This window comes from Sporosarcina sp. ACRSM (assembly GCF_022346545.1).
Lineage (GTDB): Bacteria > Bacillota > Bacilli > Bacillales_A > Planococcaceae > Sporosarcina.
The window spans coordinates 1-56,791 of record NZ_JAKRNU010000003.1 but is presented as its reverse complement, the minus strand read 5'-3'; the positions used below and the strand labels follow the sequence as shown (position 1 = coordinate 56,791).

62 protein-coding genes and 2 riboswitches (1 of these 64 cut by a window edge) are annotated in these 56,791 nt (G+C 44.0%); of the genes, 26 read left to right on the top strand and 36 right to left on the bottom strand.

Annotated elements, in window-relative coordinates; genetic code table 11:
- The 3 genes in view from dapA to MHZ95_RS06050 are tightly spaced (at most 33 nt apart) and all read right to left on the bottom strand, a layout consistent with a single transcriptional unit that may run on beyond the window.
- Positions 1 to 792, bottom strand: the 5' portion of a protein-coding gene (gene dapA / locus MHZ95_RS06060; RefSeq protein ID WP_239389630.1) for a 4-hydroxy-tetrahydrodipicolinate synthase. It extends 108 nt beyond the left edge of the window; only the first 792 of its 900 coding nucleotides appear in the window; it begins with the start codon at positions 790 to 792; the stop codon falls past the left edge of the window.
- A 33-nt stretch (positions 793 to 825) separates the two neighbouring features.
- A complete protein-coding gene (locus MHZ95_RS06055) occupies positions 826 to 2,019 on the bottom strand; it encodes an NAD(P)/FAD-dependent oxidoreductase (protein WP_239389629.1) in 1,194 nt (397 codons plus the stop codon).
- Between the two features lie 29 nt (positions 2,020 to 2,048).
- The gene (locus tag MHZ95_RS06050) at positions 2,049 to 3,566 is read right to left on the bottom strand and encodes an aldehyde dehydrogenase family protein (RefSeq protein WP_239389628.1); all 1,518 of its coding nucleotides are present in this window, start codon (positions 3,564 to 3,566) and stop codon (positions 2,049 to 2,051) included.
- Positions 3,567 to 3,829: 263 nt separating this feature from the next.
- Between MHZ95_RS06050 and MHZ95_RS06045 the strand changes: the two genes are divergently transcribed.
- Together MHZ95_RS06045 and MHZ95_RS06040 are read left to right on the top strand one after the other, a co-directional pair.
- Positions 3,830 to 4,696: a LysR family transcriptional regulator gene (locus MHZ95_RS06045; RefSeq protein WP_239389627.1), complete on the top strand. Its 867-nt coding sequence runs from the start codon at positions 3,830 to 3,832 to the stop codon at positions 4,694 to 4,696.
- Between the two features lie 261 nt (positions 4,697 to 4,957).
- Positions 4,958 to 6,364 carry an amino acid permease gene (locus MHZ95_RS06040; protein ID WP_239389626.1) on the top strand — a complete coding sequence of 469 codons (1,407 nt, stop codon included), beginning with the start codon at positions 4,958 to 4,960 and terminating at the stop codon, positions 6,362 to 6,364.
- A gap of 89 nt (positions 6,365 to 6,453) precedes the next feature.
- On the opposite strand, the gene MHZ95_RS06035 is transcribed toward MHZ95_RS06040, so the two are convergent.
- A complete protein-coding gene (locus tag MHZ95_RS06035; protein ID WP_239389625.1) occupies positions 6,454 to 7,440 on the bottom strand; it encodes a homoserine dehydrogenase in 987 nt (328 codons plus the stop codon).
- Between the two features lie 62 nt (positions 7,441 to 7,502).
- Complete coding sequence (locus MHZ95_RS06030; RefSeq protein ID WP_239389624.1) at positions 7,503 to 8,792, bottom strand: O-acetylhomoserine aminocarboxypropyltransferase/cysteine synthase family protein; 1,290 nt, start codon at positions 8,790 to 8,792, stop codon at positions 7,503 to 7,505.
- Positions 8,793 to 8,908: 116 nt separating this feature from the next.
- Positions 8,909 to 9,023, bottom strand: a riboswitch (SAM riboswitch).
- A gap of 140 nt (positions 9,024 to 9,163) precedes the next feature.
- Between MHZ95_RS06030 and MHZ95_RS06025 the strand changes: the two genes are divergently transcribed.
- Positions 9,164 to 9,799 carry a glycerol-3-phosphate acyltransferase gene (locus MHZ95_RS06025; RefSeq protein WP_239389623.1) on the top strand — a complete coding sequence of 212 codons (636 nt, stop codon included), beginning with the start codon at positions 9,164 to 9,166 and terminating at the stop codon, positions 9,797 to 9,799.
- Positions 9,800 to 9,838: 39 nt separating this feature from the next.
- Here the strand turns inward: MHZ95_RS06025 and MHZ95_RS06020 are convergent, their stop codons facing one another.
- A complete protein-coding gene (locus MHZ95_RS06020; protein ID WP_239389622.1) occupies positions 9,839 to 10,675 on the bottom strand; it encodes a YitT family protein in 837 nt (278 codons plus the stop codon).
- A gap of 337 nt (positions 10,676 to 11,012) precedes the next feature.
- Between MHZ95_RS06020 and MHZ95_RS06015 the strand changes: the two genes are divergently transcribed.
- Positions 11,013 to 11,234, top strand: a complete 222-nt coding sequence (locus tag MHZ95_RS06015) for a DUF2187 family protein (RefSeq protein ID WP_239389621.1) — start codon at positions 11,013 to 11,015, stop codon at positions 11,232 to 11,234.
- A gap of 72 nt (positions 11,235 to 11,306) precedes the next feature.
- Here the strand turns inward: MHZ95_RS06015 and MHZ95_RS06010 are convergent, their stop codons facing one another.
- Complete coding sequence (locus tag MHZ95_RS06010; RefSeq protein ID WP_239389620.1) at positions 11,307 to 12,212, bottom strand: LysR family transcriptional regulator; 906 nt, start codon at positions 12,210 to 12,212, stop codon at positions 11,307 to 11,309.
- 116 nt (positions 12,213 to 12,328) lie between these two features.
- Here MHZ95_RS06010 and MHZ95_RS06005 point away from each other — a divergent pair, with 116 nt between their 5' ends.
- From MHZ95_RS06005 to MHZ95_RS05995, 3 genes are all read left to right on the top strand, one after another.
- Positions 12,329 to 13,399: a YeiH family protein gene (locus tag MHZ95_RS06005; protein ID WP_239389619.1), complete on the top strand. Its 1,071-nt coding sequence runs from the start codon at positions 12,329 to 12,331 to the stop codon at positions 13,397 to 13,399.
- A gap of 120 nt (positions 13,400 to 13,519) precedes the next feature.
- Positions 13,520 to 14,746 (top strand): peptidase T, encoded by a 1,227-nt coding sequence (gene pepT, locus MHZ95_RS06000; RefSeq protein WP_239389618.1) that lies wholly within the window; start codon positions 13,520 to 13,522, stop codon positions 14,744 to 14,746.
- A gap of 16 nt (positions 14,747 to 14,762) precedes the next feature.
- Positions 14,763 to 15,743: a DMT family transporter gene (locus MHZ95_RS05995; protein WP_239389617.1), complete on the top strand. Its 981-nt coding sequence runs from the start codon at positions 14,763 to 14,765 to the stop codon at positions 15,741 to 15,743.
- Positions 15,744 to 15,999: 256 nt separating this feature from the next.
- On the opposite strand, the gene MHZ95_RS05990 is transcribed toward MHZ95_RS05995, so the two are convergent.
- The 4 genes from MHZ95_RS05990 to MHZ95_RS05975 form a co-directional block, all read right to left on the bottom strand.
- Entirely contained in the window at positions 16,000 to 17,094 is a 1,095-nt protein-coding gene (locus MHZ95_RS05990; protein ID WP_239389616.1) for an ABC transporter substrate-binding protein, read from the bottom strand.
- A gap of 13 nt (positions 17,095 to 17,107) precedes the next feature.
- Positions 17,108 to 17,896: an ABC transporter ATP-binding protein gene (locus tag MHZ95_RS05985; protein WP_239389615.1), complete on the bottom strand. Its 789-nt coding sequence runs from the start codon at positions 17,894 to 17,896 to the stop codon at positions 17,108 to 17,110.
- 4 nt (positions 17,897 to 17,900) lie between these two features.
- Positions 17,901 to 18,722: an ABC transporter permease gene (locus tag MHZ95_RS05980; RefSeq protein WP_239389614.1), complete on the bottom strand. Its 822-nt coding sequence runs from the start codon at positions 18,720 to 18,722 to the stop codon at positions 17,901 to 17,903.
- A gap of 251 nt (positions 18,723 to 18,973) precedes the next feature.
- Complete coding sequence (locus tag MHZ95_RS05975) at positions 18,974 to 20,245, bottom strand: acetyl-CoA hydrolase/transferase family protein (protein ID WP_239389613.1); 1,272 nt, start codon at positions 20,243 to 20,245, stop codon at positions 18,974 to 18,976.
- A gap of 109 nt (positions 20,246 to 20,354) precedes the next feature.
- Between MHZ95_RS05975 and MHZ95_RS05970 the strand changes: the two genes are divergently transcribed.
- On the top strand, positions 20,355 to 21,065 hold the full coding sequence (locus MHZ95_RS05970) for a hypothetical protein (RefSeq protein WP_239389612.1): 711 nt from the start codon (positions 20,355 to 20,357) through the stop codon (positions 21,063 to 21,065).
- Positions 21,066 to 21,074: 9 nt separating this feature from the next.
- Here the strand turns inward: MHZ95_RS05970 and MHZ95_RS05965 are convergent, their stop codons facing one another.
- Positions 21,075 to 21,353 (bottom strand): hypothetical protein, encoded by a 279-nt coding sequence (locus MHZ95_RS05965; RefSeq protein ID WP_239389611.1) that lies wholly within the window; start codon positions 21,351 to 21,353, stop codon positions 21,075 to 21,077.
- An 82-nt stretch (positions 21,354 to 21,435) separates the two neighbouring features.
- Between MHZ95_RS05965 and MHZ95_RS05960 the strand changes: the two genes are divergently transcribed.
- The gene (locus tag MHZ95_RS05960; protein ID WP_239389610.1) at positions 21,436 to 21,765 is read left to right on the top strand and encodes a CHY zinc finger protein; all 330 of its coding nucleotides are present in this window, start codon (positions 21,436 to 21,438) and stop codon (positions 21,763 to 21,765) included.
- 45 nt (positions 21,766 to 21,810) lie between these two features.
- Here the strand turns inward: MHZ95_RS05960 and MHZ95_RS05955 are convergent, their stop codons facing one another.
- Both MHZ95_RS05955 and MHZ95_RS05950 read right to left on the bottom strand, forming a co-directional pair.
- Complete coding sequence (locus tag MHZ95_RS05955; RefSeq protein ID WP_239389609.1) at positions 21,811 to 22,899, bottom strand: AI-2E family transporter; 1,089 nt, start codon at positions 22,897 to 22,899, stop codon at positions 21,811 to 21,813.
- 139 nt (positions 22,900 to 23,038) lie between these two features.
- Complete coding sequence (locus MHZ95_RS05950) at positions 23,039 to 23,887, bottom strand: VOC family protein (protein ID WP_239389608.1); 849 nt, start codon at positions 23,885 to 23,887, stop codon at positions 23,039 to 23,041.
- A 106-nt stretch (positions 23,888 to 23,993) separates the two neighbouring features.
- On the opposite strand from MHZ95_RS05950, the gene MHZ95_RS05945 reads away from it, so the two are divergent.
- Positions 23,994 to 24,320 (top strand): winged helix-turn-helix transcriptional regulator, encoded by a 327-nt coding sequence (locus MHZ95_RS05945; protein ID WP_239389607.1) that lies wholly within the window; start codon positions 23,994 to 23,996, stop codon positions 24,318 to 24,320.
- Positions 24,321 to 24,733: 413 nt separating this feature from the next.
- On the opposite strand, the gene MHZ95_RS05940 is transcribed toward MHZ95_RS05945, so the two are convergent.
- The 6 genes from MHZ95_RS05940 to MHZ95_RS05915 form a co-directional block, all read right to left on the bottom strand.
- A complete protein-coding gene (locus MHZ95_RS05940) occupies positions 24,734 to 25,066 on the bottom strand; it encodes an antibiotic biosynthesis monooxygenase (RefSeq protein WP_239389606.1) in 333 nt (110 codons plus the stop codon).
- Positions 25,063 to 25,485, bottom strand: a complete 423-nt coding sequence (locus MHZ95_RS05935) for an ankyrin repeat domain-containing protein (RefSeq protein WP_239389605.1) — start codon at positions 25,483 to 25,485, stop codon at positions 25,063 to 25,065. The genes MHZ95_RS05940 and MHZ95_RS05935 overlap by 4 nt, the downstream gene beginning before the upstream one ends.
- The gene (locus MHZ95_RS05930; RefSeq protein WP_239389604.1) at positions 25,482 to 26,267 is read right to left on the bottom strand and encodes an ABC transporter ATP-binding protein; all 786 of its coding nucleotides are present in this window, start codon (positions 26,265 to 26,267) and stop codon (positions 25,482 to 25,484) included. Before MHZ95_RS05930 ends, MHZ95_RS05935 begins: the two co-directional genes overlap by 4 nt.
- The gene (locus tag MHZ95_RS05925; RefSeq protein WP_239389603.1) at positions 26,254 to 27,288 is read right to left on the bottom strand and encodes a FecCD family ABC transporter permease; all 1,035 of its coding nucleotides are present in this window, start codon (positions 27,286 to 27,288) and stop codon (positions 26,254 to 26,256) included. Before MHZ95_RS05925 ends, MHZ95_RS05930 begins: the two co-directional genes overlap by 14 nt.
- Position 27,289: 1 nt before the next feature.
- Entirely contained in the window at positions 27,290 to 28,243 is a 954-nt protein-coding gene (locus MHZ95_RS05920) for an ABC transporter substrate-binding protein (protein ID WP_239389602.1), read from the bottom strand.
- A 322-nt stretch (positions 28,244 to 28,565) separates the two neighbouring features.
- Positions 28,566 to 28,901 (bottom strand): L,D-transpeptidase, encoded by a 336-nt coding sequence (locus MHZ95_RS05915; RefSeq protein ID WP_239389601.1) that lies wholly within the window; start codon positions 28,899 to 28,901, stop codon positions 28,566 to 28,568.
- Between the two features lie 183 nt (positions 28,902 to 29,084).
- Here MHZ95_RS05915 and MHZ95_RS05910 point away from each other — a divergent pair, with 183 nt between their 5' ends.
- Both MHZ95_RS05910 and MHZ95_RS05905 read left to right on the top strand, forming a co-directional pair.
- Entirely contained in the window at positions 29,085 to 29,231 is a 147-nt protein-coding gene (locus tag MHZ95_RS05910; RefSeq protein WP_239389976.1) for a hypothetical protein, read from the top strand.
- Positions 29,232 to 29,370: 139 nt separating this feature from the next.
- Positions 29,371 to 29,580 carry a hypothetical protein gene (locus tag MHZ95_RS05905; RefSeq protein ID WP_239389600.1) on the top strand — a complete coding sequence of 70 codons (210 nt, stop codon included), beginning with the start codon at positions 29,371 to 29,373 and terminating at the stop codon, positions 29,578 to 29,580.
- A 437-nt stretch (positions 29,581 to 30,017) separates the two neighbouring features.
- Here MHZ95_RS05905 and tatC read toward each other — a convergent pair whose 3' ends face one another.
- The 7 genes from tatC to MHZ95_RS05870 form a co-directional block, all read right to left on the bottom strand.
- A complete protein-coding gene (gene tatC / locus MHZ95_RS05900) occupies positions 30,018 to 30,875 on the bottom strand; it encodes a twin-arginine translocase subunit TatC (protein ID WP_239389599.1) in 858 nt (285 codons plus the stop codon).
- A gap of 12 nt (positions 30,876 to 30,887) precedes the next feature.
- Positions 30,888 to 31,088: a twin-arginine translocase TatA/TatE family subunit gene (gene tatA, locus MHZ95_RS05895; RefSeq protein ID WP_239389598.1), complete on the bottom strand. Its 201-nt coding sequence runs from the start codon at positions 31,086 to 31,088 to the stop codon at positions 30,888 to 30,890.
- Positions 31,089 to 31,109: 21 nt separating this feature from the next.
- Complete coding sequence (locus tag MHZ95_RS05890; RefSeq protein WP_239389597.1) at positions 31,110 to 32,822, bottom strand: GMC family oxidoreductase; 1,713 nt, start codon at positions 32,820 to 32,822, stop codon at positions 31,110 to 31,112.
- 14 nt (positions 32,823 to 32,836) lie between these two features.
- Complete coding sequence (locus tag MHZ95_RS05885; RefSeq protein ID WP_239389596.1) at positions 32,837 to 33,595, bottom strand: gluconate 2-dehydrogenase subunit 3 family protein; 759 nt, start codon at positions 33,593 to 33,595, stop codon at positions 32,837 to 32,839.
- A 154-nt stretch (positions 33,596 to 33,749) separates the two neighbouring features.
- Positions 33,750 to 34,013 carry a hypothetical protein gene (locus tag MHZ95_RS05880; RefSeq protein WP_239389595.1) on the bottom strand — a complete coding sequence of 88 codons (264 nt, stop codon included), beginning with the start codon at positions 34,011 to 34,013 and terminating at the stop codon, positions 33,750 to 33,752.
- Positions 34,014 to 34,152: 139 nt separating this feature from the next.
- Entirely contained in the window at positions 34,153 to 34,560 is a 408-nt protein-coding gene (locus MHZ95_RS05875; RefSeq protein ID WP_239389594.1) for a hypothetical protein, read from the bottom strand.
- A gap of 203 nt (positions 34,561 to 34,763) precedes the next feature.
- Positions 34,764 to 35,198, bottom strand: a complete 435-nt coding sequence (locus tag MHZ95_RS05870; protein WP_239389593.1) for a general stress protein — start codon at positions 35,196 to 35,198, stop codon at positions 34,764 to 34,766.
- Between the two features lie 159 nt (positions 35,199 to 35,357).
- On the opposite strand from MHZ95_RS05870, the gene MHZ95_RS05865 reads away from it, so the two are divergent.
- Positions 35,358 to 35,591, top strand: coding sequence for a hypothetical protein (locus MHZ95_RS05865; protein ID WP_239389592.1), 234 nt, complete (start codon positions 35,358 to 35,360; stop codon positions 35,589 to 35,591).
- Between the two features lie 227 nt (positions 35,592 to 35,818).
- On the opposite strand, the gene MHZ95_RS05860 is transcribed toward MHZ95_RS05865, so the two are convergent.
- The 6 genes from MHZ95_RS05860 to MHZ95_RS05835 all read right to left on the bottom strand — a co-directional run bounded on the left by MHZ95_RS05860 (position 35,819) and on the right by MHZ95_RS05835 (position 41,782).
- Positions 35,819 to 36,520, bottom strand: a complete 702-nt coding sequence (locus MHZ95_RS05860) for an ABC transporter ATP-binding protein (RefSeq protein WP_239389591.1) — start codon at positions 36,518 to 36,520, stop codon at positions 35,819 to 35,821.
- Positions 36,513 to 37,289 carry an ABC transporter ATP-binding protein gene (locus MHZ95_RS05855; protein WP_239389590.1) on the bottom strand — a complete coding sequence of 259 codons (777 nt, stop codon included), beginning with the start codon at positions 37,287 to 37,289 and terminating at the stop codon, positions 36,513 to 36,515. The genes MHZ95_RS05860 and MHZ95_RS05855 overlap by 8 nt, the downstream gene beginning before the upstream one ends.
- The gene (locus MHZ95_RS05850) at positions 37,261 to 38,241 is read right to left on the bottom strand and encodes a branched-chain amino acid ABC transporter permease (RefSeq protein WP_239389589.1); all 981 of its coding nucleotides are present in this window, start codon (positions 38,239 to 38,241) and stop codon (positions 37,261 to 37,263) included. Before MHZ95_RS05850 ends, MHZ95_RS05855 begins: the two co-directional genes overlap by 29 nt.
- A gap of 4 nt (positions 38,242 to 38,245) precedes the next feature.
- Complete coding sequence (locus MHZ95_RS05845; RefSeq protein ID WP_239389588.1) at positions 38,246 to 39,130, bottom strand: branched-chain amino acid ABC transporter permease; 885 nt, start codon at positions 39,128 to 39,130, stop codon at positions 38,246 to 38,248.
- A 115-nt stretch (positions 39,131 to 39,245) separates the two neighbouring features.
- The gene (locus MHZ95_RS05840) at positions 39,246 to 40,406 is read right to left on the bottom strand and encodes an ABC transporter substrate-binding protein (RefSeq protein WP_239389587.1); all 1,161 of its coding nucleotides are present in this window, start codon (positions 40,404 to 40,406) and stop codon (positions 39,246 to 39,248) included.
- Positions 40,407 to 40,849: 443 nt separating this feature from the next.
- A complete protein-coding gene (locus tag MHZ95_RS05835) occupies positions 40,850 to 41,782 on the bottom strand; it encodes a carbohydrate kinase family protein (RefSeq protein ID WP_239389586.1) in 933 nt (310 codons plus the stop codon).
- Between the two features lie 177 nt (positions 41,783 to 41,959).
- Here MHZ95_RS05835 and MHZ95_RS05830 point away from each other — a divergent pair, with 177 nt between their 5' ends.
- Together MHZ95_RS05830 and MHZ95_RS05825 are read left to right on the top strand one after the other, a co-directional pair.
- Positions 41,960 to 42,850, top strand: a complete 891-nt coding sequence (locus MHZ95_RS05830) for an EamA family transporter (RefSeq protein WP_239389585.1) — start codon at positions 41,960 to 41,962, stop codon at positions 42,848 to 42,850.
- Between the two features lie 554 nt (positions 42,851 to 43,404).
- Positions 43,405 to 43,968, top strand: coding sequence for a GNAT family N-acetyltransferase (locus MHZ95_RS05825; RefSeq protein WP_239389584.1), 564 nt, complete (start codon positions 43,405 to 43,407; stop codon positions 43,966 to 43,968).
- Between the two features lie 77 nt (positions 43,969 to 44,045).
- Here the strand turns inward: MHZ95_RS05825 and MHZ95_RS05820 are convergent, their stop codons facing one another.
- Positions 44,046 to 44,594, bottom strand: coding sequence for an NADPH-dependent FMN reductase (locus tag MHZ95_RS05820; protein WP_239389583.1), 549 nt, complete (start codon positions 44,592 to 44,594; stop codon positions 44,046 to 44,048).
- Positions 44,595 to 44,790: 196 nt separating this feature from the next.
- Between MHZ95_RS05820 and MHZ95_RS05815 the strand changes: the two genes are divergently transcribed.
- From MHZ95_RS05815 to MHZ95_RS05795, 5 genes are all read left to right on the top strand, one after another.
- Positions 44,791 to 45,327 carry an RNA polymerase sigma factor gene (locus MHZ95_RS05815; protein WP_239389582.1) on the top strand — a complete coding sequence of 179 codons (537 nt, stop codon included), beginning with the start codon at positions 44,791 to 44,793 and terminating at the stop codon, positions 45,325 to 45,327.
- Positions 45,324 to 46,076, top strand: coding sequence for a hypothetical protein (locus MHZ95_RS05810; protein ID WP_239389581.1), 753 nt, complete (start codon positions 45,324 to 45,326; stop codon positions 46,074 to 46,076). Before MHZ95_RS05815 ends, MHZ95_RS05810 begins: the two co-directional genes overlap by 4 nt.
- Positions 46,077 to 46,227: 151 nt before the next feature.
- Positions 46,228 to 46,587, top strand: coding sequence for a hypothetical protein (locus tag MHZ95_RS05805; RefSeq protein WP_239389580.1), 360 nt, complete (start codon positions 46,228 to 46,230; stop codon positions 46,585 to 46,587).
- A 250-nt stretch (positions 46,588 to 46,837) separates the two neighbouring features.
- On the top strand, positions 46,838 to 48,034 hold the full coding sequence (locus tag MHZ95_RS05800; protein WP_239389579.1) for an alanyl-tRNA editing protein: 1,197 nt from the start codon (positions 46,838 to 46,840) through the stop codon (positions 48,032 to 48,034).
- A gap of 78 nt (positions 48,035 to 48,112) precedes the next feature.
- On the top strand, positions 48,113 to 48,361 hold the full coding sequence (locus MHZ95_RS05795) for a hypothetical protein (RefSeq protein ID WP_239389578.1): 249 nt from the start codon (positions 48,113 to 48,115) through the stop codon (positions 48,359 to 48,361).
- 335 nt (positions 48,362 to 48,696) lie between these two features.
- Here MHZ95_RS05795 and MHZ95_RS05790 read toward each other — a convergent pair whose 3' ends face one another.
- Positions 48,697 to 49,854, bottom strand: a complete 1,158-nt coding sequence (locus MHZ95_RS05790; RefSeq protein ID WP_239389577.1) for an RNA-guided endonuclease InsQ/TnpB family protein — start codon at positions 49,852 to 49,854, stop codon at positions 48,697 to 48,699.
- Between the two features lie 140 nt (positions 49,855 to 49,994).
- Positions 49,995 to 50,166, top strand: a riboswitch (M-box (ykoK) riboswitch).
- Positions 50,167 to 50,396: 230 nt separating this feature from the next.
- On the opposite strand from MHZ95_RS05790, the gene mgtE reads away from it, so the two are divergent.
- The 6 genes from mgtE (at position 50,397) to MHZ95_RS05760 (ending at position 55,935) form a co-directional block, all read left to right on the top strand.
- The gene (gene mgtE, locus MHZ95_RS05785; protein WP_370642920.1) at positions 50,397 to 51,389 is read left to right on the top strand and encodes a magnesium transporter; all 993 of its coding nucleotides are present in this window, start codon (positions 50,397 to 50,399) and stop codon (positions 51,387 to 51,389) included.
- 68 nt (positions 51,390 to 51,457) lie between these two features.
- A complete protein-coding gene (locus MHZ95_RS05780) occupies positions 51,458 to 52,126 on the top strand; it encodes a response regulator transcription factor (protein ID WP_239389576.1) in 669 nt (222 codons plus the stop codon).
- A complete protein-coding gene (locus MHZ95_RS05775; RefSeq protein ID WP_239389575.1) occupies positions 52,123 to 53,469 on the top strand; it encodes a HAMP domain-containing sensor histidine kinase in 1,347 nt (448 codons plus the stop codon). The genes MHZ95_RS05780 and MHZ95_RS05775 overlap by 4 nt, the downstream gene beginning before the upstream one ends.
- Before the next feature lie 109 nt (positions 53,470 to 53,578).
- Positions 53,579 to 54,493, top strand: coding sequence for an ABC transporter ATP-binding protein (locus tag MHZ95_RS05770; RefSeq protein WP_239389574.1), 915 nt, complete (start codon positions 53,579 to 53,581; stop codon positions 54,491 to 54,493).
- A complete protein-coding gene (locus MHZ95_RS05765; protein ID WP_255726608.1) occupies positions 54,493 to 55,203 on the top strand; it encodes an ABC transporter permease in 711 nt (236 codons plus the stop codon). The genes MHZ95_RS05770 and MHZ95_RS05765 overlap by 1 nt, the downstream gene beginning before the upstream one ends.
- Positions 55,204 to 55,935 (top strand): ABC transporter permease, encoded by a 732-nt coding sequence (locus tag MHZ95_RS05760; RefSeq protein ID WP_239389572.1) that lies wholly within the window; start codon positions 55,204 to 55,206, stop codon positions 55,933 to 55,935.
- Between the two features lie 232 nt (positions 55,936 to 56,167).
- Here the strand turns inward: MHZ95_RS05760 and MHZ95_RS05755 are convergent.
- Positions 56,168 to 56,791: IS3 family transposase (locus MHZ95_RS05755; protein ID WP_239389571.1), on the bottom strand; the 624-nt coding region annotated here is incomplete at its 5' end.

Sequence of the window (56,791 nt, the reverse complement as noted above, 5' to 3'; positions counted from 1 at the left end):
CCCGATGATGTCAAGACCCGCTTTTACCGGACCTGGGCTTGGCTCCGCTTCAACATAGTCATAGAGTGGAAGTAGTTGCTGGTTAAGCGCGATTGCCCCTTCAATATCCTTTTCTTTTGTGAATAAATCATAAAGCTTCACAATTTCTTTCGGAATCAGATTAGGGATAATTCCTGTTGCGCCATCCCCTCCGACAGCTAATGTTGGCAGTATCAAGTGCTCATACCCAGTTAGCACAGCGAAATCCTCCTGATCTTTTGTCAGACCGATTACTTTGCACGTATGCTCTTGATCTGTTGTATTTTTCACACCTACAATGCCTTCAATTTTACTTAACTGAGCGATTAGCTCCGGAGACAGCTCCACGCCTGTTGCAGATGGATAATGATAAATGACAATCCCGATGCCGGATTGCTCTGCAATTGTTTTAAAGTAGTCGATAATGCCCGCTTCACTCGTCTGCATATAATAAGGCGTAATCACAAGCGCACAATCTGCACCGATTTCTGCTGCATATTTCGTTAGTTCGAGCGTTTCTTCCGTTCGATGGGCACTCGTTCCGGCCATAATCGGAACACGTCCATTCGAAGCATCGACCGCTGCTTTTAAGACAGATTTCCGCTCTTCCAGTGACATCAGTGAATATTCTCCTGTGCTTCCACCTGCGAGAAGACAGTGGACGCCGCCGTCAATCAAGTGCTCGATCAATGCGTTAAACGCTGCAAAATCTACCTTTCCTTGTTGGTCAAAAGGTGTTGGCATTGCTGGGATCATTCCGAATGGTTTATACATAGTTCATTCCTCCAATTTACGATTTTTTTATGATTAATAGCTTGAAACCTTATCCAATTGCTTGTAACGCGAGAAGTTTAATCGATCTATATTAAAGTCTGTTTCTTGTCCAGCGATTAGCTGTGTAATCATTCTGCCGGTAATCGGTGCCATACTGATGCCATCACCTTCGTGACCACTAGCAATATAAAAGCCTGGCACCTCTTCGACTTCAGAGACGATTGGCAGATGGTCAGCCACCCATGGGCGAATACCCGCGTAGGCACGTATACAACTAATATCTTTGAGGATCGGCAGGAAGCGGATGGCCCTTTCCGCGATTCCCCGTATGACATCATTTTCCGAGCTGATATCGTACCCTTTAAATGCACGATGACCTCCTAGCAGAAAGTTATTCGCTTCTGTTGGCTCAATGGTAAAGGCTATATTATTCTCTTCTACAAGCTTACTGACATTGCGCTTGTACTGAATATCTTCAAATTTTGAAAGCATATAGCCGAATTCATGCACTTTTTGGCCGACGACTGGCTTTGTTTTCTCTGAGATGAGCACCATCCCTTTTCGCGGCTGAATCGGTATATCAATCCCCACCATTTCTCCGATTTTCGCCGCCCAGACACCCGCACAGTTTACAACCCGGTTTGTGTGAATCGTTGTCCTATCTGTGATGACCGACTGCACACGGCCATCCAATCGTTTTGTAATGTCCCTTACTTCATGGTTCGTGAATAATTTCAAGCCGTATTTTTTGGCTTCTTCCACGAATGCATAACAGACTAAATAAGGGTTCATTGTAGAATCGACTTCCGTCCAGATCCCACCTTCTAGATCCTTTGCCAAATAAGGCTCGATCTCTAGCAGCTCCTTGCGATCCACCATTTTCATGTCATATCCTGCAGCACTTTGTTCCGCGACGTACCCGTTTGCGATTTCAAGCTCTTGTTCGGTTTCACAAACGTACAAGCTCCCTCGGGTGGAAAATTCAAAGTCGAACGAGAATTCCTTCGCCAATTCTTTATAGAGTTGGATACTTTTAAATCCTATCTCCGTATCGATTCCGGGTTTCTTATCACAAATGAGCGCTACAGCATCACAGCGGCTGGATGTTCCGTTTGCGATGTCGCCTTTTTCAACAAGTGCCACGCTATAGCCTTCTTTGGATAAATGATAGGCGACACTAGAGCCTATAATGCCGGCACCAATGACGACAATATCAAAACTGTTCATGATGTAACCCCCTTATGTCGCATTACCAATTACCCCTTATACCACCCAGACGGTTGCACATGAAGAGCGATATTGACCTGTTTTGTCAGCAAATATTCTTCAAAACCGTATGTTCCTAGATCAGCACCAATTCCGCTTTGTTTATAGCCACTCCACGGCGCCTCGTTAAATGTCGGGTGATAGGCATTGATCCACGTAATACCTGCTTGCAGACCACGGATGACACGCTGCGCTTTCGCTCCATCATTGGTGAACACAGCAGCAGCTAGTCCAAAGTCCGTACCATTCGCCAACTCAAGGGCCTCTTCTTCTGTTTCAAATACTTGAATGACAAGAACAGGACCAAAGATCTCTTCTTGCACAATGCGCATATCTGGTTTGGTGTTAGTAAAAATCGTCGGCTCGACAAAGTTGCCTTTTGCAAGTTCGCCATCCGTTATTCGATTTCCACCACACAGAAGTTCCGCTCCCTCTTCCACTCCGATTTTCACGTAGTCCAATACGCTCTTCATATGAGCTTGTGAGATAAGTGGTCCCATTTCCGTCCCATCTTGCCAACCCGGTCCGATTTTGATTTTCTTCGCCCGTGCTACAAGCTTAGGGACAAATTTATCGTAAATACTTTTTTCAAGAAGAAGACGTGAGCCTGCGGAACAAACCTGTCCTTGCCCTGCGAATATCGCAAGTAATGCATAGTCGACCGCCGTCTCAAAGTCCGCATCCGCAAATACGATATTGGGCGATTTCCCGCCAAGCTCGAGGCCAACCTTTTTAATCGTATCCGCGGCATCCTTCATAATTTGCTTGCCTGTCGAAGTACCTCCAGTGAAAGAGATCTTATCAACATCCGGATGATTGACTAGCCTATCGCCAATAACCGAACCCGAACCGAGCACCAGATTCACAACACCTTCCGGAAAACCGACTTCATCCAAAATCTCAAACAAGCGAATGAGCGTGAGCGGTGTCTGTGAGGCAGGCTTGATAACGACCGTACAGCCGGCTGCCAACGCCGCTGACATTTTCTGTGCTGCCATGACAAGCGGGTAATTCCAAGGAACAATTTGCGCTACAACGCCAATCGGTTCGCGGACAACCATCGCTCGTATCTCATCCGGCACCTCATAGGTTTGCCCATGCGGCTTTGTGGCAAGACCCGCATAGTATTGAAATTGATGGATCGCATCTTCGACATCGGCTAGCGAGTCCTCATACACTTTTCCATTGTTTAATGTCTCGAGCATGGCAAACTCTTCTTTACGTTCTGCTAATTTACTTGCAACTTTCAAAAGTAGGTCTGCTCTTATGCGGGCATAGACTGTTTTCCAACCATTTTTATAAAATGCATCTTTGGCTGCTTTGACGGCTGCGTTCGCTTCTTCCTCTACACCTTCTGTCACCACCGCAATGACTTCATTATTTGCAGGGTTTAGGATTTCACGCGTCTTATTTGAAACACTCGTAACCCATTTTCCGTTAATATACATCCTTTGAACTGTTGTTTTTTCTCTGAGAACCGGTTCAAATTTCTCGATCGTAAGTGTCATGTTGATTTTTCCCCCTCCTAGCTAGAATGTTCTACCCGACTTCAAAAAGACAACGCTTTCACATCTATCATTACTAAGTAGACTACCCATCTATCATCCCCTATCCGATCGCGAATCGAGTTCCCTTAAAACCATTGTCGATTCAAATCTAATAGTTTCCCTTGACTTATTTTCAGTATAGTTGGACTATTAGAATTAGTAAAACGACTGTTTGTAATGTTTTGCATGACTTTTTTTCATGTTGATTAAGGAGGCCGTGTATAATGACCATTCAGAGGTATGAAATCTTCAATAAGGTTGTTCAACTACAGAGCATTACAAGGACAGGAATCGAATTAAATCTCACACAATCCGCGGTAAGTCGTGCCATTAAGAGTCTTGAAGACGAATTGGATTTGCAGTTATTACTTCGTAATCGATCGGGAATTAAGCTGACGAGAGAAGGGGAGAAAATATACGAACATACACTTACGATTATTCACGCGCATCATAACTTACAACAGGAAGCTCTCGCACTAAACGGATTAGAATCAGGGGTTATAAAAGTAGGAACCTTCGCAAGTGTAACGACGCATTGGCTTCCAACCATTCTAAAAGAGTTCAAGAGGAAGCACCCCGACATCATTGTTGAAATTTTTGAAGACGACTACGAAAGTCTAGAAAATGCCGTGCAATTAGGGGAATTAGATTGTTGCTTCACGACAGCGCCCATTAAAAAAGGGCTTGAATTTTTACCTTTACACAAGGACAAACTGTTTTGCATCGTTTCGAACAACAACCCTTTACATTTACAAACAGCAATGTGTATTCAGCAACTCGAGGAATTTCCGTTAATCAAGCCTAAAAAAGGATGGGATAGTGAGGTCATCACTTTTTTTAACAAACACAATATCGATCCCAATGTTAAATATGAAGTTTCAGATGATCAGTCCATCATCGCCTTAGTACAAGCAAATATAGGAATTAATATCCGACCTGAACTCGTCCTGAAGAATACTCCGGATGGCATCACAGCCCTTGAATTTGAAGAAGAGGCGTACAGGATTATCGGTTTAGGTATTACAAAGCAGGCATCGCATGCGACAAGAAGTTTTATCTCAATTGTTAAGGAAATGTATCAAACAATTTAATAGAAAGACCAAATTTAACACCCCGTCTAATTTAATCCCCTATCTATTTACAACTTGTCTACGAAAATTAGTTTCCAGTTGTGTATGATTTATATAAATAACTTAAGTGAATATTCACTCAAGTTTCGTGAAACCGTTTACAAATTTCGACGAAAGGAGCAAGATTGGAAATCTAACGAAAATTACACGTCTAGCAATTGAGCAACGGAATTGTACATTGTTAGCAGAGAATTATCACTTTCACAAGGGGGAATGTAGATAATGAATCAACAGGGTCAGTTAAAATCAGATTTGAAAATCAGACATATCAGCATGATCTCAATTGCTGGGGTTATCGGTGCAGGTCTGTTTATCGGAAGTGGTGCAGTGATTAATGCTTCAGGACCAGGGGCCATTCTTTCTTATGCTTTTGCAGGAACGATTGTCGTGTTGGTCATGAGAATGCTTGGTGAAATGGCGGCGGCTTATCCAACAAGTGGCTCTTTCTCCACATACGCCAGCGATGCAATTGGACCGTGGGCAGGTTTTACAATCGGTTGGTTGTATTGGTTTTTCTGGGTTGTCGTGATTGCAATCGAAGCAATTGCCGGTGCGGCCATCATGCAATACTGGATACCCGATTTCCCTCTTTGGTTAATGGCACTCATCTTAACTGTTTTGTTGACACTTACAAATCTTTTTTCAGTTAAATCCTTTGGAGAGTTTGAATATTGGTTTTCGCTTATCAAAGTCATTAGTATCGGTTTATTCCTTGTTGTTGGTCTGTGTGTCATTTTTGGCTGGTATCCCGGTGTGGGGGCGCCAGGAACCGCGAATCTTTTAGGAAATGGCGGTTTCATACCGACCGGATTCGGTTCCGTTCTACTCGGAATTACAGTTGTCATTTTTTCTTTTATGGGTACCGAAATCGTAGCGATTGCAGCTGGCGAATCAGATCATCCTGGAAAAGCAGTACGTATTGCAACCAATAGTGTCATTTGGCGTATTCTTATCTTCTACATTGGCTCCATTGCTATTGTCGTTACATTATTACCGTGGAACTCTGCTAACATTCTTGTCAGCCCGTTCGTTGCGGTACTCGATTATATCGGTATCCCAGCAGCGGCACAGCTTATGAACTTTGTCGTTTTGACTGCCGTTCTTTCTTGTTTAAACTCCGCATTATATGCGAATTCGCGCATGCTATACGGCATGGCAAAGAAAGGAGATGCACCTAAGGCATTTCTTAAATTGAGTAAAAAAGGGGTTCCTGTACGAGCAATACTTTTCAGTACAGTCTTTTCCTATATTGCGGTCATCTTCAGCTATACTTCACCCGATAAAATCTTTCTCTTTTTGGTGAATTCTTCAGGAGCCGTAGCATTACTGGTATATCTTGTGATTGCCTTTTCACAGTTACGGATGCGCAGAATACTTGAACAAGAAAAACCGGAAGCACTTCAACTTAAGATGTGGCTGTTCCCTTACTTGACGTATGCAACTATTCTCTGTATTGCAGGAATTTTTATCGCCATGCTCATCATCGAGTCATTAAGGATACAGGCTATCCTCACATTGTTAATAGCGAGTTTAACCATTACCTCTTATTTCATTTTCGTTCGTAAAAAAGAAGGTATGAGCGAATTGCAAAAAGGTATCTTATCATCATCCTCTAGAACCATTCGCTAATATGCTTAAATCAAAAGCTTCATCATTTCCTATGAAAGGAAAAATTAAAAAGGGACTCCTCATTAAATGATTAATGAGGAGTCCCTTTTTCAGCTTGTCAAGGCCACTGTTTCACGTTTGCCGATGATCTGTAGTAAGTCTCCCACCATCGCGCTGGCTGTCGGATACATGCCTGCTCCCGGACCGATCAACGTCAACGCACCTAGATGTTCCGTATCTACGATGACTGCATTATCGACGCCGTCCACTCCATAAAGCGGATGATCCGGCCCGATCAGTACCGGACCGACACTTCCGCGCAGTGTTCCGTCTGCTTCTATTGTAATATCTGCGACATGTCGATAACGAAGATTACCTTTTGACGCGTCCGCAATATCCGTAATCGTCAATCGATCGATGCCAACGATCGGAACGTCTTGCCAATCCGGCTGTTTGCCAAACGCAAGCGTGCTTAAAATCATCAATTTCCGGAAGGCGTCCATTCCACCTACATCATCTGTCGGGTCCGCTTCTGCAAACCCTCGTGCTTGCGCTTCCCGAAGTACCGCCTCAAATGAGAGGCCTTCTTCCCGCATTTTTGTCAGGATGAAATTGGACGTTCCATTCAGGATACCACGGACCCGTCTCACACGGTCTGCGGGCAATAAGCTGGAAATCGTCCGGATGATCGGAACGCCCCCTGCTGTCGTTGCTTCGTAACAGACTTTGACATCCCGGAATTGTCCATGTTTCAAAAGGGCGGGGCCATGCTTCGCAAACATGGCCTTATTTGCCGTAATGACGTGAAATCCTTTTTCGATCGTTTCCGAAAGATACGTATATGCCGGTTCTTCCCCGACAATCGCTTCAAAGACGACATCGATTTCCGGGTTTGACAAAATTTCCTGCACATCTTCCGTTATCTTCGTTCCAGGGGTTGCGAATCGTACTTTCCCCTTATTTCGAACAAGGATTGAATCGACGTCAATCGTATAGCCCGTTTCTTTCTGAATCGCTTCTTTCCGTTCTTGCAAAATCCTATAAATTCCTTCACCTACAGTGCCGAAGCCGAGTATAGCCACTTTAATTGTCGGCATTTCGCCACCTCCCTGGACTGCTCGATGAGGAGTCCCGTTTTTCAAATTTCAATTACAATTCGTTATGCTTTAACCGGTACCGCTTTTTCAATTGCCTGCGCAAGGTCTGCAATGATATCTTCAGGTGCTTCAAGACCGATCGATAATCTGATTAGTTCTTCTGTTACACCAGATTTTTTCAGATCTTCTGCGCTCAATTGCTGATGCGTTGTAGATGCCGGATGGATAATCAATGATTTCGCATCCCCCACGTTTGCCACATGCGACCAGATCGTAATATTATCAATCACTTTCCGACCTGCTTCACGTCCACCTTTAATGCCAAAGTTAACGATGGAGCCATAGCCGTTTTTCAAGTATTTCTTTGCATCTTGATGGGATGGATGATCCTCAAGACCGATATAATTTACCCATTCGACAGCTGGGTGATCTTTCAAGAATTGTGCAACTTTAAGTGCGTTTTCATTATGCTTCGGAACACGCAGGTGAAGTGTTTCAAGCCCTTGCAGGAAGTTGAACGCATTATCAGGGCTTAAGCACGGACCGAAGTCACGCAATAGTTGAACGCGCAGTTTCGTAGCGAACGCAGCAGCAGCCGTATCGATTCCGTAACGAAGACCATTGTATGTCTCATCTGGCTCTGTAAAGCCTGGGAATTTCCCTCTCGTCCAGTCGAACTTCCCTGCATCGACAACAACTCCGCCAATCGAAGTTCCATGTCCGCCGATCCATTTCGTTGCTGAATGAATGACGACGTCCGCTCCATACTCAATCGGATTTGTGCCGTACGGTGTTGAGAATGTGCTGTCTACAAGCAATGGAATTTCGTTGTCATGTGCAACTTTCGCAACCGCCTCGATGTCCAATACGTGTAGGCTTGGGTTGCCGATTGTTTCAGCGAATAATGCTTTTGTTTTATCGGTAATCGCTGCCCGGAAGTTTTCCGGATCTGTCGCATCAACAAATTTTACGTTAATGCCATAACGTGGAAGTGTAGCAGCGAACAAATTATATGTACCGCCATACAAGTTTTCAGCAGCGATGATTTCATCCCCCGCTTCAGCAATGTTCAGAATGGAGAATGCAATTGCCGCCATCCCTGATGAAAGTGCGACTGCAGCAGTTCCACCTTCAAGAAGTGCAATACGTTCTTCAAAAGCACCGGTTGTCGGATTGGTGATTCGTGTATAGATATTTCCAGCTACCTTAAGACCGAATACATTTTGTGCATGCTCCGTGTCAGGGAAAACGAAAGAAGTTGTACGATGAATCGGTAATGCGCGCGATCCTGTTACTGGATCTGGCTCTTGGCCGCCATGTAGTAGTAGTGTTTCGGGTTGAAATTTTGTCATTGTTAGTACCTCCTAGAGTTTTTTAATACCTACAATTCATAGTGGTGTTAAGGGTTATAAATGTAAAAAATAACCCCCTTCGCCTAAGAAGAGGGTTATGCTTTCGCTTATTCCTCCCCTTATCTTTCAGAACGTTTAACGGTTCTGTAGGAAGTAGCACCTTTGCAAGTTGGTCGCTTGCCGGTTGCCGGGCATCGCAGGGCCTATTCCCTCCGCCGCTCTTGATAAGAGTTCAATTAATTTAATTTTCCATCTTGTGAAATAAGTATACGAGTAATTTCATAGAATTGTCAAGCAACTAATTTAAAATATTTTTTAATTTGATTTTATAGAATGATATACTGTTCGTATGGCTGATTGGGGGAAGTAAGATGGAAGTATGGATTGTAGGAGTTCTCCTGATGGGATATGCAATCGGATGCCTGCACGGTTCCGTAATTGCCCAGAAAATATCCGGGGTAGACTTAAAAGAGACCGGAGTGAAAAATGCGGGCGCATCCAATGCGACGATTGTCCTCGGGAAAAAAATGGGGGCATTGGTAGCGGCGATTGACATTGGAAAAGGAGCGGTCGCCATATGGCTTGTCCGCTATTTTGCCCACCAAGCGGGTTGGCCGGAAGACACGGTCACTTTGTTGTTATTCATTGTCGGTGCGGCAGTAGTGACCGGCCATAATTTCCCGTTCCATATGCATTTCAACGGAGGAAAAGGAACAGCCACCATCATCGGGGTGCTGCTCACACTCGATTGGCGGCTCGGTCTTGCGGGTTTTCTATTGTTCGTCATCGTCGCACTGACAACCGATTTTCTCGTTGTCGGTGTATTGATGCTGTATATTACACTCATTGCCAAAGCGCTGTGGACGGAAGGCTATTGGCCGCTCTTCATTGCCGCCTCACTGTTCGGTATGGCTATCTGGAAACACCTCGAGAATTTCAGCCGGATGAAAGCAGGCACTGAGAAACGGATTTCAACAATTTTTAAAAAGAATGCCAAAAAAGACTGAGAAGCTCCAAGTTGGAAGTTCTCAGTCTTTCTTTTTTCTTCATTTCGCAATTTCCATAAACCCTTTACCAAAAACATCCCGGACATCGTGAATCGCAATAAAAGCGTCCTGATCTGCATTCTTCACGATTTTCTTCAATTTCACCACTTCACGGTTACTGATCACAATATACAGGATGTCCTTTTCTTCCTTTGTGTAATAGCCATGACCTGAATAAACCGTCACGCCCCTGCCCATCACCTCATTGATTTGCTTGGCGATTTGGTCTGCGTTGTTCGAAATGATTGTTACCGCTTTTCTTGTGTTCAATCCTTCAATGATGAACTCCATGACTTTTGTGGCGATATACAGCATCATAATCGTTAGCATCAGTTTTTCGGCACCGATAATAAAATAAGAGGAGAACACGACAATCAAGTCGAAAAACAGCAAGGCATAACTAATATTCCAACCAAGATACTTATTTGCAATACTGGCAAGAATGGCAGAGCCCGCGGTTGTACCCCCCACTCGAATGATGAGTCCAATCCCTACACCTATAAATACACCGCCAAAGATGGTATTCACTACGATTTCATCCGACGAAACGCTCCATCCCGCTGTCAAATGTAAAAATAAAGAATTGAATAGCGTGGCAATAATCGTATAAACCGTTGTACTTTTGCTCAAAAATTTATAGCCTACGATCAGTAAAAAACCGTTGAGCACTAAATTCACCAGTCCTGGTGACCATCCATAGAGATAGTAAGCGATGATGGTCAACCCGGTAACCCCGCCTTCCCCAAGTTCGTTCGGTATGACAAAAAGATTGACCGCCAATGCGAACATAAAAGATCCGACTAATATATAAAGAAAATCGACTGCTCTCTTTTTCATCACGCACCTCTTTCTGCGATTTAATTGTCTGAATTAATTTTATTTCCAATTTTCCGACGTGAATCACCATCATAAATTCAATGCAGTCTTTTATCATAGCACTCGACTCGAAGATGTGAAAGTGCAAAAAATCAATAGGCACATACATGCTCCCCAAACATGGCATCTGCAAAATTCATTAAATTATGGTATACTATAAATAGACAACTTGTGATAGATCATTTTCGTTAAGTTGTTTTCCGTTTTCATTTCCCGCTTAGGACTTTGCCTAAGCTTTTTTTATTATGCTTGTATGCGGGATACAGTTAACGAGAAAAAAACAATAGGGGGAATTCGAATGGCTTTTCCACGCAAGGAAAAAGAGGTTTCAGATTTTGTCTCAGAGCGCAAAATCGATGAAAAGATTTCGTTCGTCCGCAATGATCACGAGGTAAATGGCACCATTTATAAAATACTGGAGAACTCCGTTATCGTACAAATTTCATCGAGTGACGCCGAGCGTATTGGCGCCGCGTCAAATCTAACGGTCGTTTCACATAAGAACTATTCTGTTATTTAACGAATATGGAAAAGGCATCCGCGAAAAAATGCGATGCCTTTTTTATTTTTTCCGTATGAAACTCACACGACTTCATGTTCTTTTCATTACCGTTGAGATTGCAGGATGTTCTTTTAACAAATCAATAAATACTTCCATTGCTTTCGTTTTGAACGAAGTCCGTAATACGATTGAAAAATTCCGTTTGAAGGGTGTTTCTTTTAAAGGGATGACGTTTAACAACCCCATTGAAACTTCCTTCCGGATGGCCAAATGGGATAGGAATGTAAGACCGAGACCGGATTCCACCGATTCTTTTATGAGCTGGGTGCTACCGAATTCCATAATATCCGCCGGAGCAATCGACAAAGTTTGAAAAATGCTTTCTGTAGCCGCCCTTGTTCCGGAGCCCAGTTCACGAATGATCCATGTCTCTTGTTCCAAATCGGATAGTTCCACCTCATCAGTTTGCTGCACCAAACGATGTCGTGCCGATGCAACGACATACATTAAATCCTCCGCAAATGCTTCAATGGAAAGATGGGCGTTCTGCAGTTCACCCTCGATAATACCTACATCCAGTTGATGCCCCTCGACCAACTCCGCAATTTCCTTCGAATTTCCAATGACAATACTTGGCTTGATAAGTGGAAATTGTTCGTGCAATCTGGCAATGAAATGGGGTAGAACATACTCTCCAAACGTGTAACTTGCTCCGATTGATAGCTGGCCGGTCGCTCGGTTCGCCAAGTCATCCAATAAGCGTTGCATTTTCGTGTATAAACCCAATATTTCCTTCGCATGCACATACACAATTTCTCCCGCTTTATTTAAACGTACATATTTATTGTTTCGATCAAGAAGTTGCTCTCCATAAGTTTGTTCCAATACTTTGATGTACTGGCTTACTGCTGGCTGTGTCATATGTAATTCTTCCGCCGCCCGTGAAAAACTCCCTTTTTCCACGACCATGGCAAACACGCGTAAATGTTGATCCATCCGGAAACGCCTCCATTCATATGTATTCGCTTATGGTAAACATCACATATATTTATTTTACTTATCATTGAAACGGGAATATGGTAATTATACAGTACATGATAAGAGGTGTTCACATGAAAATAGAAAGCGGCAAAAAACGTCCATCCATTGGACCTACCGATGACACACCCACACTAAAACCAACGAAATGGCAACTCCCACCCTTCTCGTGGTATGGCGGCATTGCATTCACTTTTTTAATCGCATTGCTCGGCTATGTTCTTGCAAAAGTCCCCGGGTTTGACCATGTCGGACAGTTGGCCTGCGCCATTATACTCGCGGTCATCTATCGGCAAGTCTTTCATTACCCTGAGCTGATCCGTCCCGGCATCACTTTTTCGTCTAAAAGATTATTGCGCTTTGCCATTATTCTCTATGGTTTAAAGTTGAATATCGATATGGTCTTACATGATGGGATGGGCCTACTCATTCGCGATGCCGGTGTTATCCTCTTTGCGATTCTTTTAACGGTCTGGCTGGCCAAAATCATGAAAGCGGATATGACCATTTCACTGCTATTAGGTGTCGGCACCGGCGTTTGTGGAGCAGCTGCCATTGCCGCGATTGCCCCGATCGTCAAATCAAAAGATGAAGATACCGCGATCAGCGTCGGAATCATCGCGCTCGTCGGCACCGTTTTTGCAATCACATACACGATTTTACGTCCCGTTTTACCGTTATCGGCCGTCGATTACGGGATTTGGTCCGGGATCAGCTTACACGAAATCGCTCATGTGGCCCTCGCCACCGCACCTGGAGGCGAAGATGCCCTTGCAGTAGGCTTACTCGCCAAACTTGGCCGCGTATTCCTTCTTGTCCCACTCTGTTTCATTTTCTTATATTGGATGAAACGGAAAAGCAAAGGTAACGATTCAAATGGAAATAAAATCGAATTTCCATGGTTCTTGATCGGGTTCATCCTCATGAGCCTTTTCGGAAGCTATGTACTTGGCCAATCTATCCCCGTTTCAGAAAACTTACTGTCCGGCGTCTCCACCGTAACGACTTGGTGTTTGACCGCCGCCATGGTCGGTCTCGGTCTCAACGTAAATCTCCGCGAACTGCGGACAAAAGCGTTGAAGCCATTGATGGCGATGTTGATCACATCCATAGTCCTAAGTATTCTAACGTATTTGATTTTGTGAAAGTGAATCCTGTTCGCACCATAACAGGCCCCCTTTTTTCCTACTCAATTATTCCGTAAGTCTAAACAATCTGATAAGATGGAAAGACCGTAACTTTACTACTTAGGAGGAGTTTGGGCAATGAAAGAAAAACTGATCGAACGGCTTACGCGCTATGCAAAAATTGATACACAATCGGATGCAAATAGCTCATCCACCCCCTCGACACCAGGCCAGTGGGATCTGTTGCACGAATTGCAACGGGAACTGAACGATATTGGCATGGAAGAGATTACGTTAGACGAGAACGGTTATCTATTCGCCACGCTTCCTGCCAACACAGATCGGGATGTACCGGTGATCGGCTTTCTTGCACATGTCGATACGGCCACCGATTACACAGGGAAAAACGTCAATCCCCAACGGATCGACCAGTATGACGGCAACGATATTCAACTGAACGCGAATACCGTCATGAGCGTGAATGATTTCCCAGAGCTGAAAAATTATGTAGGTCATACCCTTCTTACAACGGACGGTACAACTCTTCTCGGCGCCGACAATAAAGCGGGCATCGCTGAAATTATGACCGCCATGGAGTACTTGATCGCGAATCCGGACATCCAGCACGGCAAGCTGCGCATCGCCTTCACACCAGACGAGGAAATCGGCCGGGGTCCGCATAAATTCAACGTTGAAAAATTTGGCGCCAAATATGCCTATACGATGGATGGCGGTCCACTCGGCGAACTGCAATATGAAAGTTTCAACGCGGCCGGGGCGAAAGTGACATTCCACGGCACGAATATCCATCCCGGTTCCGCAAAAGGGAAAATGGTGAATTCGATTCTAATCGCCAATCAATTCCAAGCAGCGATGCCTGCAGATGAAATTCCGCAAAAAACGGAGGACTATGAAGGGTTTATCCATTTGATGCAGTTCGATGGAACGATCGAAAAGACGACACTCGGCTATATTATCCGTTATTTCGATCGAGCAACATTCGAGGCAAGAAAACAGTTGATGGTGGAAACGGTTGAGCAGCTCAAAAAGGAATACGGTGAACACGCTGTGACGTTAGAAATGGAAGATCAATACTTCAATATGCGTGAGAAAATTGAACCGGTGATAGAAATCGTCGATATCATTTCCGACGCTTTCAAAGGACTCGATATTGAACCGAATATCGTGCCAATCCGTGGCGGCACAGACGGCTCCCAACTGTCCTATATGGGAATGCCGACGCCGAACATTTTTACCGGCGGCGAAAACTACCACGGCAAGTATGAATACATTTCAGTGGATAATATGGAGAGAGCGACGAACGTCATTATTGAAGCGGTGAAACTGTTCGAAGCGCGCGCATAAGTTAGGTGGGAAACATATGAAGGAAATTTGGATCGGAATCCTTGCCTCGTTGTTCTTTGCGGTCACTTTTATCTTAAATCGCACGATGGAACTGTCGGGAGGAAGCTGGCTTTGGAGCTCTTCCCTCCGCTATTTCTTCATGGTGCCCTTCTTGATAGCCATTGTCGCTTATCGTAAAGGACTGGGGCAAACGAAGAAAGAAATGTTCGCAAAGCCTGCTATGTTTTTCATTTGGAGCTCGGTGGCTTTTGTATTATTTTACGCGCCCCTTACTTATGCAGCTGCGTATAGCCCGGGCTGGCTTCTCGCCGGCACTTGGCAATTGACGATTGTGGCGGGTGTTTTATTGGCACCGTTTTTCACGATCATTGTAAAAACAAAGTCAGGTCAGCAGAAGTTCCGGCAAAAGATTCCTGCCGTTTCACTCGGCATTTCACTGATCATTCTAGCAGGCGTTGTGCTCATTCAGATCCCACACGCTCAAAGTGTTGATATGCAAACACTGTGGCTTGGCATTCTTCCCGTCATCATCGCGGCATTCGCCTACCCGCTCGGCAATCGGAAAATGATGGAGCTGCTTGGCGGACGGCTCGATACGTTTCAACGAGTGCTCGGCATGACGCTTATGACAATGCCCATTTGGATCGGTGTTGCTATCTATGCGCTTTTGACGGTCGGTCCCCCGTCCGTCGACCAGCTGACACAGTCGTTCATCGTAGCGGTCAGTTCAGGTGTCATCGCGACAACGCTCTTTTTCATGGCGACAGACCTTGCACGGGACAATCAAGGGAAACTGGCTGCAGTCGAAGCGACACAATCGACAGAGCTTATTTTTGCCATGATCGGCGAAATGATCCTCGTCGGCATTGCCCTGCCCGGTCCGATTTCACTTGTCGGGATTGGTGTCATCATCGTCGGAATGGGATTACACAGCTTCCAAACTGCCCTAGAGCAAAGAACAAAAGCGCAAGCGCCTGGTCAGGGGCGACAGGCATAAGACGAAATTAGGAAGGCAGTCTAAGTTCGCCGCGTCCTGCGGCAACGACTGCATGACCTACATCCTGTAGGCCCAAGAGGCGCTCTTTGCCTCACAGCCAAGTCGACTTTCAAAGATGCCAGCCTAAGTACGCCACGTCCTGTGGCAACGGCTGACTGACTCACTTCCAGTGAGCCTCCGAGCCCCTAGGCGCTGGAGTCTAGACGAAGAAAAAACAGCCGGTCGCTTCTTAAGCGACGGGCTGTTTTTCACTTATTCAGCGTTCATATTCCCCGATCGTTTCGACCGCTTTTTCTGTTATCGATGTATCGATCGCTTTATTTAAATCAACATCCCCACGGATAGCGCCATTCGCTTTGTACTGGTCATATTGCTTTTTGATATCGTCAATAAACATTTTGCCATCGGGATCCAGCCCTGTAACATGCACTTTCTCCCATAACTCTGGATCTTTCAGTGCCGTGTGCTGCACCATGATGTCGATCACTTCATCCTTCCCGATCCCTTTAATGAAGGCATCGTTGTAATCCCTAACGCCTTTCAAGTAAGCGGACATGAAGCGAAGCGAAATATCCTGTTCTTCTGACATGAATTGAGGAGAACCGAGCACCATTGCAATTTGCGATTCAGGCGCATAGTCGGTCGCATCCTTGAAACGGACATGGAACCCTTTATCGACCCCTTGTGCAATAAGCGGCTCGATATTGAGCGCTGCATCAATCGTTCCGGCGTCAATCGCGCCGAGCATGCTGCCAAAGTCGGCCATCAGCACAAACTCGACATCCTCTTCTGTCAAGCCGGCATGTTTAAGCATTTCTTGATAAATATAACCGTCTATCGAATTACGTGAGGAAACCGCAATTTTCTTCCCTGCAAAATCCGGGTAATCCTTTATCTCATCGACCATATGATTGCCGATCACGAATGTGAAATACGATTTACCGGGTACATTATGCCCTTTATCCGCAATAATTTTGACATCAATCCCTTGTGCAATTGCGTTGAAAAACGAGGCAGTAGAAACACCGCCGGCAATGTCCACTTCCCCTGCCGCTAATGCCGGTAGCATATCATCGCTGTTCGCAAAGTCGGCAAATGAAACCTCAATATTATAGTCTTCAAAATACCCTTTTTCCTTTGCGATGTAAAAACCGGCACCAGATGCCGCCCCATCCTCTGCAATGACCACTTTTGCCCGCTTTTCAAGTGGCGCTAAATCACCGGATGGATAATCTCCTGGTGTTTCACCAACAGGGGCCGGTTTCCCAGTCTCTTTCGGCGAGCAAGCCCCTATACTTAACGTCAATGCAATAAGCGCCACCAACCATCCGCTCTTTACCCACTTTGCCATCGCACTTCCCCTTTCACTCGTCTTCCAACCGTGATCGTTGCACTTCCTCTTGCAAATGCTGCCATATTTCAATAAATTTTCCCGCCATCACTGGATTTTCCCGGATATCTTCCATTTTTCGCGGTCGTGGCAAATCAATCGTAATTTCCCTAACAATCTTTCCAGGTTGCGAACTCATGAGTAAAATTCGATCGCTCAACAATAGCGCTTCATCGATACTATGTGTGATGAAGAGCACGGTTTTTCCTGTTTCCGCCCAGATGGACAACAACTCTTCCTGCAGAATGAAAGTATTCTGTTCATCGAGCGCAGCAAACGGCTCATCCATCAGCAATATTTCGGGGTCATTGGCAAATGCCCGTGCAATACTCACCCGCTGCTTCATCCCTCCCGATAATTCTTTCGGATAAAGGGAAGCAAACTTTTCCAACCCTGTCTTCTTTAAATAATAGTCGGTCCGCTCTTTTACGACGTTTCTCGGCATATGTCGCATTTTCAGTCCGAATGCGACGTTTTCCTCTACCGTCAGCCATGGAATGATGCCTCTTTCTTGAAACACCATGGACTGATGGGGACGTTCTTCCCCTGTGGTTTCGATGGTGAAATCACCGACACTCGGATGTTCCAAGCCCGCCAGTATCCGTAACAATGTCGTTTTTCCACAGCCACTCGGTCCGACAATGCAAACAAACTCTCCATCCGCAATGGTCAAATTAATGTCTTCGAGAGCTGCCACACTCCCCTGCTTTTTATAAAATGCTTTTGTCAAACTATGGATGGCAATTTTCGTTTGTCTGCTCATGTGCTCACCTCCACGGTAACAACTTTTTCTGGATTCCCCGTAACACCACCGAGAACAAATAGCCGAAAAATGAAATGAGAATGAGCCCGACGTACATCTCTTGCAGGAGGAAAGCTTTATACGAAGTCCAAATCAGATACCCGATTCCTGACGTCGCCCCCATCATTTCGGCTGCAACAATCGTCAGAAGCGCAATCGCCTGCCCCATCTGAATCCCTTCTAGCATGACCGGCAATGCTCCCGGCAAAGCGATTTTCCAAAAGAAATCCCACTTGCCTGCCCCGTAGTTTTTCGCGACGTCCAAATAGATCGAATCGATATTGATGACACCTGCCGCAGTATTGATGACAACTGGAAAAAAGACACTGCCCGCAATCGTCACCACTTTCGACAAATCCCCGATGCCAAATAAAATAATAATAATCGGCAACAAAGCAAGCGTTGGAATAGGCATTAACGCCATGACAATCGGCGACACAAAATGGCGGATGGGCGAGTACAAACCCATCAGGAGACCGATGATGACTCCCGGTATGACGCCAAGAAGGAAGCCCGCAAAAATCCGATACAAAGAAACACCGATATGGCTGGCCATTTCACCACTGGAAATCATCCCGAAAAACGTGCCAACAATGGCGGATGGTGGCGGAAAGAAACGAATATCAAGCGCTCCCGTCCTCGACATGAACTCCCATAATAAGAGTAGAAATACCGGGGAAGCGATCGTCAATAACTGTTTAAGTCGTTCCTTCGTTTGCCGCTGTTTCCATTCACGTTGTTCGATTTCAAATGGATCATGTCGGATAGCCCTCTCATCTTTTTTCAACGTTCACCACCTCTTCATACAAATAATATGTTTCTGCCTAGTAAAGTGTGTTGGGCGGGCGCCTTCCTGATTTGATTGCACTCAAAGGGTGGTTGATTGCACTCGGAAGCGATTTGATTGCAGATATCCATGTTTTGATTGCACTCACACAGTGTTTGATTACAACTCAGGACCTTTGACTCATCACCTTTCCAATTAATCCAAAGCAAAAATCCATAGAGCGTACTGACTCCATGGATTTCATCTCTTACTTATATCAGCAGCCCATTTTTCTTCGCATCAAACAACAATTCTTCGCGGAATGCCGGATGAGCGATGGCGATGAGTGCTTTTGCCCGTTCGGATAGCGATTTGCCGTAAAGATGGGCGATTCCGTATTCCGTTACGATATGATCTACATCATTTTTCGAAGTTGTAACGACCGAACCCGGCGTTAATTGCAACTGAATGCGTGAGATCGTGTCGTTTTTTGCTGTCGAATAAAGACAGATGAACCCTCTTCCGTGCTTCGCAAAACGGACGCCCCTTGCGAAGTCGGCTTGTCCGCCTGTTGACGAATAATAACATCCACCAATCGTTTCAGACGCACATTGCCCGTAAAGATCCACTTCGGTGGTGGCATTGATCGATACGAGCTGTTCTTCTTTAGCGATTTCACGCGGATCATTCACGACACTGACCGGTAGGAATTCAACTGATGGATTTTCATGAAGGAAATCATAAAGCCGTTGTGTCCCAAATGCAAATGTTGTGACGATTTTCCCTTTATTCGTAAACTTCCGGGTTCCATCGACTGCGCTGCTAGCGACGAGATCGACTACTCCGTCTGTCAGCATCTCCGTATGTATCCCAAGATGACGATGGTCTTTCAACATGCCCATGACGGCATTCGGAACAGCTCCGATCCCAATTTGCAGCGTATCTCCATCGTTAATTTCTTCAATAATCCGTTTAGCTATTTTAATGTCCTTTTCCCCAATCTTAGGCTGTTCTATCTCGGTCAAAGGCACATTATTTTCAATGTAACCAGCAATTTGGCTAATATGGATCTGGTTTTGTCCGTACGTTCTCGGCATCTGATCATTCACTTCCAAGACGAACGGGACATGCCCAATGAATTCCGCTATATAATCTGCTTGTGTTCCCAACGAAAAATAGCCGTGCGCATCCATCGGAGAAGCTGTCGCCATAATCAATGACATGTTAGTCGTTTTCTGCAAGATGCGCGGCACTTCATGGAACACGTTCGGAACCAATTCGATTGTCCCTTTCTGATACGCCCTGCGCGTCGCTCCGCTTAAAAAATAAGAAACATGCGACAGATGTCCGTTTGTTTCGCCTAACATATAGCCCCGCTCCCGCAATGCGAGCAGCTGATGAATTTTCACATTCCGTAATCTTGTATGATTCTCTTCTAATATATCCAGTAATTTATGGGGTTCTCCGTTCGCAATCGGAAGAATAATATCCGCTTCCTCTTCAATCAAATCAATAATTGCATCTACATCCAATCGCTTACTCACGCTGTTCAAAAGCCTCCCTAAAAAAAGTTCCCCTACCACCCTTAGTCTATATCAAATTAAAACCTCCCTCAACCTAGTCGTTTTCAGAATAGAGTGATACAATCAAAGCATGAAAAACTTAACGGCGGATCAAATTAGACAGCTGAATATGTATAGCATTTATACCGAACAGCCTGAACGACCATTGTTCACCTTACAGTCCCTTCTGGACCCCAAACAAACGGAACATGTATTGACCACTGTCCAGGCCATTAGCGATAGCCCGAACCGGACCGTTGCAGCCTCCTATTTTATGCGCCGCCTCGGGATGTTCATCGCCATGCAGTTCTCCAATTTAGCGATGTATGATGAAATTTGGAATGGGCAGCATAACCGGCTTGTTTTTGGCGCAAAAGAGGAATATGGAAAGTTAGCGGTCAGCATGTTTGCTGTTGAAGAAGATTGGCGTACTGTAGATGATGAGGAACGTCGGGATGTCTTCAGGCGCATTTTAGTTGAGGTATGCGGGGCTGTGATTCAACAAATTCGCACTGTCGCCTCCATTTCCCCTTTGACGTTGTGGGAAAATATCTTCGGCTTTCTACTCTGGCAATACCATGTACTGCTTGCCAATCCGGCAACGGAATACGAAGCTCGCGCTGATTTGGACATGTTAAAGGACGATGCGTTGTGGAATGGCATCGCCCCAAGTTCTTTATTCGCTACTTATCTTAAAGGAAATGAACCTTCCGCACTTCTGAATACCAAAGTCCGAACGACATGCTGCTTCTCGAAGGATGTACCCGGACTTATTCAATGCGGATTCTGCCCACTTCGATAAGTTGCCCATTCAACCTTGACGATAAGCGACAAATGAATTTCTTAATGAATAAATCAAACCGATGGCAGCTCCACCATAGAAAAAGCCCATGAAAATTCCTGCCGACAAATTCCCCGGATGGCTGATGAAAATGGAAATCAGCAAACCGAGGACCGTAGCAACGGTTGAAATCCAAGCCGTTGACAGTTTAAAAAATGCTTTCATAATAACTATAACCATAAGAATGACCGGAATCGCCCAAATGGCATCCCAAATGTTCGTATGGATAATCGGAAATTCAGTCAACATCGTATCAGTCCTTTTTACTGTAAGAATGCCCTGTATCCGACTCTCCATACGTCCACTAGCTGATTTTCAAGGAGGAAACCGTATGCTCATCAAAGGACAAGTCGTAGAAGGTTGCAAAATTGATGAAGAAACACGCTGTGCACATTATCACAAGGAAATCGACCGCATTGCGATCAAGTTTTATTGTTGCGATACATACTTTCCATGCTACGAATGCCATGCTGCAAAAGGCTGTGGCCATCCCGCCGTCTGGCCAAAAGAGGAATTTAATGCAAAAGCCATTCTATGCGGAGCATGTGGACATGAACTGACCATCGAGGAGTACTTGGATTGTAAATCGGAATGCCCTATATGCACTGCCGCTTTCAACCCCGGGTGTAACCTGCATCGACATCTCTATTTTCAAATATGAAAAGAAGCACATTCCATTTGGAGCGTGCTTCTTTTCTGTTGCAGGCTATACATTTTTTGTCGCGGCAAGTTTAATTTCCTTACGTCTATCATAGATATTTTTCACGATGACTTTCCCGACTGCGTAGGCTGGAATCGAAAGGAGAATGCCAAGGAAACCAGCAATATTTCCGGCTGCTAAAATAACCGTGATGACCGTGAGTGGGTGGATGTCGAGCGTTTTCCCCATAACATTTGGTGTGATCAAGTTGCTATCCGTTTGCTGTGCAACAAGCGTGACCAAACTGACCCAAATGACCATTTGCGGATCTTGCAGAAACCCGATAATGAGAGCAGGTGTAAACGCAATCCACGGACCGATGAACGGAATAACATTCATGAAAAAAGCAAAAATGACAAGCAATAACGCATAATCTAGACCAATGATCCAATAACCAAGTAACATGATAAGCGCTAGAAGAAAGCTGATCAGAAGCTGCCCTTGGATATATGTTCGCAACACTGTATTGATATCTTTCAATGTTTTCTTAACCCATTCTTGCTGTTTACCCGAAAAGAAATTGTAGATAAATGGCGCAAACTTCTCATGATCTTTCAGCAAAAATATGAAGAAAAATGGAACAAGAATAAGGGTGAATGCTGTTTGGAAAACGGATTGGAAAAATTGAACGACTAGTTTTCCGAATACAACGGCAATCGTTTGGATATAGTTGACAGCCTTGTCAATCCACTCATTTATTTGCGGTGGAAAGTCCTCGCGATGTTGCAATACATCGATAAGATTTTCGGTTTGAACGGTAACCTCTTTTGCTATGAATGGTGCATGTTTGACCAATTTATCCACTTGATTCACGACTGGCGGACCAATAATTGAAATGAAAATCCAGATAACCGCCGCCACACTGATGAGTATTGCCAAAATACTTCCCCAACGTGGCACTTTACGCTTTTCTAAAAAACGTTGCAAGGGCTCCGTTACATAAAAAAGGACTGCACCAAGTAACAACGGTACGAAAATTGTTTTTGCAATGATAAGAAGAGGTGCAAATATCCCTTTGATTTCCATAAAATATTTCAAAATCAGCAAAGCAAGTAAAATTCCAACACCTGCTTGAAACCATAATTTTTTCGTCATCTATTTCACTTCCTTTTCGGCATAATATCTCGATAGTATTAAGTATACGCTTTTATACGGATGGCGTCGAAAGAAGTTTCAATCTATTTGGACACAGTTACAACAAAAAAGCTGCCAAAGCACGGCAGCTTTTTCATGATCAGTTTCCGACACGAAGGACAATGCGGTTACCAGAAGGATCTTCTATTAAGTTTTCATTTCCAAGTGATTCCACTTCCACACCAAGTGCTTCGACTTTTGCGAGAGCTTCTTTCAACACGCTTTCCGTCGGATAGATGAGTGTAAACGATCGGAGACCAGCACTGTCTTCCGAAGGACGTGGTGCGCCGACACCGTTCCATGTATTCAGTCCGAGATGGTGATGATACTTACCGTTCGACATGAATAAGGCTTGTGGATAGGTCGTTACCACTTCGAAACCAAGTGCATTATAGAACGTTTTCGTTTCAGGCAAATGTGCAACATGCAAATGGACATGCCCCATGACAGTTCCTGCAGGGAGTCCATCCCATACACGTCCCGCGCTTTCTGCGATAATGCTTTCCCCATCGAGCGGGTCCGTACTCATCGCTACTTTCCCATCCTCCCAATGCCAAACGCTCGGATCACGGTCTATATAAACTTCAATGCCATTACCATCAGGATCTGACAAATAGAGCGCTTCGCTCACCAGGTGATCCGATGCCCCGAGACGTACGTTATGTTGGATGAAATGTTTAATGATGGCCCCTAAATCCGCTCTCTCCGGCAATAATAATGCAAAATGGTAAAGCCCGGAACGATGCGGCTCTTTCGGTGTAACATTTTCGGGTTGTTCAAGAATGAGCAACGGAGTCTTTCCATCAGCTGTTAACACCGCTTTATTCGCTTCCTCTTCCAGCACTTTAAATCCAATCACTTCTTTATAATAATTCACGGATTTCTCCAAGTCAGTCACGTTCAGATGCACTTCGCCTGTATAAATAAGGGGTTCTTTATGAAAATTCATTTCTGTTCCTCCAATTTTATTATATATAGTTAATTACTTTATGTAACTAACTTTATATGCTATAATAACTTTTGTCAACAATTATGAAAGGAGTCATCAGACAGCTATGAATGAATTTGAACTTTGTCCCCGTTTTGAGAAAGCCGTGTCGATTCTCAGCCAGCGTTGGACCGCGCTCATTCTCTATCAATTGATGGCAGGTCCGCAACGCTTCTGTACGATGACCGACAAGCTCGGTGTCAGCGGGAAAACATTGTCGGAAAGGTTAAAAGACTTAGAGCAGCAAGATTTTGTCGTCCGCAATGTCTATCCGGAAACACCAGTCCGCATTGAATATTCCCTAACAGAAAAAGGGATGGCACTTACACCGATTATGCAAGAAATTGAAAATTGGTCGAAAACATGGATTGAGCCAATTGCTGTGGAAGAATAAAAAGAGTGTCTAGAAATTCAGCGAACACTGACTTTCTAGACACCCCCTGTTATATTAACTTAATTCAGCAGAATTCCCCCACTTCTATAAGCAACGGGATGAATGTTAGACATTCATTCAATTCAGTGAGGATTCAAGCCCCGGCTGATTTGAGGAACTCAAGCTAAAGTCGCCGCGTCCTGCGGCAACGCCTGAGTGACCAACATCCTGTTGGCCCAAAGCCTCCGGCGGATGTCACGGATTTTGAAAGGAGTTAATTGCTAATCGAACGGCGAAGGGTTCGATTTGCCGTATTTCTGCGTTCTTTGCAGAAATTAAGGCACCAGCCATTAGATAGCGCAATTCAAAATCCGGACGTAATTACGCCAAGGCGTAATTGATTTGTCGAGAGAACTCTAATTATTATTTCTTTCTCAAACTTCCTGTGCAGCCGGCTTATGCTGGATAGCCACTTCAAATGTGGTCAGTTCAGATCCTAAAATTGGGCTATCTTCTGGCTTTTGCTCACTTTTTTGTGCATGCGCTTTTTGGGATGCCCGGCTTTCTAGCCATTTTTCAAAAAACGAGTGGTCTTCCCAAGTTGTACATACTTTTATCTCATCATAGTCAGGGCTATTTTCTTTTTTCAGCACCTCCATAAGAATGAAACCCTCAAACGTGTGAACGGATTTCGGTGTTTGGAAACGAGCAAGTATTTCATCAACTCTTCCCTTTTGAATACGTATTGTGTTTACTGCAGTCATCATCCTACAACTTCCTCCTTTTGAATGAATGTTTCTAAAAATTCATAGACAGGTCTTGACAGTTCGCCACCCATTTGCGCATGACGAATGAGCGGAATGCCGTGCGGTCCCTTCGCGTTGACAACAGTCGGTTGCAAGGTAACCATCGCGCGTACCAGCTCCAGTTCGCCTAGCATGGCCGCCGCAAAAATATCCATACGAGCCCCTTGCTCGAGCAACCATTCTGCAATCGCACGATTCCCGGTATGCGCTGCCGCTCCAATTCCACTTTCCCAATCATCGCCTCCCCAATTGATAACAGCATGGAGGAGTGCCGGCTCTATCGCCAGCAGTTTCTTCACCTCTTCCAAGTTTCCATGTGCTGCAATGATAAATGCTTTGACCAATTCATAATCCAATGGCTCTCTTAGCTCTTTTTTCATGCGTACACTTCCTTTCTTGACCTTATTGGAGTGAAAAATGGCGTCCCATTTTCTTCGTGAATATCCGCATCGATTTCAAAAATGGACTGAAACATTTCCTGGCATAGCACGCATTGCGGTATGCCGTCATATTGGATTTTCCCACGCTTTAACACAATTAATCGATCGCTATAACGGGCTGCCTGGTTAATATCATGTAGCACCATGACAACGGTCATGCCAAAATGCGCATTCAGCTCTTTGACGAGTTCCATCACATCCAATTGATGGGATATATCCAGAAAAGTGGTCGGTTCATCGAGCAATAATATCTTGGGCCGTTGAGCAACCGCCATGGCAATCCACGCCCGTTGCCTTTCCCCACCAGAAAGCGATTGTAACATCCGATTTTTAAATGGCATGAGTCTCGTCACTTCCATCGCCCAGTGAACAATCTCTTCATCCTCTTTTGTTAATTTGCCATATGCACCGCGGTGGGGGTATCTTCCGAATTCAACCAGTTCTCCTACCGTCAAATCAAGTTGATAATCTTGCATTTGAGGCAGCATCGCTAGCTTCTTCGCCACTTCTATGCTTTTCATTGTGCGGATCATTTCACCGTCCAAGATGATTTCCCCACTTTTCGGGGTAATCAAGCGTGAAATCAAACGAAGAAAAGTGGACTTACCCGACCCATTCGGTCCAATCAGGCTGACAATCTCCCCTTCCTGAATATGTAATTCGATTGCATCCAGTTGAAAGGAAGAAGAATGTTCAAAAGACACATCCTTAGTGAGAAGCAAGTGAATCCCTCCTTCTTTGGATCATATATAAGAAAAACGGTCCGCCCAAAAATGACAGTAAAATCCCTACCGGCAACTCGATCGGATCGAAAGCACTCCGGGCCACCGTATCGGCCAGCACAACAAGCAACCCTCCGCCAAGTGCAGAAGCGGGCAATAAATAACGGTAGTCGCCGCCGAGCATGATTCTCAAAATATGAGGCACCACCAGTCCGACAAATCCGATCAAACCAGCTACGCTCACTGCAATCCCGGCAAGCAATGTACTTAATACGATGAGAAAGAACCGACTCCTCTCCACGTTATGCCCCAATAGTTTTGCCACTTCATCACCTAGTCTCAAGATGCGGATATGCCTGATGGCGAACAGAGACAACACAAGCGCTACAATCGCATAATAAATGATCATTTCAAATTGAATCCACCCAACACCAGCAATTCCACCTGCTAACCAAGGGAGGACGGCTTGAACACGATCACTGTACAGAAGCATCAAGGCACTCATAAATGCACCGATCACAGCATTGATGGCCACCCCGACTAAAATGATTCGAACCGGTGAAGTCCCTCCTTTCCACGATAATGTGTAGATGACAAGTGCAGTGACGAGTGCCCCCAAGAAGGCGGCTAAAGGTAAAAACATAATATAGGCTGGAAATATGATCATAATGGTAGTTGCCGCAAGCCCAGCCCCTGAAGATACACCGATAATCCCTGGATCGGCTAATGGATTCTTCATGACGCCTTGTAAGATGGCACCTGATACAGCGAGACACATGCCAACAATCATGCCGATTAACACGCGTGGAAAACGAAGTTCCCATACGATTCTTCTTGAAAGTGAGTCTTCAGCGTGCACAAGCCCGCTCCACACTTCACTTAGCTGAAAAGAAACAGGTCCAATCATTAAACTGACCGTACAGGCAAGTACAAGAAGGACACTGAAAGAAGCAAGGACAATCGTTCTTTTTTTGGCCAATGGATGTGTGTTCTTCGCTACTTGGACCTCTACTGCTTCCATATCACTTAACCGCCGCCAGATTTTCAATCATCACATCAAGCGCATCCGTCACTTTTGTACCCGGATTTGTACCGAATAGATGAGATGGTAACACAACGACATTGCCATTTTTCACCGCATCAAGGTTTTTCCAAGCAGCATTTTTCTCCATTTCACCTTCAAATGCTTCTTTTACTGCTTCCGGATCGCCATGCGTAATGAGCATCACGACTTCGGGATTTCTTTCAATAATCTTTTCTACACTTAAGCTTGCATATTGTGGATAGCTTTCTTCTTGTGGGAAATCAGATGCAATATTTTCGCCGCCCGCTTTTTCCAGTAAATCGCCCGAAAGTGAATTCGGCAGAGCCGCTAAATATGTACCCGGAGCACCATAGACTAATAGTGTTTTCACTGGATCTGTTTCAGCCTTTTCAACTCCGTTCACTTTCTCAGTAATCGATTGATTGATCGTCTCGGCTTCTGATTCTTTTTGGAACAGTTGTCCGAATAATTGAATCGTCTCTTGAATATCCGCGATGGAATTCGCTTTCGTGTAGACGACTTTTGTCCCTTGTCTTTCTACGTTTTGCGCATGTTGTTTAAAACTCATAGAGGCGGCTAATACGGATGGATGAACTTCCGCTATCTTTTCAAAGTTCGGCTGATGAGGATTGCCGATTTCCGTAATCCCTTCAACCTCTTTGGCAACAGGCCCACTCGAAGTCGGACGCCCTGTTACATTCGCACCTAAAGCGAGTAAAATATCTAAATCCCCCGAATTCAATACGGCAATGGATTCGGGAATTTCTTCAAACACAACGGTTTCTCCCGTCGCATCTTTCACTTCGATGGCGGTAGAATCCTCTACTTTCGGTGTTTCTTCCGTCGCTTCCGCTTTATCTTTCTCTGAACCGCATGCCGCCAAAACAAACAGCAACAATACAGATAGTAAAAACAGTGACACTTTCCTCATTTCCCCGACTCCTATCCATGATTGATAATGATTCTCATTATAGTGATAACGATTCTCATTGTCAATTAATAGTTTGTAAATCAATCACGCCTCAGCGTGATTGCGTCTAGATTTTGAATTGCGCTTGCGCAATTGACTCCTTTCAAAATCTATGACATCCGCCGGAGGCTTTATTTTCATTCAGCAGGCGTTTGAACACCCTCTAAACAGGGGAACAAAACCGCATTCATTTCACTAACTACAGAGGTGGGAGTCTTTTGCTGAATGAAAATAAAAAAATCAGTTAAAGAAATTCCTTCAACTGATTTTTTATTTGAATCCTTTATTTATGAATCTGGACAGTTGTTCCAATCGGAACCTTCGACGCCAACTCCAAGACGTCTTTGTTGCGCATCCGGATACATCCGTGTGACACACTTCTTCCGATCGAAGCAGGATTATTCGTGCCGTGTATGCCATAGTGCGGCTTGGATAACCCCATCCAAAAAGCTCCAAAAGGTCCGCCCGGATTGCGCTGTTTATTGATGAGCCGGTACGTTCCTATCGGCGTCGCCGTCACCATCCTTCCAACCGCAATCGGATACGTTTTGACCAAGCGATGTCCATCGTACAATTTCAACTGATGCTTCTGTGTGGCTATATCGATCCATAACGCCATCTAATCCGCTCCCATACCAAATAGTTCTAGTTGCTGTATACTATGAAGGAGAAATGACGACGACCACTTACCGTTATATTTTCTCTGCCAATATTTCAAAATACATATTTAACCCGTTTAGTCTTTCTCAAATCGGGCATAGTAAGGTGAACCAAAATTTCAATGAGCGAGGAGATGTTGTTCTTGATGAACAAAATGGCCATGGCAGCACTTGGACTCGGCGCGGCGTATCTCATGCGAAATAAAAATGCTAGGGACAAACTGATGAAGCAGGTTGAATCGCTCACGGGTTCATTTACCGCGAAAAACGCAACACAGAACAACTCGTAACACGACCGAAAAGTCGGCATCCTGCTAAAGTGATGCCGACTTTTTGGCGAAGATTAACCTCAATGTATCTTCTTGTTTATCTTCAAGCAAACCGGGAAAACAATGGTTAAGCGAATACAATAAACGAGGAGGAAAAACATTGAATAAAAACAAAATGGCATTAACCGCACTTGGACTCGGAGCCGCCTATTTAATGCGTAACAAAGATGCTAGAGGCAAGTTAGCAAAGCAGTTCGATAATTTTGCAGGAACCCCTATGCGTGGGCAGAAATCAGATACTCATTCGGAAACTCGCTCCCCCCAGTCTACGGGACGGAAAAAAGGTCTTCTGCAAAATATTTTAGGCTGAAAAAAGCTGACGCCCTCCTCGGGTTGTCAGCTTTTTTAGTTTAATCTATCAATTACGCCTCGGCGTAATTGCGTCCAGATTTTGAATTGAGCAAGGCTCAATTAACTCCTTTCAAAATCTGTGCCATCCGCCGGAGGCTTGGGCCAACAGGACGTTGGTCACTCAGGCGTTGCCAATCAAACAGCGAAGGGTTTGATTGGCCGTATTTCTGCGCTTTTTGCAGAAATTAAGGCACTTTCAGGACGCGGCGACCTTAGCCTGAGTTCCTCTAATCAGCAAATCTTTTTGTACTGAAAGCGAAGCGTCAGCTACAGGGAGTTTGGACTCCCTCTGATTGAAATGCATTCTGGCATTCATCCCGCCACTTATGGAAGTGGGGGACTTCTGCTGAATCAAGTTATAGATTTCCGGAACCTCTAACAAAGAGGTCTCCAGCTTTATTCTGTAACAGCATTCCGCCGCTCTGCATACAGGACGATATAGATACTCGCTTCATACAACAAGGCCATCGGAATAAGCACAATCAGCTGGCTGACAAAATCCGGCGGCGTGATCAACGCTGAAATGATGGCAATCGCAAGATACGACCATTTCCGCACTTTGCGCATGGATTCTGCCGTAAGCAAGCCGATTGTCGCTAAGAACAATGTAACGATCGGCAACTCGAACAAGATCCCGATCGGCATCGTTGTCATCAGTAGAAATCGGATATATTCCTGTGCCGATACCATTACATTGAAATTGACAGCACCCAGTGAAATGAGAAAATGATAACTGAGCGGATTGACGACAAAATAACCAAAGGCAACACCGATGAGAAAAAGCAGCAACATCACAGGTGAATAAAGACTGAGAAATTTACTTTCCCGTTCATTTAATCCCGGTTTGACAAATTGCCACAGAAAATGGCAAAGAAACGGCAAGGAGAACCCAAGTGCTAGCGCCATGGAAATCGACATATAAAACTTCACGACTTCCAATGGTCCGAGAATGACGAGCTCATGGCCCCGGGTAATGTAAGGGAACCAAAAATTGATGGTCGAGAAAACGACGATAAAGAAGAGCAGGAAAGCAGCCGCACCTTTAACAAGCTGCTTTCGTAGATCTGTCAGATGTTCGACAAGTGTCGGATTCGTCTCCAACTCCTGTTCCTGCTCTGTTTGTTCTTCTTGCGCCTCCAACACTGTGTTGGTACTTTCCACAACTTCAATCTCCGCTTCAACTGCCTGTTCCACCATCTGTGCTTTATCGAGCGGACTTAGAATTTTACGATTCTGATCTCCGTATGGATCCATCCTATCACCTGCTTATAGTTGGTCCGTTTTCTTCGTTTCCTTAGCAGCCGGTTGTTCATCATCGTCTATAATATCTCGAGCAGACTTCTTGAATTCCGCAAGGGTCTTTCCGACCGCAGAACCGACTTCGGGCAATTTTCTTGGTCCGAATAGGATCAGGACAATGACAAGGATGATGATTAGACCAGGTACACCAATACTTGCTAAGCTCATCAGACAAGCCTCCTTCCGATTTTACACAAGTGACCCACCGTTTTTACTGTATTTCAAGATCCCTTCCGAAGCGCGATACGCAAGCGCACCAATCGTACCGGTTGGATTGTAGCCGCCATTATGCGTAAAATTCCCAGCTCCTATGACAAACAGATTTTCCGCATCCCAATGCTGTAATTGGGTGTTGACAACACTGTTCTCCGGACTGGTTCCCATAATGGTTCCACCAGTATTATGTGTCGTCTGATAAGGGACTATGTCATAATTCGTCAGCGGGTTTCCGGGCACGGCTGTTTTTGCACCCATTTCCTCTATGATTTCAACACATTTTTCAGTGAGATATTTGTGCAAGTTCCGATCCTGTTCCGTAAAATTGTACGTTAACCGCAGTAGCGGAACGCCGTACGCATCTTTATAAACAGGGTCAAGTGACAGGAAGTTCTCCTTATGTGGCATTGACGCCCCTTGGCCGCTTACACTGAGTGTGCGATTAAAATTATGAATGGACGCCTTCTTGAATTCCGGACCCCAAACAGGCGTATCAGGCGGCAGTGGATTAAAGGCGATCGGCCGTACTCCTGGTTGTGTAAGAGAGAGACTCGCCCCATGAATAAAATCTAAATCACTATGATCGAAATTATCCCCATTGAAATCATCAATCGTCATTCCAAGTGCACCCGCGCCCATAAAGGTATTCATCTTTTCTTCAAAGAACCCTGTCGCTCCAGGAAGGATCTGATAGCAATAGTTTTTTCCAAGTGTCCCTTTGCCAGTATCCGGATCATACACTTCACCAATGCCTGATACCATGAGCAGTTTCGCATTATTCATGACATAACTTGTAAGCACGACGACTTCAGCCGGCTGGATGAATTCCTCGCCTGTCTGTGTGTCAATATACTTCACACCTGTCACTTTATCGCCTTTTTTCAACACTTCGACAACATTCGCATGGAAACGGACATCGTAGTTTCCTGTTTTCCTTGCAGTCGGGATCACTGTGATTTCAGGTGATGTCTTCGCTCCATATTCGCAGCCAAAACGATCGCAAAACCCGCAATATTGACACGGAGCAATCGATTCACCGTCAGGATTGGTGTACGCTTCGGATAGATTGGCGGACGGCAGCATGAAAGGCGAATAACCAAGGTTGCTCGTTGCAGTCTCAAACTTTTTTAAGATGGGTGTCTTCTTCATCGGAGGCGTTGGAAAATCAGACGAACGTTTTCCCCAAAAAGGATTGGTATCCTCCCCTGATATGCCGGCGGTCTTTTCGAATTTATCGAAATAAGGTTCCAGCTCGTCATATGTAACTCCCCAATCTTGCAGCAAATAGTCACTTGAGAGCTTATCTTTTCCATACTTTTGATCTGTTATCGTTTTAATTTCAAAATCATATGGAAGGAAACGCCAGTTATGCCCATTCCAATGTGTTCCCGCGCCGCCGAGGCCTTCTCCAAGAAGAAAAGAGCCCATCTGTCGCATGGGAAGAGCACGCATTTTTCGATCGTTCCGAAATGTAATGGTCTCTTTCGAGAGATCCTGCATGAGATCATAGCGAATCCCATATCTGAATTCATCATGAATCATTAAATAATCTGCGGTACCACGTTCTTTCCCCCGCTCAAGCCCTAACACTTTCAAACCGGCTTTCGCACATTCGGCACCAATGATTCCACCCATCCATCCAACTCCAACTGTCACAACATCTACCTTATCTAACGTAGTCGCCATTGATCATTCCCCCTTTAATGTTCCATGTTGCTCAGCGAAACTGGATCGTATTTCATGAATTCCTCATTTTCAATTTGGGCCAAATAAGTCATCTGGTTCCCCGGGAATTCCTTCATGCGCCAAGCATCCATATTGATATTGCCGTTATAGATTGGATCTGCATAGGCGCCTTCTAGCGTCGCTTGTCGAAGAAGCTTAAAGAAGAATTCCGACGATGCACCTTTCATCTCCACTTCATTTTTTTGGAATGCAGTCAGTATTTCATCCATCTGCTCGCCTTCCAAGTCAACGAAATTTTTATCAAAACGACGTTGCGCTTCTTCATTCATTTTGTGGATCCCATGCATGAACATCTCAGCGCGGGTCAGTCTGCTTTGATATCCTTGTGTGGATTCGCCGGCAAAAAACGGTCCCTGCATATACTCCTTCACGTTGCTCCCGTAATTACCCGCCAGTTGATTGTCAATGAAAAACGGTACGCCTAATCCAATGGCACCAGGTCCGAGATCATCCTCTGGGAAAATTCGCTCAACTGCTTGGGACAGCACATTGAAATCCTCCATTTTTTGAAAGAACATAAGACCACGGTTGATGGCTGCATCATGTTGTTCGTTACCGCCTCCGGTTCCCTTCGTACCAGCCACTTGTCCTTCCTTGTTCACGTTGTAGCCGACAAGTCCTCCGATGAGCCCTCCACCAACGAGTGCACCTGTAGCGATACCGGTCGTTTTTAAGAAATCCCGTCTCGATAATCCTTTTTTTTCATCCGACATCTTTTATCCTCCTTCACTTTGCATCCATTTATAGACAGTTTCCTACATGCAAGCATGCCATTCTAATAATGATTTCATACCTTCACAGTGATTTATTAGCAGAGAAAAGAGGCTATCCGCTTTGGATAGCCTCTCGCAATTGTTTTCTGGATGCTTACGATTCGATTTCTTTCCAATCCCGAAGACGATTTCTCACTTCATCTTCCAATTCGTCAATAGAAATCTCATGATCTTCCTGGGAAGGTTGCATTTGAAACCAATTCACTTCATCGTTTTTATAATGACCTTGGTACTCTTTCCCATCTAACATCAACTCGAAATGTAAGGTTTCATGTTGTGTATCCTCGAACATTTCTTTTCGCACCTTAAAATCGGAAATCACTTTAACCCCTCCATCATGGATTGTCTGACCACTCATTTTCCTTACCCATCTTCCTCATTATTGCAAAGATCGCCCTATTTCATGCGTCCAGACTGTACAGAAATCCTTTTCTGGACAAACAATTCATTTCATTAGGCAAAGGCGTACATTTGCCGGAAGTTGGAATGCGCCCATTTTAAGGATAAGAACCTTCAAATCCAAGTATCGAAATCCGGTCCTCCTCAATTTTCAATTCATTTATCGAAATATCTATTATAAACTCATATTTTCCATGGGGGCGTACAGGGATCTTTTTTTGTACAAACGGATTGTTTGTGACAAGCGTAAGCATCCCTGTTTCCACATGATAACTTTCGATTGCAAATCGATATCCTGAAATGAATACGTAAGGAATGATTTCATACGCATCCTCCAAATCGGTTACCAAGATCGGTTTGAAAAATACTTCTTGACTGCCATTCATCACCTGAAATCCCCATTCACGATCTGACGGATCATTTGACTTTAAATAGTATTGCCGCCGATGTGAAACAATTTCAAATTCCCGATTATCCCAACGTGCAAATCTCCCCCTCCTTATCATTTCAGCCTCCCCCTTTTGTCGGTTTGTATCTAATTATACACAATTTTTAGATAAATGGAACGTATGATTTATTGAGTTCCCATTAAATTTAAAAAACCGTGGATTTTTCTGCAATAACCAATGCACCAACGCCCCAAGAATATTCAAAGGAGTTAGCCAGAATGCATAGAATTTCCGCTCATTTTACTCTTTATTGAATAGCATTATAAATTTTTCGTATCAATTCTTGGGACAGTTTCTGTATTTTCAATCAGCTGCTGCTCACGGTCTTGTCCGTCTAATTGCTCTCCGCTAAATCCCACTTCCGCCGAACTATCCATCTCTTCTTGCATACCATTTGAATCGGTGTGCTCATCTTCCACAAACAAAGCCACGCCTCCATCTTTCACTTCTTCGAAATAAGCTTCGGCTTGTTGCTCAGAAAAACCCATTCGCCTAAATATATCCCGCACACGCTCTTCCCCATTTCCTCCTTGGAGCATAATTTCCGTTTCCCCTTCTAACATTGCGATCATATCGTCAACACCCGAAACGCCATAAATTTGATTTTCCACGTAACCCTTTGACCCAAGTTCTGTAATTTTATAAAGAACCGTGTCAATTGAATGAAATGTGCCTACATGCTTTTTCATAGCCATGTTCGAAAGCTCCTCCTTTAAAAACAATCTTTTTGCTACTGTACCCCTTCATATTGTTTAGAAACAAATTGCCAATCATGTTTAGTGAGGTCCAAAAAAGTGAAAGATATAGTATAAAGGTGTCGAGATCATTCCACCTGATGAAAGGGGTGTATTTCCTTGGACAAGAAGAAAGTGTTCACTGAAAGGGACAGAAAAGACGCTGATGGTCCATACATGGATAATCCTGAATATCTTCGCACAGATAAAGAAAGCATTTATGATATGCATGAAGATATGCAAACGGTCGATCCCATTCCGCTTGAAGATTTAAAAATCGAAACCCGTGAAGAAAAGGTCCACCATGACACGAAAAGCAAATCTTCCAGTTCCGAGAAAGCTCCAGGTTCTTAACGATGCATCTACTAACCGAGGTTCATATATCACCAAACAGAAAAAGCTATGCAGGCTCCTCAATGGAATCTGCATAGCTTTTTATTAATATATCGGTAAACATAATACTTGTCGAGAAGTGTCGGCATTTCCCGGGAAATGATTATCTCTGTCACTTTCTCATCCTATTGGAAAATCCGATGGTTATACAGCGGGGTCTACTTTCGTTCAACCTTGCCTCTTCGATCTTAATGACCCAAATAAGCTTTCTGGATGGTATCGTCTTGCAATAATTCCTTTGCGTTTCCGCTGGCGACGACCCGTCCTGTTTCCAGAACATAACCATAATCCGCAACCTTCAAAGCCTGCCTTGCATTTTGCTCTACAAGCAAGACCGTCGTTCCGGCTTCGCTAATTTCTTTAATGATTTTAAAGATGTCCGCGACAATGAGGGGAGCCAGCCCCATGGAAGGTTCATCCAATAACAATAGCTTCGGTCTGGACATGATCACCCGCGCAATGGCCAGCATTTGTTGCTGTCCTCCGGATAAAGTTCCGCCCAATTGTGCTTTTCGCTCTTTCAAGATCGGGAATCGCTTCATCACCTTTTCTAAATCCGCACCCACTTCGGAGTCATTTCGGTGATAAGCGCCCATTTCCAAATTATCCATCACCGTCATGGAAGATAGGATGCCCCGACCTTCGGGAACAAGCGCAAGTCCTTTTCTTAGCAATTGATCCGGTCGCAATCCCGTCACGTCTTCACCTAAGTAATGGATACTTCCCTCTTTCGGTTTCAATAGACCTGCAATCGTGTTCATTGTTGTCGTCTTCCCGGCACCGTTCGCACCGAGAATTGTCACGACAGTTCCTTCTTCCACGGCAATATCGACATTTTTTATCGCTTGGATTTTATCGTAATACGTACTGACATTTTGTAGTTTAAGCAAGTTCCTCTTCCTCCTCTTCAACCCCGAGGTAGGCTTCAATGACTTCTTTATTAGTCTGAATACTGTCCGGCGTACCTTCTGCTATTCTCTCTCCAAAGTTCAAGACGACAAGTCGGCTGCATATCCGCATGACCAGCGGCATATCATGCTCGATCAATAACACGGTAATGCCTAGCGACTTTATTTTCATAATCAAATCAAATAAATCGTTCGTCTCTTTTTCATTCATCCCTGCAGCCGGCTCGTCAAGTAGCAATAACTTTGGCTCACTTGCCAATGCCCTCGCAATTTCCAATCGGCGTTGCTGTCCATAAGATAAATTTTTAGCGGTCGTTTGACTATGTTCCAATAAGCCAACAATTTCTAAAATCTCGTCCGCTTTCTCCAGCACTTTCTTCTCTTCCTGCTTTTGATACTTCGTGCGGAAAACACTTTGCCATACGCCTGTTGTCAATCGGCAATGATTGCCGACCATCACGTTTTCACGGACAGTCAAATCCGAAAACAACCGGATGTTCTGGAAAGTCCTGCAAATGCCGAGCTTCGTAATTTCATGTGGTTTCAAACCCGAAAGTGATTTCCCCATGAAAACAATCTCACCCGAACTCGGAGGGAACATCGCAGTAATCATGTTGAACATCGTTGTTTTCCCAGCACCATTCGGCCCGATCAGTCCGATGACTTCCCCTTGTTCGATCGAAAAAGAAACATCTGTCAGTGCCTGAATTCCACCGAAATTCTTACTGATTTTCTTTACTTCCAGTACCATGTTTTCCCTCCTTCTTCTTTGACTTCGAACGTTTCAGCCAATTCATGACATTCATATCAATAAGTCCTTGTGGACGGAATGCCATCATAAAGACAATCAATGCACCGTAAATCATGAAACGGTATTCACTGACTGAACGCAATACCTCCGGCAAAGATGACAGGAAGATGGCACCAAAAATCGGTCCCCAAATGACTTCACTTCCGCCGAATATTGCAAATATTAGAATCTCCACAGCTCGATGGTAATCGAAATCCGAGGGACTGATATATGCCGTCATATGTGCATACAAAGCACCGGCGAAACCGGCCAATAACGCTCCTTGACCAAATGCGAGAATCTTATAATATGTAATGTTAATACCCATCGCTTCCGATGCTTGCTCATCCATTTTTATGGACGCATAGGCCCGTCCGATTCTAGAATTATTTTGTCGGATAAAGAACCAAATGACAGCAATCGTAATAATCAATAACAATAGAAAAACGGCTAAACTGATAAATTGGTTATTTCTTAAACCTAAAGCAGCCGGTTCAAACCCGATATCCTTACTTAAAGTTAATATTTCTCTACCTAGATGAGGAATATTCGCAATTCCGATTGCACCATTCGTCAGATTTTCCCAGTTGACGAAAAGCACACGGATAACTTCCCCGAACCCTAATGTTGCAATGGCAAGGTAAACCCCATGTAACCTCAATGCAGGAAAACCGATAATGACACCGACCAGACCTGTGAAAACAGCTGCAATGACTATCCCTAACACAAGTGGGACATTATGATTGAGTGTTAAGATCGCCGAAGTATAAGCACCGATACTCATAAAACCTGCATGTCCTAACGACAATTGCCCCGTTGCGAGTGTTATGTAGATGCTGACGCCTAGAATAATGTTCAATAGAATAAACGATGCAATTTGTAAATAATATGGGTTTATTAGCTCGCTTAACATGTCCTCACCCCCTTGACCCTGATGTTGCTGTACCAAAAATTCCTTGTGGTCGAACAATCAAAATGACGATAATGGCGATAAACGCAATTGCATCACGATAACCTGAAGCACCGTAGGCCACTACGAATGTTTCCGCAAGACCTAAAATCAGACCGCCCGCCATCGCACCACGAACGTTCCCTAGCCCGCCAAGAATGATGATGGCCAACCCTTTCAAACCAAAGGAAAGACCCATTTGAGGGTTAACTGAGTTAAAAGCGAGTCCTACTAAAATCCCAGCAATACCACCCATTGCGGATGCTAAGATGACTGTTTGCGTAATCATCCTTTTCGTGTTCACGCCAAGTAAACTAGCAACAGACAAGTCTTCGGCGCTCGCACGCAACGCTTTTCCCGCTTTCGTTTTTGAAAGCCAAAACATTAGACCCGCCATCAACAGAATCGCGATGACAAAAATCAAAATTTGTACATAATAGACTGTCGTAGTCCCAACAGTAAAACTCATATCTGAAAAGCTCGTGCGGAATGGCTTATTCCCAGCACCGAATAGATGATGAGCCGCATTTTCAAGGAATATGGACACTCCAATCGTACTGATGAGCGGCGCCAAATGCGATACGCCGTCCTTCCCACGTAATGGCCGTAACGCAACGCGCTCAAGAAAATACCCTAAAATGGCTGTGACAACAATGGCAATGATAAATGCAACATATAACGGTAGTTCTAAACTATTCGTCACGACTACGCCCATGAACGCACCGAACATGAAGATTTCCCCATGTCCCATATTCACAATATTCAAGACACCAAATACAAGCGTATACCCGAGGGCAACAACGACATAGATGCTCCCTAATGTCAAACCGTTTATTAATTGTTCAATTAACAAAATGTACCCTCCTCTTCCACGTTCAATTCAATTTGCTGAAACAAAAATCCCTATCCGGTCGGATAAATAAGAATGCAACCAGGCTGAGATCACCCTCAACCTGATTGCTGATCAATCATTCAAATACGACGTATTCGTTACCTTCGATGATTAAGACTGTCGGCTCCATCACGATATCTCCGTCTTCGTCAAATGACATCGTGCCGAGCACACCTTCAAAGCCTTGAATTTCTGCAAGTGCATCGCGAATCGCGTCGCGGTCATTCGTTCCTGCGTTCTTTACCGCTTCAGCGATCAAATACAATCCATCGTACGCTTGTGCAGCGAACTGATCGGGTTCCATTCCATATGCTTCTTTATACTTTTCAACAAAATTCTTTACTTTTTCATCATCTTTTTGAGCAAACCAAGGAGTTGCAACAATCAGACCGTTAGAAGCATCTCCCGCAATTGTAATAACTTCTGGCGAGTTAAATCCATTACCACCTACAAACGGTACATCAATGCCCATTTTTCGTGCTTGGTCTAAAATGACCGCACCTTCGTTATACAATGCAGATGCCAAGATGAGATCCGGTTCCAAGTTTTTGATTTTTGTCAACAGTGGTTTATAGTCAGATTGGTTAAGTTGGAATGTTTCAGTTGTGACAACTTCCAAGTTCTTATCTTCGGCTACTTGTTTCATCACGTCATAACCCGCTTTAGTAAACACGTCGTCATTTCCGTACAAGATTGCGACTTTTTTCACATCATACTTCTCAAGCGCTTTTTCTACAGCTGCCGGAATTGCCATCGTCTCAGGGATTGAGTTTCTAAAAACATAATCTCCAAGTTGAGGAACCCCTTCCGCTGTATTAGACGTACCAAGAATTGTTACACCATTCAGCTCGGCTTCTGGACCTACAACAAACATTTCCGTACTAAGTGTTGGCCCGATGATTGCATCGACATTATCCGAGTTCATCAGCTTTTGTGCTGCATTCAATGCTTCTTCTTGTTTCCCAGCAGAGTCCTCAATCTTCAACTCAAGATCGACTTCCCCTGCTGCCTTTAATTCTTCATTGGCCAATTTAAGACCATTCGTGATCGCTTCACCATAACTTGCACCGCCCCCTGTCAAATAGGAAACAACGCCAATTGTAGCTTTGACCGGTCCATCGGAACCAGCTTCGTTAGCTTGTCCACCTGCGCCTTTTGTATCGTTTCCGCAAGCGGCTAAGATAACTAACAAACATACCATCATTGCTGAAAATAGCAGTTTGATATTCTTATTCATGCAATCTCCATCCTTTTCAAAAAATATTAGAATAACAATGATTCTAAATATACACTATTGGTCGAGTAATTGAAACAGCCTTTATTGCAAAATTGTAAAAATCCAACGTTTTTTTTGAAGATTAAAACATTTTGAAAACGCTTTCGTTAATAGATTCCATAATATGGGCACTAAGGTGGGCGTCGGCTTGCCAATACCAGTCATAATACCCAAAAAAATCCTCCCTATTTTCACGGGAGGATTTCATCATTTTATCAATCGCGCCTCGGCGTGATTGCGTCCAGATTTTGAATTGCGCTTGCGCAATTAACTCCTTTCAAAATCTGTGACATCCGCCGGAGGCTTAACTTGAATCAGCAGGAAGTTTGAACTCCCTCTGATTGAAGTGCTTTCTGGCATTCATCCCGCCACTTATGGAAGTGGGGGACTTCTGCTGAATCAAGTTAAATTTCTTCCAGTCGCGGCATAGCCGATAACGCGCCTTGCTTCGTTGCACAAAGAGCACCAAGCCTGTTCCCGAAGGATACATAGTCCAACCATTGCTCACGGGTAACGGGCAACCCTTTCAACTGGATTTGCCGCAGAATGCCTGCAACAAATGCATCACCGGCCCCTGTCGTATCGACCGGCTCCACCGGTTCGACACCTACTTGCGTCATCTCGTCATCGATCAATGCATATGTACCCAACTCACCAGCCGTGATGAGTACAATGGGAACACGATAAGACGCGATCTTTTCCATCCCTTCTTCAAGGGACGGCGTCTGCATCAAAAAGAACAGCTCTTCTTCCGTCAATTTCAGGAGATCGGCATGTTCAACAAAAGATAAAATCGTCTCGCGGCACAATTCCTCACTCTTCCATCGCAACGGTCGAATATTCGCGTCAACCGAAAAAAATGCTCCCGCTTCTTTCGCAAGTCGCATCGCTTCCTTTGTCGTTTGTAAGGCGGCTGGATGAAACATTGTACCGGAACAAATATGAAAAACGGAGGCCTGTTGAAACGCTCTTTCATCCAAGTCGAAGGATCCCACTTGAATATCAGGCGTCTCATCGATATACGTATGAAAAATCCGATCATTGTCTTCCGTCAAATGGACGTACACACCACTGATCCGCTTATCCGGCTCGAGTTTGGCATACGACAAGTCAACCCCTTCTTTGCGCAATTCTTCACGCACAAATTCGGACGTTTCATCATCCCCTGTAATGGTAATGAAACTCGACGCAGCCCCCAATCTTGAGACGCCAGCTGCTACATTGACCGTCGCACCACCAAGAAATGTCTTGAATGTCGAATTCGATTGGTCTTCTGCTATATAATCGACGAATGCATCGCCGTAAATTAGGACATGCTTTTTACTTACATCAATCATTGATAAACTCCCTACAATTTCATTTTCTATATCTTATCACGGAAGGTTACGACAAGGGAGGAGATTGAAGCTTGACAATAGTGCGAAATTACATATTATCCAAATATCCCCTTCAGCTCTGCAAGTTTCTTCCTTGCCGTGCTATACTGTTGTACGGGAATAAAGGAGGCGTATGCCATGAAACAATGGATCTATCCAATACTAATCGTCATTGCAGCAAGCAGTTACGGTATACTTTCAACGATTATTAAACTGGCGATTCAAGACGGCTTCACTGCGGCAGAGGCAGTGACAAGCCAATATTTTGTCGGTTTTTTCATAGCGTTGCTTATTTTTATCGTCATTAAACGTCAAATTCCAAAATTCGGTGGAGGTTATATCCTCATCTTAGCGGGTTTATTTACCGCGACAACAGGAACGGTGTACGGACAAGCTGTTCAGCATATGCCGGCTTCTCTTGCTGTCGTCATGCTCTTTCAATTCACTTGGGTCGGGATGCTCTTCGATTGCGTCGCTAATCGTCGGCTACCGAAACGAGTTGAGGTCATTTCCCTCATTTTCCTTCTTGGAGGGACCATTTTTGCGGCCGGTGTCATCGACGCTGATTTAAGTGGAATTCCATGGCAAGGGTGGGCATGGGGAATGGCATCAGCTGTCAGTTTCGCTTCCTTTGTCATGATCAACCAACGCCAAGTGGAAGGAATGGGGACAGAAACGCGGTTGCTTTTCACCTCTTTTTTCGCAGCAATCGCCATCTGTTTTTACCAAAACCCTGAAATCGTTTGGAACGGAACATTGTTCGCTGAAGGACTGTGGGTGTACGGTTTGATTCTCGGCTTATTCGGGATTGTCGTGCCCATTTATCTCTTTTCCATCGCCGTGCCGAAAGTCGGTACAGCAACCGCATCGATTTTAAGTGCGATGGAATTGCCTGTTGCCGTTACGGCATCGGTAATTCTCTTGAGTGAAAAACTTACAATCCTTCAAGTGATCGGAATCCTGATTATCTTATTCGGGATGACCTTACCAACCCTTGCCGAGCGTAAATTGAGAAGACGCACCAGCTAAGCTTTCAGACAACCCATTCCTCCAGCATTGGGTTGTTTTTTTGGATATAATCAATCACGCCTCGGCGTGAGTGCGTCCAGATTTTGAATTGAGCAAGGCTCACGTCTAGTCTTCGGGCGCCAGCGGCTCGGGACATAAGTCAAAGTTGCTCTGTGGCAAAAGACGCCACGCCGCATCTTCGCCTTATGCCTGTCGCCCCTAGGCAGGCGCCCTGCGCTTTTGGAGAATTAACTCCTTTCAAAAGCTGTGACATCCGCGGGCCTACAGGATGTAGGTCATGCAACCTTTGCCAATCGAACAGCGAAGGGTTCGATTTGCCGTATTTCTGTGTTCTTTGCAGAAATTAAGGCACTTTCCTTCAGGACGCGGCGAACTTAGGTTGCCATCCATTCTTCGTTCAGCGGGCGTTTGAACACCCGCTGAACAGGAAACAAAACCGCAAACACTCACCACCTATAGAGGTAGGAGTCTTCTGTAGCTGACGCTTCGCTTTCAGTACAAAAACATTTGCTGAATGAAGATAAAACAATAATAGTTAGAAGGAGATTTTTAAATTGAACGTTCATATACGTCCTGCACAACCGACAGATGCGGCCAAAGCGGTTCCGCTCATTATTGACGCAATCGGGGACATTGCCAATCGGCTAACCGGAGAATCCGAAAAAGAAAAAGTCACAGAAAGGTTGCGTGAGCTGTTCAAGCGAACTGACAACCGGCACTCCTACCTGTATACCTATATTGCGGAGTTGAACGACCAAATAGCGGGCATCATCGTTTTATATCCAGGGGAAGATGCTCCGATCCTTGATCGGAATTTATCGACTTGGCTGATGGAAAAAGGTGTTCCCACTCCTGAAATTGATGCGGAGTCGCTACCAGGGGAATTGTATATCGACACCATTTGTATCGATCCAGCTTTCCGCGGTAAAGGAATCGGAACTCAATTATTCACTTTCACGGAAGAACTCGCCAAGCAAAAAGGTTATGCCAAACTAGCCTTAAATGTCGAAACACAAAAAGAACCTGCCATCCGACTTTACAAACGACTCGGTTACGAAATCGTCTCTCCATGGACGATCATCGGCGAACCGTTTCATCATATGGTGAAGCATATTTGATTTTATCTAAATAGAAGACCGCCATTCGATTTCTGCGTTCGAAATCGAATGGCGGTCTTCTTTATTTACGGAAAGGATTATTTCGTTTCCTGCTCTTTGGCGAAAGCAACGAATTTCTCAATCACTTGGTCTAAAAATTGTAGCGTCGTCTCATCTGTCAACGTGCCGTCCGTAAATTTCTGCCCGGCTGCGCCAATGAAGATTTCATTACCCGCAGGCGGCATGAGTTTCGCGCCGACATTGCTCGTCAACACTTGGCGCAAATGCAATTGAGCCCTCACTGTTCCTAACGCCCCTTGTGAAACGCCCATCGGTAAAACAGGTTTGCCAACAAGCGGACGCTCCACTCTTGAAGTCCAATCCAATGCATTTTTTAAAGCTCCTGGGATGGACCAGTTGAATTCAGGCGTACTGATCATCACTGCATCTGCATCCGCGATTTGCTTCTTAAACTTTTTGACTTCTTCAGCAGGATTATGCTCATCATCCTCATTATAATGCGGAAGGATGCCGAGATCCGCGATTTCCACTTCAAAGAGATGACTGTATCGCTTTCCGATCGTTTCCACTAAATGCTTATTGAACGAGTCTTTCCGCAAGCTTCCGACAAGTGCTACAACCTTCATATGTATCTCTCCTCTATTCCTCTTTTTTCAAACCTGTTTCTACTTTACACCAATTCATCCAATTACATACGTTATGGTGCTTAAGCATTTCATTGGCCACCAAAAATTTTTACCCCTCGAAAACTTTTTCATGATCACGAGGGTAAGTATAGTAAGAGCAACAAAATGAAGTTGTTCTGAAAGGAGTGAAACTGAAGTGGAAACAAAAGATTGGATACATAACATTCAACAAGGTGATAAAGAAGCCTTCCGTGCTTTTTATGAAGCATATGCCGACTACGCCATCCGGACGGCTTCCGCTATTACACGCAATCGGGAAATGGCGAAGGACGCCGTACAAGAAACATTTATCCGCGTTTACCGGCAAATCGGCAGTTACAACTCGGAACTGCCATTCGAGCCTTGGTTTTATAGGATTTTGACAAATGAATGCTTGCGATTATTGAAGAAAGAATCTCCTCTTTCCAAATACGAACATCCTGACTTGGAAAATGAGCCTTCGCTCGCCGTGGAGTCTTTCGATCATTTATCCGATCTATACGATACGATTCAAACGCTCGATGACGGCCATCGCATCCCCCTCATTTTAAAGTATGTGAAAGGCTTTACTGAAAAGGAAATTGCCGACATTCTCGGATTGAATCATAACACCGTGAAGTCACGGTTGTTTAAAGCTAGGAAACGGCTAAAAGAACAGCTAGACCTGATCGATAAGGAGGAAAGATCCCAATGAATGAATTTGACAAACGGACAAAAGATGAATTGCAAAAACGAACTGAACAAGATACCTATGGCCTCCAAGATGAAATTTGGAATGCGTTAGAAAAAGAACTATTCAGCGAAGAACAACCGAAGAAAGGAGAAGTAAAAAAAATGAAAAAGAAAAATCGGGTGGTACCCATTATCCTGACAGCTGCCGCTGCCCTAGCCATCGTATTCAGCTTAACAACGGACACAGGCATGGCGTTTATTAAGGGAATCAAAGACATGTTCGTGCCAGAAAAAGAGATTATCCAAAGCATCGAAGGACAAGACGAACCGACCGACGTCCATTTAAACGAAGGAACCAATTCTGAATATGTCATCTATGTCGATGAAACACGGTACAAAATGATCAAAGGCGAAGAGGCAGATATCATAACAACGATTGAGCCACTGCCTGACAGATACCCCGAAGTATCGATGGAAATCAAACAAGTTGCAGACACAAAACCCGAAGACCTTGTGGGCAAAATTGAAGCAGATTTAAAGAAAGAGTTCCCTGACTTGCGTGCAGTTGAAACCGTAACCGAACCGGTCGAAGGCTACTGGTTACATGGCACAACAGGCAGTGAATGGGACAGCAAAGTCGTCACCGCCTACGTCATCAGTAACGGTAAAGAAGGTAGCTATGTCATTACCGAAAACTACTTCCTCGAAGCCGCAGAAGGTCACGGTGCCCGATTCCACCATATGTTGAAAAGCTTTGAGATTGTTGAATGAGCAAATGGCACTAACTAGCTAGACGATAGTTGCAATTATCTCAAACCTGAAAACAACGATGCATAATAATAGAGATGCAAGGGTATAGATTAAATAGTCTGTCTTTTTAATAGAATTAAAGAACTGATTATAGAAGGAGGTTCTGAAGAAAATGGATACATTCATACTCATTATCGACATACTCGTTGCCTTATTGTACATTGCGGTCATCGCGCTCGTATCACCTTATATGATGCACTTTCTTCAAAAAAGAAACTGCGACAAGTTTATACAACTGCTGCCCGTGCTCTCTTTGATTCTCATCACGAGTATCCTTATCGCAAACGGCTATGGCGGATTCCAGGAAACAATTTTCTTCCAGTTAACCAGTATCATTTCTTTCATCCTTCTGTTCAGCTTGCTCTTCTTGACGCTGTTCGTTAAAAAGCAATGGCAAGTGACGTACGATCAATTATTAACTTGGATTTCCTTTTCCAAGTTCAAAGAAACCATTTTTTCGAAAGCGAAGTAAAGGGAAAAGGTATGGCTATTATCCAGCCATACCTTTTTTCCTTTACCCATATATCGGCAAAGCCCAGACAACGATAATTTATTGGCGTTCGCGAGGCATATATTGGCGCAAACCGGTGGAATATTGGCGTTCATCCCTAAGTTATTGGCGCTCCCCGATCATTTATTGGCGAATCAAGAATTTCCACCTATACCGAGGCCCCTTCCCTTTTCATGTTAAAATAATAAGAAAACTAGTAGGAGCTGTAGTTATGTTAAAAGATCGATACTATTATGTAGATCCGTACCTTAAGTCATTTACAGCACGCATTATCAAAGTTTCACAAGATGAAAAGGGACAACCCTTTGTCGAATTGGACAATACGGCTTTTTATCCGGAAGGTGGTGGGCAGCCGTCGGATAGAGGCACATTGAACGGCATTCCGGTGCTCGATGTGGAGGAAGTCGACGGCGAAATCCGCCACACATTGGCTGAAAAGCTCGATAATGGTATTCAAGTGGAGGGTGCCATCGATTGGCAGCGCCGCTTCGATCATATGCAGCAACATGCAGGACAGCATATATTGACCGCCGCGTTTGTCGAGCTGTTCGGATTGCCGACGATCAGCTTTCATCTTGGGAAAGAACTGGTATCCATCGATTTGGATACAGAGGAAGTATCGCCTGAGCAATTAGAGGCAGCCGAGCAACGGGCAAATGCGATTATATTGGAAAATAGACCGATTGAGACGAAATGGGTGACGGAGGACGAACTCGAACAGTATTCCCTTCGCAAAGCGCTTGCCGTGACGGATGAAATCAGACTGGTCATCATCCCCGATTTTGACTACAACGGTTGCGGCGGGACGCATCCAAGTTCAACCGGACAAGTGAGTGCCATCAAAATTTTATCGACAGAAAAACACAGACAGAAAGTACGGGTGCATTTCGTCTGTGGCGGACGCGTATTGCAACAATTACATCGAAAAAACGAAGAATTGACGAAAGTATCCCGTCTGCTCAGCGCACCTGAAGAAGGTACGGCTGACGCAGTGGAAAAGTTACTCGCAATGAATCACTCGCTCGAAAAGGCACTAGCAAATGCAGAAGAAACATTATTGACGTTCGAAGCGAAAGAACTGGCAAACGCACAACAACAAGGCATTGTAAAAATGATCTTTCCAGAGCGTACCATCCAACAGTTACAAAAACTTGCCAAACTTCTCGTTACGGAAAATGAGCAGCTTATCGCCCTGCTTGTTGCAGACAATGCGGATAAATTACAGTTTGTCGCCGCACGTGGAAACACTGTGACAACCAGCATGAAACAAGTGTCAACAGCCGCACTTCCCCTTCTCAACGGAAAAGGCGGGGGCAATGACGCATTTGTCCAAGGTGGCGGAGAACGAAACATCTCGGCTGAGGAACTCTTACAAGCGTTGGAAGATTCACTTGTAGGGTCAAATTGACACTCTAGAGGCATATTGGTAAATGAATGAAACTTTAGGTAGGATTACTCGTAAGTACATGAAAGGATGGTGATGGCATTGAAAAAGTATTTGATCTTTATCATAAGCTTTATAGCATTGTATTCGCTGGCCCAAATTTCATCGGGACTGATTCTCACAGCTTTATACACACCTGATATCTATTCAACCGGACAGCTGATCCATCAGGAAGTTGTATTTACGGATCCAACTTATACACCTTTGTTGTTGATTTTCCTTTCAGCAACGGCGGCTTATTTCATTTCACAGAAATTTGGTGAAACCGCAAAGGTACAGCAACACTCGTAACACCTTGAAAACGCCAGAAATGATATATACCATTCCTGGCGTTTTCAAGGTTATTTTTGAGCTGTTGCAAGTATTTTTTCAGAAAAGAACTAGGTCCACTCCATTTGACAATTCATTGGAAGAGCTGTATGGTGGGTATGCTTTTAATAATTAAAGTAGGAATTCCTCGTTAGGTGAGGCTGCTACTAAAAACATAGAAAAACGTATAAGTTTTACTACGCTAGACATGTTCCTGCTTCTTCGTACCCCGCCTCATCACTTGCCCATTACTACGGTTGGTTTAGCACTCCACAGGCGTAAATTCGGATGTAGCCCACCCTATTGGTACACGATTTTCATTCTGTCAAAACTGTATATTTCTTCGTATATTGTAGATTTAAACTGGCATTGAAATCCCGATCCATTTCCAACCCACAATGTTCACAAGTGAAGATGCGATCAGCAAGTGACAAGCCCACATTTTTCTCGCCACAACTTGAACAGCATTTAGAAGAAGGGAACCAGCGATCAACGAGACGAATCTCAATCCCAATTTCCAAACATTTCACGGTGAGAAAATCCCTGAATTGCTTGAAGTTTTGACTAGCAATCGCGCGGGATAAATGGCGGTTTTTCATCATGCCTGTGACGTTTAAATCTTCGATGGCGATGTACGCTGGTTTGGTTTTCACCAGCACACCGACGACAAATCGAATGTACTCTTTACGCATATTGGCAAGTCTAGCGTGCAATTTTTGGACAACCAACAGTTGTTTTTGCCTGTTTCTAGCGCAGAATTCACCTCTCTTTCGGTTTTTATTTTGTTCAACACTTCTACTTAGTTTCCGTTGTTGTCGTTTCAAGCGCTTTTCCAGCTTGATGATTCGTTCTTGTTTGTTAACATTCTCAAAAATAAGTTGATTACTGCAAACCGCAAACTCTTTTAGCCCAAGGTCTACGCCTATTCCTTCTGTTTCATATTCATAAGTTGTTTGCCTTTTCGTCACTTCGCATAAAACAGAAATAAAGTAGCGACCTGCTTTTTTGGACAACGTACAATGTATGACTTTTGCATTCGACGGAATATACCGAAATTCTTTCAAACGCACCCACCCGAACGTTGGAATTTTAATTCGATGGCGTTCGACTGTGAGGTCTGTTGCATTATTTTTCGGGAAATAAGCTTTTACGTCTTCATTTTTCTTCTTTTTGAAGCGCGGAAATTTAGATACGCCTTTAAAGAAGTTTTTAAAAGCGCGATCCCCATTCATAATCGATTGTTTCACGGCTTTACTAGACACATCTTTAATCCATTTGTCGTTTTGTTGCGTATGCACATTGTTCAACCACTTTGAAAAATCAAAGCCAGACAAATGCTTTTTTGTTTCTTTGTAGTGGTTTTGTGCGGTCTCCAGATAAAGATTGTAAACATACCGGCAAACGCCGATGGTTTGATTGGCTTTTTGTTGTTGGGTAGCGGTGAGGAGAACTTCCGTTTTATAGGCTTTTTTCAAAACAGGCTTCCCCCCTTTAACTTTTCGCTTCCAATGACAGTTCTAACTTCAATAACAATCTTTACCCTTATTTAATGTACGGATAACCGTTGATAAGATTTTAAACGAATGGATCCTTTACTACTTTTTTCTATCGATTTATACGTTTTTGATAATAGTAGAGAACTCCTATATGGAGATACGCTACTGCCCAGAAATTCGAAAGACACCAATGGGTCAACAGGAACCATCGACTTAAGGTGGTTTTTAACGTAGCTGGATGCTAGTCATCCTATGCCATATAGTGCTAAAGCTCTACGAAGAGGGTTTATTCGATGATAGCGTCTTTCTGTTGAACACCCTTCTTTCGTAGAGGGGTGTTTTTTCAATTTTCTCGGCTTCAGTGGCAAGACACTATTCATGAAAGGAGGTGATGGGGATGTGTAGTTCGACGAGTTCAGAACCCCCTAGTTGGTCAAGGTCCCTAACAAAACAAATTACAAAGAGAACGTTCACTTCCCCTCACCTCGTGAAGAAGTGGACGTGCTAAGGAGGTCCACTTTATGAACAACATGACGAACGGCGTTTTCAAACATGAAACGACCGGAACACTTATGAAAAAAGGGTTTATCGCCCTTCAAGATACGTATACAGCCAAGGATGCCATTTCCTATCTCCGACAAAACGTACAAGGAAAAACGAATATTCACTACTTGTATATTCTAAACTCAGATAGCCAGCTAATAGGCGTTTTATCCATCCGTGAATTACTTGGCGCTTCAGATGATGAATGGATTACGGATATTACGAAAACAGACATCCTTTCGTTTCCAACCGATTTAGATCAAGAGGATGCAGCAAAAGTTTTTCGTGATAGTGACCTTGTATCGATTCCTGTCGTGAATCATAAAAATCAACTGATTGGTGTCATTCACGTCGAAGAGATTTTAGATGTGATCCAGCGAGAAGCTGATGAAGATATCGAAAAGCTTTCTGCATCCGGAAAAGAAATCGATTTTCGGACGAGACCTTTCGTTGCTGCTTGGAGAAGACTGCCGTGGCTTATTTTATTACTCTTCATCGGCCTCATTTCGGGTGGAATTATTGAGAAATTTGAAGCTACATTGGAGGCGGTTGTTGCACTGGCCTTTTTCATGCCGATGATTGCCGGAATGACTGGCAATACGGGAACTCAATCGCTCGCAGTTGTCGTCCGTGGGCTTGTTTCAGAGGATCTTACAGTTAAAAAGTCTCTGAAGCTTTTATTCCGTGAGTTGATTGTCGGAATTATTATAGGGATTACATGCGCGATTGTTATTGCAGTAATTGCCTTTGTATGGCGCGATAGTTTGACGCTTGGTCTCGTTGTCGGTTCATCGCTTCTTGCCACACTTATTATCGGGACACTGGCGGGAACGGTTATTCCGCTCCTTCTCTACAAATTCAAAGTGGATCCAGCCGTGTCATCAGGTCCGCTCATTACAACGATCAACGATATCTTATCCCTACTCATTTATTTTGGAATTGCGACCATGTTTATTTCAAAGTTGATGTGATAGAGTCATAGGAGAAAATAATACGTACTATTTACAGCTTATTCAATTGGCGGAAGTGAGGGATTTGGATGCATGAAATTCTATACATCGAGGACGATGTAGAAATTGGCAACATTGTCAAAGAGGATCTAGAGCAACGCGGCTATGTCATACGTTGGATGACCTCGGGAGAACAAGCGGTAGAAGAACTTGGAGATGCGGACTTAGTCATATTGGACGTCATGCTTCCAGGACTTGACGGGTTTACAGTGGGACAGCGATTGAAAAACAGTCGTCCAGCTATTCCGATTCTGATGTTATCGGCTCGGACCTCCGTCGATGATAAGTTGCAAGGGTTACAGTTCGCAGATGATTATGTGACGAAGCCATTTCATCCCGATGAGCTTGCAGCCCGAATTGAAGTGCTATTAAGAAGAACTCAACGGGACTTTCCTGAAGAAATGCAGATTGGTCATTTAAAGGTGAACATGACCGCGAATCGCATTATAACGGATGACGGTGAAGAAATCATGTTGACAGCCAAACAACATCAGATTTTCATGTACCTGTTGCAACATCCAAATCAAATCTTAACAAAAGAACAAATTTATGAAGCAATATGGAACGAACCTTACTTGGAAGGTGATAAAACATTGATGGTGCATATCCGTCATTTGCGTGAAAAGATTGAGGAAGAACCAAGTTCGCCGAAAATCATCGAAACGATTCGAGGACTGGGCTATCGGGTGAGACAGTGAAAAAACTAAGAAACTCTTTGCTGACCCAGTATTTGTTGATCATTCTTGTGGCAACCCTGATACTCCCCCTTTCCCTGCCTGTTGTATCGGTTATTTTTTACAATAGCTTGGAAAAAGTTGATGACCCCGTTCGCTACTATAACGGAACTGATTTAGAGAATATGTGGATTGAAACAGCAAAAGGATTATCAGGTGCCTCAGAAGCAGAAATCCATCAAAAGTTATTGGAAATGAATCATATCTATCAGGAAGCATCCATGTATTGGGTAGATGATTCGGGACAGACAAGAGATAAATTTCCAAGTTCATTAGCAGTCCCTGATACGTGGAGTGCATCTGATGCGGTTGAGTTTATGAAACAAAATCGAGGCTATACAGTCGATCCCTTTACCGTCGTTGCGTTTATAGGGCATGAACAGCAAGAGGGTTTTATGGTGCTACAAGTCCCTCGTACAGATATGGTAAGTCCAAGTGATCAACTTCGGGCAAAATACAATTATATGTTCCCAATCGCCCTGTTATCGATCTTCGCCTTATTCATACTCATTTCCATGCTCTTTTTTTATCGAATTCGTAAGAGACTGCTCCATTTACAAAAAGCGATGGCTACACCTGAAGCAACCGGCATCCCAGCGATGATCGAAGTGACAAAGGAGGATGAAATCGGACGCCTGGAACAATCATTCAATCGGATGGTTAAGAAACTGGAAACGAGTCGCAGTCGGGAGATTGAAGAAGAAGAACTTAGAAAAGAACTCATCGCGAATTTATCGCATGATTTACGTACACCTCTGACGACGATCCGTGGTCACGCCTATCGTTTACAGAAAGAGTCATTGAGTACCAAAGGTCAGGAATCATTGGATTTCATCGATGAAAAAGTGAATTATATGGGCGAACTGATTGAGAACTTACTTTCCTATACCTTGTTGACGACTGGAAAATACCCATATTATCCAGAAAAGGTAGATATGACTCGGTTAATCCGGAATTCCTTCTCGTCTTGGTATCCCGTATTTGAGAATCACCAATTTACGATTGAGGTGGACATTCCCGATCGGCAGTTGCTGTGGGAAGTCGATCCTCAGTGGATGCATCGTGTGTTGGATAACCTGTTTCAAAATATTGCTCGACATGCCAAAAGTGGACAATTTGTCGCAGTTCGAGTTGAAAATGAAGCAATTATCCTTGAAGATCATGGCCCTGGCATGAAAGGTAAGTCAAATCAGACGGGAATTGGAATCGGACTCTCGATCATTTCCCTCATGCTAAAAGAAATGAAGTTGGATTGGGATATTGAAACGAGTGAACGTGGTACAAAGATAAAAATCCAAAAACGTTAAGATAGGCGATCGTATGCCTATCTTTTTTTCTTTTCTTAAACAAAATTTAAACCTCCGCCCCCCGTTGTTTTAACCTTCAAACGGTAGGATAGTAAGCGAGGTGAGGAGAATGAGTGCGTTTATTATTGAAACGAAACATTTAACGAAAAAGTTTGGTTCAAAAAGAGTTGTGAATCATATTGATTTACAAGTGAAAAAAGGTGAAATTTATGGGTTCTTAGGTCCGAATGGTGCGGGTAAAACGACGACGATTCGAATGCTTCTCGGACTTGCCCGCCCAACAAAAGGGTCCATCCATATTTTCGGGAAGGATATCAAAAAAGAAAAGCTCTCCATTTTAAAAAAGGTAGGCTCGCTTGTTGAATATCCTTCTTACTATGGACATTTAACCGCGTATGAAAATTTAGAAGCTGTACGAATTTTATTGGATGCACCTAAATCTAGAATTGACGAAGTCCTGTCAATTGTCCGTCTGACCAAAGACGCGAAACGGCCTGTCAAGGGATTCTCTTTAGGAATGAAGCAGCGACTCGGCATTGCGACTGCCTTACTTGGCAATCCGGAGTTACTCATTTTGGATGAGCCAACGAATGGACTGGATCCGTCTGGCATTATTGAAATGCGTGAGCTCATTAAAAGCATGCCAAAGGAACACGGCATCACGATTGTCATATCAAGCCACTTGCTGTCGGAAATTGACCAAATGGCGACACAAGTGGGTATTATCTCAAAGGGGCAAATGATTTTTCAAGATTCGATTTCAAAGTTAAGGGAACGATCTACGAGCAAGATTAAGTTAACTGTCAATCATGCAGAAGCTGCATGGAAGACATTGTTGTCCCATGGATACACTACACAACGCATGCAAAATAACATTTTCGTTGAGAATAGTTCGAATGAGAAAATTGCTGAAATCGTAAAAGCACTCGTTCAACATGATTATTCCATTTATAGAGTAGAAGAAGAGAAAAAATCATTGGAAGATATCTTCTTAGAATTGACGGGTCAGGAAGGTGGTTTGTGATGGCACGGATCATGGCCTCTGAATTTCTGAAAATCAAGCGAAAAATGATTCTTTTTCTCGTATTTCTTGGGCCCATTGGTGTCATTGGACTGGAAGCCGTCAATTTTGGACTCCGATATGAGTGGCTTACAGGTGTTTATAAGGAAGATTTGTGGGGCGGTCTTATTGGTGAAGTTTCCATGCTATCCATTCCAACGATTCTTATCGGTTTGACTATACTAACATCGATGATTGCCAATATCGAACATCAGACCAATACATGGAAGCAACTTTTAGCTTTGCCGATTTCAAAATCACGAGTGTTTACGGGGAAAGTCTTGTTGGCAGTGCTCCTGTTACTCGTTGCGTGTTCACTACTGGCGGGCGGCACGATCATTCTTGGTCTTCTCTTAAAGTTCGGGAGCGATATTCCGTTTCTTTATGTAGTCAAAATGTGCTTTTTCCCTTGTCTTGCTTCCATGCCTTTTCTCGCATTGCAAATTTGGCTGGCCATTACGATCAAAAACCAGGCATTGCCCTTAACAATCGGGATTGTCGGGGCTATCGTTTCGATGTATGGCATGAATTTTCCTGATTGGGTTCCCTGGAAATGGCCTTTGTTGATGAATGAATGGGATAAACCGATCTATTCGGTGTTAGCGGGCCTCGGCTTAGGAATCCTTATCTACCTCATTAGTCTTGTTGAGTTTCACAGAAAGGACGTGCAATAAATGAGGAAGCTATTTCAATCCGAGTTTCTGAAGTTACGAAAATCCGCGATTTGGTTGCTTATTTTTGTAAGCCCTATTCTATCGTTGTTACTTGGTTTAGGCGCCGGTACAATGACTGATCTCGGAGAACAGCAATGGATCGAAACGCTCGGCATGATGACCATTAGTCATGCGATTTTATTCTTACCGCTATTAACAGGCGTCTTTTCAAGCTTTATTTGCCGATATGAACATGTCGGAGGAGGCTGGAAGCAACTGTTGACCATGCCCGTCTCCAGAAAAAATGTCTATATCGTAAAAGTGCTCATTGTGAGCTTTCTCATTGGTCTCACACAACTATTGTTTGTCTCGGGGCTTTTCTTGATTGGATGGTTAAAAGGATTTTCGACGGATCTCCCTTGGGAAGTCATTGCGACGAGTGTGTTGGGAGGATGGATCGCATGCCTGCCTTTAATCGCTTTGCAAATGTTCGTATCCATTGCGTGGTCGAGTTTCGCGGCACCTCTTGCGGTCAATGTCATTTTCACAATACCAAATATGCTCATTGTCAATTCTGAGAAGTTCGGCCCTTACTATCCTTGGGCGCAACCATTTTTATTGATGATGCCCAGTACAGGCGAAAGCTTTGGAGCGTTAAATGTTTCAGCTACTACGCTAATCATCGTAGTTTTTGGGAGTCTCATCCTATTTTTAGGTTCTGGATTGGGTTATTTTATTCGAAAAGAAATTTGACCTCCAACATCTAACATGCAGCTGAGAACAATCTTTAATCAACAGCACGTACATTGAACTATTGCATAATTTGATTTATAATGGACATATACTAAAAAAGAGAAGCGCGCTAACGCTTCCCTTTGCAGCCTTTACCGTCAGGGTGATGGTTGTCAAATTACGTTATTTGTTTTGAGAACCACCCTTTAGCTTGCGACGGTGTTGATGTGACCCCTAAAAGTTAGAGTTTATATTAGGCAGCTAATTGGCTGGTGTGAAGACGGTATTGAACCGGGCTCATGCCAGCCAATTTCTGTTTGATGCGTTTGTGATTGTAATAATGGATGTATGATTCGATGTCTCTTTTAAGTTCCTCGTACGTGCGAAGTGCTTCGCCATAATACATTTCCTGCTTTAAAAGCCCAAAGAAATTCTCCATCGGTGAATTATCTATGCAGTTTCCTTTACGCGACATACTCTGGAATACGTTATTATTTTTAAGGGTCTTAACCCATTTCTTATGCTGGTAATGCCATCCTTGATCAGAGTGTATAGTGGTCCTGTATCTTGCTTCCTTTACGATTTGAAGAGCCTCTTCCAATGGCTTCATCACAAAGTCCAACGTCGGATGCATACTGATGCCGTACGAAAGGATTTCGCCATTATACATATCCAAAATAGGACTGAGATAGAGTTTATGACCTTCCAAACACTTGAATTCCGTAATGTCCGTTGTCAGCTTCTGATGGGTAATATTCGTATAAAAGCGGCGGTTAATACGATTCTTCGCTACAGTGCCGACAGTTCCTTTATAGGAGCTGTAGCGACGAGATTTCCGCATGAACTTCTTTCCTTTCAATCCAAGTTTCGTCATGAT

Excerpts from the sequence above, each read along its gene's own strand:
- MHZ95_RS06055 (WP_239389629.1), bottom strand. The coding sequence starts at position 2,019 with ATGAACAGTTTTGATATTGTCGTCATTGGTGCCGGCATTATAGGCTCT.
- MHZ95_RS06050 (WP_239389628.1), bottom strand. The coding sequence starts at position 3,566 with ATGACACTTACGATCGAGAAATTTGAACCGGTTCTCAGAGAAAAAACA.
- MHZ95_RS06045 (WP_239389627.1), top strand. The coding sequence starts at position 3,830 with ATGACCATTCAGAGGTATGAAATCTTCAATAAGGTTGTTCAACTACAG.
- MHZ95_RS06040 (WP_239389626.1), top strand. The coding sequence starts at position 4,958 with ATGAATCAACAGGGTCAGTTAAAATCAGATTTGAAAATCAGACATATC.
- MHZ95_RS06035 (WP_239389625.1), bottom strand. The coding sequence starts at position 7,440 with ATGCCGACAATTAAAGTGGCTATACTCGGCTTCGGCACTGTAGGTGAA.
- MHZ95_RS06030 (WP_239389624.1), bottom strand. The coding sequence starts at position 8,792 with ATGACAAAATTTCAACCCGAAACACTACTACTACATGGCGGCCAAGAG.
- MHZ95_RS06025 (WP_239389623.1), top strand. The coding sequence starts at position 9,164 with ATGGAAGTATGGATTGTAGGAGTTCTCCTGATGGGATATGCAATCGGA.
- MHZ95_RS06020 (WP_239389622.1), bottom strand. The coding sequence starts at position 10,675 with ATGAAAAAGAGAGCAGTCGATTTTCTTTATATATTAGTCGGATCTTTT.
- MHZ95_RS06015 (WP_239389621.1), top strand. The coding sequence starts at position 11,013 with ATGGCTTTTCCACGCAAGGAAAAAGAGGTTTCAGATTTTGTCTCAGAG.
- MHZ95_RS06010 (WP_239389620.1), bottom strand. The coding sequence starts at position 12,212 with ATGGATCAACATTTACGCGTGTTTGCCATGGTCGTGGAAAAAGGGAGT.
- MHZ95_RS06005 (WP_239389619.1), top strand. The coding sequence starts at position 12,329 with ATGAAAATAGAAAGCGGCAAAAAACGTCCATCCATTGGACCTACCGAT.
- pepT (WP_239389618.1), top strand. The coding sequence starts at position 13,520 with ATGAAAGAAAAACTGATCGAACGGCTTACGCGCTATGCAAAAATTGAT.
- MHZ95_RS05995 (WP_239389617.1), top strand. The coding sequence starts at position 14,763 with ATGAAGGAAATTTGGATCGGAATCCTTGCCTCGTTGTTCTTTGCGGTC.
- MHZ95_RS05990 (WP_239389616.1), bottom strand. The coding sequence starts at position 17,094 with ATGGCAAAGTGGGTAAAGAGCGGATGGTTGGTGGCGCTTATTGCATTG.
- MHZ95_RS05985 (WP_239389615.1), bottom strand. The coding sequence starts at position 17,896 with ATGAGCAGACAAACGAAAATTGCCATCCATAGTTTGACAAAAGCATTT.
- MHZ95_RS05970 (WP_239389612.1), top strand. The coding sequence starts at position 20,355 with ATGAAAAACTTAACGGCGGATCAAATTAGACAGCTGAATATGTATAGC.
- MHZ95_RS05965 (WP_239389611.1), bottom strand. The coding sequence starts at position 21,353 with ATGTTGACTGAATTTCCGATTATCCATACGAACATTTGGGATGCCATT.
- MHZ95_RS05960 (WP_239389610.1), top strand. The coding sequence starts at position 21,436 with ATGCTCATCAAAGGACAAGTCGTAGAAGGTTGCAAAATTGATGAAGAA.
- MHZ95_RS05955 (WP_239389609.1), bottom strand. The coding sequence starts at position 22,899 with ATGACGAAAAAATTATGGTTTCAAGCAGGTGTTGGAATTTTACTTGCT.
- MHZ95_RS05950 (WP_239389608.1), bottom strand. The coding sequence starts at position 23,887 with ATGAATTTTCATAAAGAACCCCTTATTTATACAGGCGAAGTGCATCTG.
- MHZ95_RS05945 (WP_239389607.1), top strand. The coding sequence starts at position 23,994 with ATGAATGAATTTGAACTTTGTCCCCGTTTTGAGAAAGCCGTGTCGATT.
- MHZ95_RS05940 (WP_239389606.1), bottom strand. The coding sequence starts at position 25,066 with ATGATGACTGCAGTAAACACAATACGTATTCAAAAGGGAAGAGTTGAT.
- MHZ95_RS05935 (WP_239389605.1), bottom strand. The coding sequence starts at position 25,485 with ATGAAAAAAGAGCTAAGAGAGCCATTGGATTATGAATTGGTCAAAGCA.
- MHZ95_RS05925 (WP_239389603.1), bottom strand. The coding sequence starts at position 27,288 with ATGGAAGCAGTAGAGGTCCAAGTAGCGAAGAACACACATCCATTGGCC.
- MHZ95_RS05920 (WP_239389602.1), bottom strand. The coding sequence starts at position 28,243 with ATGAGGAAAGTGTCACTGTTTTTACTATCTGTATTGTTGCTGTTTGTT.
- MHZ95_RS05915 (WP_239389601.1), bottom strand. The coding sequence starts at position 28,901 with ATGGCGTTATGGATCGATATAGCCACACAGAAGCATCAGTTGAAATTG.
- tatC (WP_239389599.1), bottom strand. The coding sequence starts at position 30,875 with ATGGATCCATACGGAGATCAGAATCGTAAAATTCTAAGTCCGCTCGAT.
- tatA (WP_239389598.1), bottom strand. The coding sequence starts at position 31,088 with ATGAGCTTAGCAAGTATTGGTGTACCTGGTCTAATCATCATCCTTGTC.
- MHZ95_RS05890 (WP_239389597.1), bottom strand. The coding sequence starts at position 32,822 with ATGGCGACTACGTTAGATAAGGTAGATGTTGTGACAGTTGGAGTTGGA.
- MHZ95_RS05885 (WP_239389596.1), bottom strand. The coding sequence starts at position 33,595 with ATGTCGGATGAAAAAAAAGGATTATCGAGACGGGATTTCTTAAAAACG.
- MHZ95_RS05880 (WP_239389595.1), bottom strand. The coding sequence starts at position 34,013 with ATGAGTGGTCAGACAATCCATGATGGAGGGGTTAAAGTGATTTCCGAT.
- MHZ95_RS05875 (WP_239389594.1), bottom strand. The coding sequence starts at position 34,560 with ATGATAAGGAGGGGGAGATTTGCACGTTGGGATAATCGGGAATTTGAA.
- MHZ95_RS05870 (WP_239389593.1), bottom strand. The coding sequence starts at position 35,198 with ATGGCTATGAAAAAGCATGTAGGCACATTTCATTCAATTGACACGGTT.
- MHZ95_RS05855 (WP_239389590.1), bottom strand. The coding sequence starts at position 37,289 with ATGGTACTGGAAGTAAAGAAAATCAGTAAGAATTTCGGTGGAATTCAG.
- MHZ95_RS05850 (WP_239389589.1), bottom strand. The coding sequence starts at position 38,241 with ATGTTAAGCGAGCTAATAAACCCATATTATTTACAAATTGCATCGTTT.
- MHZ95_RS05840 (WP_239389587.1), bottom strand. The coding sequence starts at position 40,406 with ATGAATAAGAATATCAAACTGCTATTTTCAGCAATGATGGTATGTTTG.
- MHZ95_RS05835 (WP_239389586.1), bottom strand. The coding sequence starts at position 41,782 with ATGATTGATGTAAGTAAAAAGCATGTCCTAATTTACGGCGATGCATTC.
- MHZ95_RS05830 (WP_239389585.1), top strand. The coding sequence starts at position 41,960 with ATGAAACAATGGATCTATCCAATACTAATCGTCATTGCAGCAAGCAGT.
- MHZ95_RS05820 (WP_239389583.1), bottom strand. The coding sequence starts at position 44,594 with ATGAAGGTTGTAGCACTTGTCGGAAGCTTGCGGAAAGACTCGTTCAAT.
- MHZ95_RS05810 (WP_239389581.1), top strand. The coding sequence starts at position 45,324 with ATGAATGAATTTGACAAACGGACAAAAGATGAATTGCAAAAACGAACT.
- MHZ95_RS05805 (WP_239389580.1), top strand. The coding sequence starts at position 46,228 with ATGGATACATTCATACTCATTATCGACATACTCGTTGCCTTATTGTAC.
- MHZ95_RS05800 (WP_239389579.1), top strand. The coding sequence starts at position 46,838 with ATGTTAAAAGATCGATACTATTATGTAGATCCGTACCTTAAGTCATTT.
- mgtE (WP_370642920.1), top strand. The coding sequence starts at position 50,397 with ATGAACAACATGACGAACGGCGTTTTCAAACATGAAACGACCGGAACA.
- MHZ95_RS05780 (WP_239389576.1), top strand. The coding sequence starts at position 51,458 with ATGCATGAAATTCTATACATCGAGGACGATGTAGAAATTGGCAACATT.
- MHZ95_RS05770 (WP_239389574.1), top strand. The coding sequence starts at position 53,579 with ATGAGTGCGTTTATTATTGAAACGAAACATTTAACGAAAAAGTTTGGT.
- MHZ95_RS05765 (WP_255726608.1), top strand. The coding sequence starts at position 54,493 with ATGGCACGGATCATGGCCTCTGAATTTCTGAAAATCAAGCGAAAAATG.
- MHZ95_RS05760 (WP_239389572.1), top strand. The coding sequence starts at position 55,204 with ATGAGGAAGCTATTTCAATCCGAGTTTCTGAAGTTACGAAAATCCGCG.